The organism is Amphibacillus cookii, from assembly GCF_016908375.1.
Lineage (GTDB): Bacteria > Bacillota > Bacilli > Bacillales > Amphibacillaceae > Amphibacillus_C > Amphibacillus_C cookii.
In genome coordinates this window covers 403,701-461,371 of record NZ_JAFBDS010000001.1, presented here as the reverse complement: position 1 = coordinate 461,371, position 57,671 = coordinate 403,701, and the positions used below count along the sequence as shown (strand labels likewise).

Genomic DNA, 57,671 nt, shown 5'->3' with positions numbered 1-57,671 from the left:
ATAGAGATTTGACCAGCAGCCATATCGGGAATAAGCATAGGAACAAAAAACGGGCTAACACGGCGATAACCTTTATCCATAAACTTCCTAAATTGTTCTTCATATGTCGCCATTCCACCAATACCTGAACCTACCCATACACCGACCCTGTCAGCATTGCTCTCATTAATCGTTAAATCCGCATCATTAACTGCCATTTTAGCAGCGCCCACCGCATACTGCGTAAATAAGTCCATTCGCTTTGCTTCTTTTTTATCCATATAAAGACTAGCATCCCAGTCTTTCACTTCAGCTGCTACTTTAACTGGAAAATCATCTTTATTCACTTTTGTAATATAATCAATGCCAGATTGACCTTCAATTAAATGTTGCCACAATTGATCTATTGTTGAACCTAACGGTGTAACAGCCCCCATACCCGTTACAACCACTCGTCTTTTTTCCATTATCATCTTCCTCCTCTAACATTATTTCCCCCAACGGATCGCCATTGCTCCCCAAGTCAGTCCACCACCAAAACCAACAAGTACAATGTGATCACCATCTTTTATTTTACCTGCTCTGACTTCTTCAGATAGTGCAATTGGAATGGAAGCTGCTGAAGTATTACCATATTTTTTTACAGAACAAGCCATCTTATCTTCGGAGATGCCTAAGCGATTCCGTGCTGCTTCCATAATTCTAATATTTGCTTGATGAGGAATAAGATAATCAACATCCTCTTTCTGTAGACCGGCTTTTTCCACCACTTTAACTGATGATTCCGGCATTTGTCTAACTGCAAATTTAAAAACTTCTCGACCGTTCATGCGAATTTTATCATCTTCTTGGTAGAGCGCTTGTCCACCACTACCATCTGCTCCTAATTCAAAAGATAATATACCTCTATCATTCGAAACTGAGCTAACTACTGCTGCACCAGCACCATCACCAAAAAGCACACACGTATTTCTATCTGCCCAATCGGTAATTTTTGAAAGTTTTTCAGCGCCTATGACTAAAACATTTCGATAGAGCCCACTTTCAATAAAGTGTTTGGCAGTAATGACACCATACATAAAACCTGAACAAGCCGCACTAATATCCATGGTGGCTGCTCGGCTTGCCCCCAGCCGATCTTGTATTTGACAAGAAACGGATGGGAACGGTTGATCAGGTGTAATCGTAGCTACTAGGATTAAATCAAGGTCTTTTGCTTCTAAATCGGCATCTGCTATCGCAGAAACGGCCGCTTGATAGGCCATATCTGAAGTATTCTCTCCATCGTCAGCGATATGTCGTGTTTCAATGCCTGTTCGTGTTCTAATCCACTCATCGTTTGTATCGACTATCTTTTCTAAATCAAAATTTGTTAACACACGTTCCGGAACATAATGTCCTACACCTATAATTCCTGTTGCCATTTTCTATACCCCTTACTTGGTATTTAGTTTATTATCATGAAATTATGACTTGGTACTAATATAAGCTATTATATGCTGAGAATCAAGTCTTTTTTCAATAGTATCCCTATCTTATACAACTTTATCAACATTATAGTAGCCACTTTGATCATAAAACGAACCTGCAATCCGTGGGTCGTTCTTCTTCCACTGATTGGCCGTTGAGTGAATTGGGACATTAGCGTCCATTACCTCCCACCTAAATACATGATCGTTGCTCTCTATTTTGAGACGGGTGTTTTTCGGACAGTTATCTGTGAGAAAATAGACAACTTAAATATGCCAAAAACACGGATTTAGTTCCATTTCTTGTCGTCATTTGTTAAAATAAAGAGAGCATTAAATTAGGCAAAATCGAGGTGGTTTTCATGCGCTTTATCATTACGGCTTTATGGTCCTTTGCTATTAGTCTTGTGCTTGGATATGTGCTCACCAGTATGGGTGGCTATGAATTTGAAATAATTCCCGTTTTGGGAATGACCATTGTATTTAGTTTAGTCGGTTTTTTAGTCGGTGAGAAATTAATTGATAAACATTAAAAACTCACATTCGCTGCTCTTTAGCTATGTGTTCACTTTCCCTATACTTGGTCTTGTTTATGCATTTCTAAATGCGTTAATAAAGCAAATAGCCCCTTGCCCTAGAGGCAAGGGGTAGCTATGTTAAAACCAAGGCAAAACACTTAGTGCAGTTAAAGCTGCTAAAGGCAAGACCAATCTTCGAAATGGTGCGGGTCTTGGACCATATCCCGGATATCCACCATATCCCGGATATCCTCCGTATGGCGGTCTTGGTCCCGGACCATATGGTGGTCTCGGACCTGGACCATATGGCGGTCTTGGACCTGGACCATAGCCAGTTCCATAGCCGATTCCATAAGGGCTGATTTGACGTTCTTCATCACGTGACATACTATGTTCTTGTGCAGGGACTGCTAAATAAACATATTGATCATCAAGGTCAGTAATAATACCATCTATCTGTTCGCCACTTGTCGTCTGAAATAATACATAGTGATGCATATGTTTCTTACATAAATCATAAATATGGTGTTGGTGTTGCATCTAGATCCCTCCCTTTCTCATCAATAGCCTATGCCCAACAAAAAAAAATGTGACACGGTCACACATCTTGGAGGAATAAATGATGATATTTATCGAACAATTTACTCGAATTATCCAATATATTTTCTTCGGTTTTGTACAAGGTTTTACAGAACCGATTCCAATCTCATCTAGTGGACACCTTGTTATTGTACAAGATTTGTTCGGATTAAAAATGGAGAATTTATCGTTTGAAATTTTAGTTAATTTTGCTTCACTTATTGCTGTAGTAATTATTTATTGGGATGACATTATCCGTCTAGCTAGAAACGGTTTAAACTATATTATTAAGAAAGATCATTTAAGCAAATCCGAATTCGACTTTATTCTCTATTTAATTGTTGCAACCATTCCTGCAGGCGTAGTAGGTATATTGTTCGAGGATGTCATTGCGAGTACATTTAGTACAGCTAAAATGGTTGGGGTCACATTAATTGTTACCGGGTTTGCGTTATGGATCATTCGTAATTTACGTGGTCAAAAGGCAGAAGGAGATTTAACTTTAAAAGATGCCATTATTGTTGGGCTAGCTCAATCCGTTGCTTTAATTCCCGGCATCAGTAGGTCTGGAGCAACGATAGTTGCGGCCATGTTATTAGGCATGAAGCAAGCAACGGCTCTTAGGTTTTCTTTTTTGCTTTACATACCTGTAAGCCTGGGAACGTTAATCCTTTCAGTTGATCAATTATTTGACGATCAATTTCCTATATTATGGCCGGCATATTTGCTTGCCTTTATTACAGCAGCAATAGCTACTTATTTCTCACTACGCTGGTTTATGAATATTATGGCTCGCGGAAATCTGATTTACTTTTCAATTTATTGTTTTGTAGTAGGAATTTTCGCTTTTATTGTTTTATAATTTACTCAACTTTCTCATCTGAATTTTCAGGTTCAGCCAAGATAGCATAAGGGTAAATTGAATATTAAATATAAGCGTTGCGTTTGAATATAGATTTTCAATTGAGGAGTGATCTTTGCGACTCAATTTAGCTGAAGCCATCCCCGCGAAAAGCGAATCCCTTGCTTTTCGGAACGAAATAGCGTGCTAAACGTATAGGAAGGTCGCATGCCGCACATCCATGCAGAAGTAATGGCAACAAGCCTATTGAATACTGAGTCTATTAAACACGATCAAGGTTGAATGACTATTTTCAGTGTGCGAAAGTTGAGTAATTGAGTTCATCCTCATCCATTGATGGGATTTGGTTACGTTCTAGTCGCAACTACCTATTTCTAAGGAGTGTCTGTGTTGGAGAAAATATTAAAGCTTAATCATTTACCTAAAAAAATAGCAAACTACTTAACTGCACCTGATCGTATAATCCCTCTAAAAAAGCAAGCCTTTCTTTTTCAGCAAGGGGAGCCAGTAAAAGAACTATATGTGTTGCTAAGTGGCAAGATTATGGTTGGAAAAACATCTCCAGATGGACGCGAATTAACATTAAGGTTGTGTGGCGCTGGCGACCTTGTTGGAGAAATAATAGTAGACGACTTGCCCACACATTATTTGGTTGATGCTAAAGTAACAGAACCAGGTGAAGTCGCTGTATTTAATCAAAAAAAATTAAATGATGCGCTAATCAGTGATCCAGAAGCAATGTTAAGCTTTCTTAATTTTGCAAACGTGCAATATCGTAAAGATCAAACCAAATTTCGTGACCTTGTTTTACACGGTAAAAAAGGGGCATTGTACTCAACTTTAATCCGTTTATCAAATAGTTATGGTAAAAAGAAAGATCATGGCATCTATTTAGATATCAACTTAACCAATCAGGAGCTTGCAAATTTTTGTGCAACATCGAGAGAATCTGTTAATCGTTTGCTTAATGAGTTGAAGCGCCAAAATATTATTGATATTGATCAAGGACGGATTACCATCTTAAATCTCAGGTTCTTAAAAAAAGCGATTAATTGTGAGAACTGTCCCATTGTGCTTTGCACGATTAATTAACTAAAGCCAAGTGACCGATGTACTGAAGTGAATCAACTGAAATGATGGACCCATTGTTTGCTATTAAGAATTCGGAACTCCATATTTTTTTTGAAGAATAGGCGAAATGGCTCCACCTATTTAGAACATTAATAAGGGCTTTGCACTTAATCATGCAAAGCCCTCAGTTATTTGACAAAGAACCTAATTAATCAGGGATACCTAAAGCAATTTTGGCATACCTTGACATACGATCTTTACTCCATGGTGGTGACCAAACAATATTAACCTCTGTATCTTTTACTTCTGGAATATCCGATAATGCCCTTTTAACATCTTGTTCTATATGCCCAGCTAGTGGACAGCCCATAGCTGTTAACGTCATCGTTACAACAGCGGTCCCATCTTCATTTAATTCTACACCATAAATAAGACCTAAATTAACAATATCAATACCGAGCTCTGGGTCAATCACATTTTCCAGTGCACCGAGTAAATTTTCTTGCAATGCATCTTCCATTTGTCTCGCTCCTTTAACGATAAAATATATGACCTTAAATTGAATCCCTGTAACTGTATTAACAGTCAACACATAACTATAATCATTCGCTCGATCTTAGCGAACCGTTTTACTTATACTTAAACAGCTGACTTATTTTATAAATAAAACGTGATAACTATAGTATAAACAAAAATGTTTAAAAATTAAAATATTATCATTACTTGATTATAACCTTCCGTGGCATATAAAGTAAAATGATCAATATCTCGAGTAAGCTATTCATCAGCATGGATTAGCATTTCTTTCGTTTAACTTTGGTTAATAAAATATATTTGACTTTACAGCCTACAGAAACTTCATTACACTATATTTACGGAGAATGGGGTGAAAATATTGAATAATAAAACACATTTAATTGCACTTGACCTTGATGGTACATTGTTGACAGATAATCAAACAGTTAGTGAAAGGTCAAAAAAGATCATTCAAAAGGTACGTGAATTAGGTCATATCGTCGTTATCGCTACTGGTCGTCCTCACCGCGCTAGCCTCGATTACTACAATGAACTCAAGTTAGATACCCCGATGATTAATTTCAATGGGGCTTATCTACATCATCCAACTGATCAAAAGTGGAAAGTCTTACATAGTCCTTTACCTCTTAGAACAGCCAAAAGCATTGTGCAAACCTGTTATGATATGAAAGTTCAAAACATTATGGCAGAAGTGTTAAGTGACGTTTATATTGATCGTTATGACACAAAGTTAATGGAAATCGTCCACACCAGTAAAGAAGAAAATCCCATTCAAATTGGAAGCTTAAAAAACCAATTAAAGGAGGATCCGACCTCTTTACTAATTCATCCTCGTGATGAACATATCGTTGAATTACGAAAAAACCTTGATCGCGATCATGCATCAGTTATTGAACACCGTAAATGGGGTGCGCCGTGGAATATGATTGAAATTGTCAGAAAAGGCATGAACAAAGCTGTGGCATTACAGCGTATTGCACATTATTATCACATTGAGCCAAGTCAGATTTTAGCATTTGGAGATGAAGATAATGACTTAGAAATGTTGGACTATGCGGGAGTAGGTGTAGCAATGGGAAATGCCATTGCGGAATTAAAGGCTGTTGCCAAGCATGAAACAAAAACAAATCAACAAGATGGGGTTGCTGATTTTATTGAACGTTATTTTCAGATCGATCATAATTAATCATTGATCTAGCCACCTTTCCCTAAAAGTATATCGTTTAAAATGACGGCCAGTTAATTTAGATGCTCTTGATTTCTGTTCAAGAGCATTTTGATTTTAATTTAAATCATTTACCTATTATTGATGGCTATGTATTCAAAAAAGACACAAAGTAACAAATGTTTTACCACAACAAAAAGCTTACCTCTTTTTCCTTTGTCTAAGATTTGCTAAACTGTTAGTGAGAACGTAAAAAGGAGGAATATTTAATGGCAGTTATTGCGGAAGCCACCCCAAATCCTAATGCAATGAAATTCACATCCAATAAACAGATTTTTCAAGGTGATACAAGTATCTCAATTTTGCCTGGACAAGCAAGCGAATATGAAATTTTGAACCAGTTAATCGCGTTAGATGGTGTTGACAATGTATTTGGCTATCAGTTTTTTATTACGATTAACAAGAGCTTTGATGCAAATTGGGATGAGTTAATTCCAAAAGTCGAAGAAATTATGCAACACCACGGTTATTAAAATGAATTCAATTTAAAAAATGACATTTGCTCACCTTTTGAGCAAGTGTCATTTTTTATTATTCATATTTTTATCTATGTCATCTGTTAATTTACTGATTTGCTATAAGATAATCTCTGGTAGTATTCCAATTTCCTTACCTACTTCAATTGCTTCTGCACGAGAGGATACATGCATTTTTTGAAATATTTTTGTTAAATGTCGCTCTACAGTACGTCTGCTCATCTTAATCTGATCAGCAATTTCATCATTTGACTTCCCTTTGTCGACTAGAAATATAATTTCCTGTTCGATTTCTGTCAATGTGACTTGCTCCCCGTTTTGCAATCTTACTTTATGATCTGTTCGCTGTACTTCATTTAACCACTTTGCTGGAATCACGGCTAGATCCATTAAGGCACATTTCACTGCTTGGACCAATTGATCATTCGAGTAACTTTTACTCAAGAAACCGATCACCCCCAAGTCAACGAGTCTGTTAAAATAAGCTGCTGTGTCATAACCTGTATAAATCATCACACGTGCGTCACGATGACGTAGCAAAATAGCTTTCGTTAATTCAATGCCATTTTGATCAGGCATATTTAGATCGATAATGTAAAGATCATACTGTTTAGAAGTTAAGGACACTAATGCATCACTAGCACAAGAAACAAATTCAACAACTAATTCTGGCTCATCTGATAATAAACGTTTTGTACCTTCACCAACCATGACATGATCATCCACGATTAGAATATGTTTCATAAATGTTCCCTCCCTCATGATAAGGAATGAAAATCGTCATCCTCACTCCCTTATTTCTAGCTGTTTCTAAGTTAATATCCCCACTTAAACTACGAACTCTTTCTTTAATTGATAATAAGCCCATGTTTGTATCAACGGTATGGTACTCATTAGCAGCGATACCAATGCCATCATCTTTATATTCAAGCTTTACGCGATCCCCCTGATCTACCAAGACAATCCATACCGATTTGGCTTGTGCGTGTTTACGCGCATTATTTAACCATTCCTGTACAATACGATAAATTGCCATTTTTAAATCTAGCGGTTGAACTAGATCTGTCTTTATATTGGTATGAAAAGTTAATGCACTATTCGATTGCAATCGAAATTTATTGATTAATTCATTTATTGCATCAATTAAGCCAATTTCACTCAATATGGTTGGGTATAGAAATGTACATGTTTCCCTTATTTCAAAAATGATGTCTTTAACCTCTTCTTCAATAGCTTGAAGTGTATTTTGTTTTGTTAGCTCATCTGTTTCCAATTGAACAGCCTCTAGGCGACGTCGCAATATAATTAAGTCTTGAAGAAATGTATCATGAATATCACTTGCTAAAGAACGTCTTTCATTTTCAGACCAGTGAAAAAGTAAACGCGATAGCCATTCCTTATCACCAATCGTTTGAGCATTCTCTATCTCTTTTAACAAATCCTCTACTTTCAATTGATTCTCTATCGCCAAATTGGCGAACTGAGCTAAGCTTGATAGCCAATCATATTGCTCCTTAGATAACGTGTCGTTTTTTAATGCTATAAATAAAATAGTAAAATGCCCCTCATACCAAGCCAGAGGCACGGCATATAAATTTTGTTTGCCGATCACCTTTCCAATATCAAACGTCTGTCCGTGATAACTACGTAACAGCGGCGTGTAGATAGCGGGTACACTACTTTGATTAGGGTCAGGATAAGTGCGTCCAATTTCTGTCACTATATCCGTTTGGATAACAGCTAATACCTCCTCAACTTCACGCTTGACAGCATAAATAATCTGCTGCCTGCTTTTTTCATGCTTCATTGCCTCACTAAACCGATATAGGCTCGCTTGATAATTATCTCGAGAAACAAATAAATACGATCTCAAGTAATGGTCCAACTGTCTTTTAATAAACAAGAATAGCAGGGTCAGTAGAAATGTTAAAGCAAAAAAGGGAATCACATGTCTAGACTGCGTTTCTTGGTAATGCATCAACAAATAAATAAGGGTAATAACCATTGAAAACAAAAAAGCTAAAACCATATAATATGGGAGTTGATTAATCTTGAATTTAAATATATATAATTGGTCGGATACAAGCATATACAAAAAGCCTGCTGGAATAAAGAATAAAAATACATTAGCTAGTTCAGAAGGAATAATTGGTTGTCCAAGTATCATTAAAGGCACAATAAATAAGAATAAAAATGGTGCAGTTGCCGCTCCAATAGATAAAAAGATACCATGTAGCGTATCAATAATAGCGTCATCTCTTAAATGGACCAGCCCCCTTATAAGTTGAAAAAACAAGGTAACCATAATAATAATAAAACACAACAAGACCATCATATTGTCTAATGAACGATGGTTAGAAATAAAACTTGATATAATACCAGTAAAAGCAAATAAATATGAGAAATAAATCGGCCTGCTTGTGAACCATTGCTTATCTTTTTCCCTAAAAAAATGATAAATGAAGTGAAAAAATAAAGTGGGTGATAACAGAAATACAATAACCCTAATCATTTCAGCCAAAGGATTTAATTTTAAAGCTAAACTTGACGAGGAATAAGCAAGACTAACGATTAGTGTCATTGCAATTAATAAGCACGCACTTGGTTCAGTTGGGTTTCGCCGATAAATAATCAATGAAACGAAACTGCTAAATAGAAAATATAATAAAGGTAGCATTAAATAAAAAAGATATTGCGCATAAATATCTGCATTATAATCAACTTTATAACGCGAATACTCACCTTCTCGTTCAACGATTATAAATTCAGCTCCCTCAACCTCACCATGAGTCTGTACAGTAGGATATTGACCTACAGGTTGATGATCAACATATATCACCCGATCACCAATGTCAATATGACTTGCTTTGGCCCACCCTAACCGGTGTAAGTCAGAGACCTGATAGGTTTCTTCTGTCACCTGTGATACAGTCATCCCTATATAAGGGTGAAAGTTGTTGACCATAATATAAATTTGTAGTAGCAAAATAATAGCAACAAATGCGATTATTTTATTTTGGTTTAATTTTTTTTGGATGTCTTCCTTCATGTCAAACCTATCCTTCCTACTATAAAAGAGCTTCTTTCTTTTTATCACAGATAACCATCCGTAAAACACCCACCTCAAAATAGAGTGCAAAGCAAATTTATTTAGGCGAGTGATAACGGACGCTAATGTTCGGATTCACTCAACGAAAAAAAGAGGATTACAGACTAAGATCGCCACGTCCTGTGGCAACGTCTGCATGACCTACATCCTGTAGGCCCACGTCTGCATAACCTACATCCTGTAGCTCTCCGCCCACAGATTAAAGGTTCGTTTTATATGTTAAATTCCACATCAATACCCTAATTCCATACTACTTACCTGAGTGTAGAAAATACTAGCGTTTAACCTCGATGAGTTAAGTATATAACTTAAAATATAAGAAAAAAAGCCCAGACTTTGTGTTTAAGTCTAGAGCTTGAACATTCATTACCTTTGTCGAAATATGCATTAGGGGAAGGTAATGGTATCATGTGCCTAAGCACGATAAGTTGATAATTAAATCATATCACATCCCCTTATAAAAAGAACCGACAGTTTTTAAATTAAACCGCCACCTGGTGTCGGTTTTACAAATGCGGGTATTTTTTACTAATGATCTTTTCTAAAAAAGCCAAATACACCAGCGGTATGGATAATGTTCGTAAATGCTTCTGGATCGACTTCATTAATAATTCGCTCCAAATCATATAACTCATAACGTGTAATAACAAGGACAAGCATGGATTTATCTTCCCTCGTATATGCGCCACGCGCAGGTAAAATAGTCATTCCTCGAACGACTTTTTCATGGATCGCTTTTTGAAGCTCATCTGTCTTCTTCGTCACAATCATGGCTGTCACCTTTTCATGACGTGTATGTAGACCATCAACGACCCTTGTCGTTACATAAAGGGCTAACAAAGTATATAGTGCGTTTTCTGGTTCATTCAACAGACCCGCGAAAAAAATGATAATACCATTGACAATCATTAAATAGCTACCAATTGGCTTATCCTTCATTCGAGAAAGTACCATCGCAAGTATGTCAGAACCACCAGTAGATGCCCCCCATTTCAAGGTAATCCCAACACCAAATCCGCCTAACACACCACCAAAAACGGCATTTAACATAATGTCATTAGAAAAAGATTGAACTGGAATTAACTCTAAGAAGAATGTCGTCATAAGAACAGATAAAATACTATATACGGTAAAATGACGTCCAACTTTAAACCAGCCTAATATACCGACAGGAACATTTAAAAGTAGAAGCCATATCCCTGTACTAATAAAATCAACGTTTAAAAAATCCGAAAAAATCGTAGATAGCAACTGAGCAAAACCTGTAAAACCACTGGCATAAACATCCGCACTAATAAAGAAAAAGTTTAATGCGATTGCATTAATTAATGCACCAAGAATGACAATGATAATTCGTTTGGCCTCAAAGATAAACATCGATTAGTCCCTCCTATCAACGACTTATGATAAATATTACCCCAGCATGACGACAATTAATCCCTTTTGACTATATTATCGCATTTTGGATAATTTAATAAAATACACTTTGACGAATGCCACCGCTAACTATAAACTAGAACTAATGGTTATGCAATATTCTTAAGTTATTTTTTTTAAAGAATTAATCATCATTAATTGGAGGGAAACACATGGATGTTCAAATTATCGCTGATTCTGCTTGCGACTTAAGTGAAGAAGATTATCAAACATATCAAATTGAACGTGTCAGTTTGGCGGTCATGATGGATAATAAACATTACCTAGATGGTCAAACGATTTCTGCTAAAAGAATTTATGATGAGATGCGTGATGGTAAGGCCCCTAAAACATCGCAAGTTTCACCTGAAGACTTTAAAACTGCCTTTACCAAGTACGCTAAAAAAAATCAACCTTGTCTTTATTTAGCATTTTCTTCTGAATTATCTGGAACATATCAATCTGCAACGATAGCAGCGAAAGATGTACAAGAAGATTATCCAGAATGGCAACTACAAATTATTGATACGAAGTGTGCTTCATTTGGTTACGGACTTGTCGTCCTTAGGGCTGCAGAACTCGCCAAACAACAACGGTCCTTAGAGGAGATAACAGCCTCATCCAAGTATTACGCAGACCATATGGAACACATCTTTACCGTTGATGACCTCGAGTATTTATATCGTGGAGGACGTGTCAGTAAATCAGCTGCTTTTGTTGGGACATTGCTTAAGATCAAGCCACTTCTGCATATGGAAGATGGCAAGCTTATTCCGTTAGAAAAAATTAGAGGATCGAAAAAAGTATTCCAACGCATGCTTACCATTATGGAAGAGCGTGGAACAGATTTTAGCAATCAGACCATCGGCATTAGTCATGGTGACGCTTTAGAGACGGCAGAACACCTGGCTGAGATGATTAAAGCACGCTTTACCGTGAAAGAGATAAAAATTAGAATGGTAGGTTCAAGCATCGGTGCCCATTCTGGACCTGGTACGATCGCTTTATTCTTTTCTAATGAAAAATATCAGTAATTCAGTCGGTTTCATCACTATATCATCTTGACTTCGTTCAAGTAAAAATGTTAGTTTTCTTTTGTATAGGCAACTTTAGGTTATCAAAAGAAAGGAATTAGGTGTGTTTTTTTGACTTCTTTTGAAGCCTTGATAGAGTAAATGACACCACCACATTTAGATAGAGCCAATTTTATACTTCACTAACGTGAAATGCAAAGACCCACTGCCAGTATTTCAGTGGGTCTTCTAAGCATAAATGCTTTTTTTATTGTTCTATTTGTACTTGGTAATGGCGTAACCAATAATCAAATTGGCCAAGGTAAGCTAACAACTGCGGCCCTTTCATCAACTGACCAAACCATGGTTCATCTATAGATTGACCTTTACTTAAAACAAGCTGTTCAATTTGCGACCGCTCAAACACTTCAAACAGTCGTGATTCTGAATCGACTAATAAATCTTGGATCCATTTAACCATGGCTTCCGTAAAATAAGGATGGTATGTTTTTGGGTATGGACTCTTCTTACGTGCTAAAATAGGTTCAGGAAGCAAATCTTTCAAAGCTTGACGCAAGATCCCCTTCTCCTGGTTGCCCACGTTCTTCAATGCCCACGGAATATTCCACACATATTCAACCAAGTGGTGATCACTAAAGGGCACACGCGCTTCAAATCCTACCGCCATACTCATACGATCTTTTCGTTCCAATAATGTCGACATAAAGCTCTCCATATTTAAATAAAATAACTCACGGCGTCGTGCTTCTAATGGCGTATCAAATTCACATCGAGGTGTCTGATCAATAATTGATTGATAACGTTCAAGACGATAATGATCTAAATCTAATCGTTGCTGCCAGTCTGAACGAATTAATTGATTTCGCAATTGCTTAGAACGAATCCATGGGAACCCTTCTCGCTCTAAGTCATCTTCTCGATAAAACCATGGATAACCACCAAATATTTCGTCAGCACATTCGCCAGAAAGCGCGACAGTAACATGCTTTTTCGTCTGCTGACATAACCACAATAATGAACCATCCACATCTGCCATGCCCGGTAAATCTCTTGCCAATACGGCTTTCTTTAGCGTTGCGACTAATGTTGATTGATCCAACACAAAGGTATGATGATCTGTTTGATAACGCTCGACTACTAATGGTAAGAAATCTTGATCTCGTGTAGGTTGAAAATCATTACCTTGAAAAAATTGAGCATTATCTGAGAAATCAATCGAAAAAGTTTGGAGTTTTTCATTTCTGAGTTGCTTTAAGTACCGTGCTGCTATTGCCGTAATAGCACTTGAATCGATCCCACCAGACAGAAACGTTCCAATCGGCACATCTGAAACTAATTGTCTTTCCACAGCATCTATTAATAACGACTTAACACGCTCAATCGTATCTGCTTCAGAATCCATATGTTTAGCACTTTTGACTTGCCAATAGCGTGATTGCTCCATACCTTCTTCTCTTACCCAAAGATAATGACCTGCTTTCACTTCAAAAACATCTTTAAATACCCCGTGTCCAGATGTTCGTGATGGACCAATCGCTAACAATTCCTGCAAACCCGAACGGTCAATAATAGGTTTAATCTCTCGATGGGCTAAAATACCCTTTAACTCAGAAGCAAAAATAAAGGTATTGTTCTTGATTGTATAAAATAACGGTTTTACTCCCAAACGATCTCTTGCAACAAATACCGCTTCTTTCTCTGGATCCCAAATCGCAAATGCAAAAATACCATCTAAATGTTGCAATGCTTCTTCTCGCCATTCTATATAGCTTTTAAGTAAAACCTCAGTATCTGAATGTGATTCAAATCTCCACCCTAACGCCTTTAATTCTAAACGAACCTGATCCGTATTATATAATTCACCATTATAGATCATCGTAAAGCGAAGTCCATTTACTTCGGCTGTCATTGGCTGACAGCCTCCAGCAGGATCAACAACAATAAGTCGGCGATGACCAAAGGCAACGACTTGATTAAACCATGATGACGTTTGATCAGGTCCACGATGTGTTAAAGCACGAGTCATTTGTTCCACATTATCGACATGATCAAATACACCCGTTACAAAATTTACACATCCCGCTATACCACACATTCTTTTTACCCCTCTCGCTTTGCTAGTTCTGATTATATATATGCCCAGCTTGATAAGAGGTGCCTATGTTTTAAAAATCAAATAGCACAACAACAATTTACATTTTACATCATTCTTTTAAAACACACGCTATTGCTCAATTAAAATAAACGACATCTGTTTTTAAAAAAACAGTCATACTTGCGTAAAGAAACTTCTAAACTAATAAAGAGAGAGAAACCTCAAGAACCGAGTACCAGAGCAATGACTAACATGACCCCATTGCACCATAAAACGAACCTTTAATCTGTGGGCGGAGAGCTACAGGATGTAGGTTATGCAGACGTGGGCCTACAGGATGTAGGTCATGCAGACGTTGCCACAGGACGTGGGTTGCCACAGGACGTGGCGATCTTAGTCTGTAATCCTTCTTAAAGATGTGATGGACGTTTATCTGTAATAAAGTGATCCATTTACAACAAGTAAAATAATCGCTCGCAACCAACTGATAACATGTAAATGAATATAAAAGATAAGGGCACCTCCTTTATCTGTTTCATTTCACATCTAAACAGATTTAAACAGTTGCTTGTCATACAAGTGGCAGATCTCAGATAAAAAGATAATAATAATGTGGAAATAAGAGCGTATTTAAGCTCAAATTAGATGACACAGTTACATGCTCCCTGCATAGATTAATATACGAGGGGGAATGATTATGCCGGCAATTGTTGGTGCTATCAAAGTTCAAGCGATTTCAACGTCTAGCATTCTCCACGTTGGTGATGTGTACATGATTCATCCATATGCTGAAGTTAAAACATTTGCTGGTGGTGGGTCCTTTAATACGGGTGCTAACATTGAAGTTCATTTAGGTAAAGCCCAAACGATTCTTCATGATCAAGATCAGTTTGATCAAGTCATTGCCGGTAACTTGGGGTAGCGATATGCTAATACAACAATCCATAGTTATTCAGCAAATTAGAATTGGATCGATTTCAAATGCCTCGATTGTACAAATTGGTACAACAGGAACATGGCAAGCCTATGCAGATTTAAATAATACCGGACAATTTAAAGGCGTTTTAGACCAGCCCGAATTTGATGCACCTATTGTTCCATTAGCTCCACCTTCTATGTAAAGGAGTTCAGTATATGAATCATAATATATGGTATTATATTCAACAGCAAATGCTGTTAATTGAACAACTTCAGCAAAGACTAACTGAATTAGAAAAACAGATTGATTCACAATCAGGCACACGTATTGAAAAAATAGAATATAAATTCGACCAATTAAAAATCGAGCGGCTTGAGGGCACCCTTCAAATCGGGATTACACCAGATGAAATTGAAAGTTTTTCTCAGGATAGCCCATTACATCAAGATCAACAGATTCAAGCTGATCTCTACAATTTATTACCTACAGAGTTAGATCGTTTTCTAGAACATTATCACATCGATTTAGCTGAGCAAGATAAAGCGTCAATTTTAACTGACTTGAACCAGCAATTACCGAAGCGAATTGCCTACTATCAAAATAAGCAATTATCAACTGACGAGATCAAACATGTTCTGATTAAAGATATGCGTCAGAGCTTAGCTGACCATTTTGAAGATAAGGGGGATGATGTTCACAATGGAAGTTCATAACCAACAATTAAAAGTTTGTTCCATTGATATAGATAATATTTCTGCTTCATCAAGTTTAATCGTTGGTGACAGTCAACAGATTCAATTATACGGTTACTTTGATACCCCACCAGACTCTTACGTTGTCTTAACTAATGAGGAAGAAGCATGACCGCCCGTACAGCCCATGTTAATTCCATCCGTATTATTGGGATCGCGTCATCGGCAATCGCAAACATTGGTGATTGTAAAGTAAGCCAACCTTATTCTCGCGAGATTGCTGTTCAAAAAATAGCAGGTATCACTGGAGAGGAAGCTGAACAATATGGTGATTACGGAATTTTTTCACGAAAAAATCCTAGATTTGTTGATCTCCCTAATCAACCAATTAGAATTATAAATGATAGGTCCGATATTACTGTCGACACTATCAATATTTTGGGTGTAAATTCAAGCTCACATTTTCAAATTGGTCAGTGTGATCGTATGCGAGCAGAAACACGGATTAAGCATATTCGTTATGTGTAACTAATTAAAAAGGATGTCGATATTATGCCAGCAATTGTTGGTCCGATTCAAATTATTGAAGTAGGTGGTGGGGTGATTAATTTTGGTGATAGCTTCTACTTATCACCAAAAAGCGCTGGGAAAACTGCAGCAGGTGCTGGAGCCTTTAATACAGGAAGTTTAATCAATACCAATAATGGGGTTAATGCAACAACGACGTATGACCCAGATCTTGCTGATCAAGTCATTGGTAGTAATGCATAATTGCTTCTATTGAAAAGAATCTATTTATTACAGATAACCGTCCGTAAAGCGCCCATATTCAAAATAGAGAAGATAGAGCATCTATTTTGTTCGGCGGGTGCTAACGGACGCTCATGTCGTCGTTCACTCAACCATCAATGGGTGGGTAAGCTCGTAGACTAAAACCGCCACGTCCTGTAGCCCTCCATCCACTGATTAAAGGTTCGTTTTATGATCGACTATAAAAAAAGCTTTGGATGCTAAATAGCACCCAAAGCTTTTTAAAATTAGTTCATCACACGACGTACATGACCACTAAAGTTTCTTGCCCAATAACCACTTGACATATTTGCTTCCGCTACACCCGTTGAGGATTGTGCGCCAATAAATTTCCCACCACCAAGATAAATACCAACATGACCATTTCTTCCATTAGTGTCAAAGAAGACGAGGTCTCCGGGTTGCATATTATTTGGCGATACACTTGTTCCAACATTCGCCATTCCACCGGTATATGCAGGTAAGTTCACACCTTGTTGGCGGAATGCCCATGCGACAAATGCCGAACAATCAAATATCCCTGCTTCAATATCAGATTGCGTACGTCCACGTCCTAATTTATAAGTGGAGTTACCAAGGTAGGTACGAGCCGCTGCAATCACACTGTTTACACTGCCGCTTCCAGCACTTACCGTTGGCACATTATTTGAGCCTGATCCACTATCACTACTCATTTGAACAATTTCAGATTGCTGACTTTCTTGACGTCTAGCAGCTTCGGCACGTGCATTTTGTAACATTTGTTCAAGTTCGCTGTCTTCGATTTCTAATTCTTCAACAATTGTTTGCGCTTCTGTTTCTCTTTCTTCTAAGTGCTCCATGTTAGCTTCAAGCACTTCTTTTTGCTCAATAATAAGTGCTTGCATTCTTTCTAGTTCATCTTGTGTCTCTTCAAGATCTGCTAGCTTATCTTCTACTTGCAATTTTTGGGCTTCAACCGTTGCTTGATCTTCTTCTAATTGCTCTAATAAACTTTGATCTGCTTGACTGATTCGAGTAACCATCGCCACGCGATCAATGAAATCCGTGAAGTTTTGCGCACCGAATACGACATCTAAATAACTACTTGCTCCCCCATTTTTTTGAAGAGCGGCAGCGCGGTCTTTTAGGATATTATAGCGACGTTCAATATCTTCTTCTAGTTCAGCAATTTCAGCTTCCAATTCAGAAATCTCTGTTTCTGTCTTTTCTACTTTAGCTTCTGTCTCTGCAATGTCCTCTTCATTTGCTTCAATATCTTCATTAACACGATCAATCTCTGCTTCTAATTCAGCCAGTTCAGCTTGAATATCTTCTAATTCCGCACGTTTTTCTGACAGTTCATCTTGTAAAGCTGAACGTTCGGCTTGTATTTCACTTTCTGTCTCAGCATTTACAACTTGATTGATAGATGGAGCTGTTACCGTTAGTCCGACTGTTAACGCTAAAGTTACTACGACCTTTTTACCATTCACGACTGTCCACTCTCACTTTCCTATGTATAAGTTATTGTTTATATATTATGAGTCTATTCTATTTTATATTAATCATGGCTAGCTTTTTCACCAGCAACGCTAGTATAACATCTGTTAATGTCAGTGAGATGATAGAAATGTTACAGTTGTATTTCATTTTTGAAAATAAACCTTCTTTTTCATAACAATATAAAAACGAGAATAGCAAGTATTCTCGTTTTTTATCGATAGTTATGGATAAGATCCAGCACATATTTAACTTGATTGTAGTCGATTTGACCCGGGGCTGAAGGTTTATCGAATGTAGCGAAAGTTAACGCTGAACCAAAAACTTCACCAGCTAAACGACTAATTAAACCTAAATTTCCCATCGCCATTGTTACAATCGGGATCTTGCTCACTTGTTTCATTTGGTTGGTTATCGATAGTAAATTTAATAAATCATCTGTGTCTTGAGGCATAACAGCCAGCTTTGCGATCGAGCCACCGATAAGTTCTGCTTCTTTCAATCGATTGATCATTTCTTCTTTAGCTAGTGTTTTGTTAAAATCATGGTTTGATATCATCGTATGTACTTGATTTTGTTTAGCTAATAAAATTAAATTGTCTCGAATCGATTCGACAAACAACAATTCAATATCAATAAAGTCAACCACTCCAGATTCAATTGCTTGTTTGTTTAATGCATAGTAAGTATCTGAACTAACTTCGCGTTCTCCACCTTCTTGCTGCGTTCGAAAAGTGAAGATTAGGGGGATGTTTTTCAGGTGATCCCGAATGATTTTTAAAGGTCGCCCTATTTGATTATCTTGATAAAAATCAGCACGCCACTCCACCAAATCAGGCTGATGGTGATGAAGTTCCATGGCTTGATCTGTTATCTCTTCAATCGTATGCCCCGTAATCGGTAAACACACTTTAGGTTGTCCCACTCCAATTTGGACGTTTCTCACGTTTAGCATCATATGTTAACCTCACTTTTTGTCAATGATGGTATTATAGCATGTTGAAAAGATTATGTTAATCATATAATAGGAGAAAGGAGTGTCCGGTTCAACCCCTCCTTTCCCTTTTTAGTTTATCACAGATTGCCGCCCGTAAACCGCCCACCACAAGTAGAGAGCAGAGGGCATTGCACTAATGGCCTGATTCACTCAATGAACCATCAGTCGACGAAGATCGAAAATGCCCACGGATTGCAGGTTCGTTTTATGTTTGGTTGAGCTGCCACTTTTCTACAGAAACCGAAGCATCCCCAACAAAACGAATTTGATCTTGAATAGGTTGTGGGTATAGCCTCGTTGTAAACACGTGCGCGCCATCATTAATAAATACTTCTAATGATGAATGATCAGAAAAGATATGCAATTGCTCCAGTGAAGCTAACGCTAATGACCTGCTATCTCGACCGTAGCCAGACGCACCGAGTGATAATGTCAATAATTGATCTTTTTTATTATAGTTAATGATCGTATCTTGACGTAAATGTAGTGCTAGAGAGTCGCCGATTTCTTCAATAGTAACGATCATTTCATAGACTTCTCCATGTAATTGATCATCTTGATGATCACCAGAAATCGTAAAATGTGAATAAAATCTATCTGCTCGAATCGTTTCGTATTCAGGAAGGGGGCGCTGATAAAGCTGACCGTTTTCGACGGTTAACTGTCGAGGTAGGGTCATCGCATGTTGCCAGCCCCGTTCAATGGTTGGATTACAATAATTGGGTTCAATATCAGGCAAACCCATCCAGCCCCATAAAATCCGACGTCCTTTTTCATCTTCGAACGTTTGTGGTGCATAAAAGTCAAAGCCATGATCCAATTCAATAAATGGTGATGTCGGGGAAAATTCAACTTGCTCCCAATTTGTCTCACCAAGATAATAGCCTGATTGATAGACATTACAATATTGATAGCCCTGCGCCTGTAGTCCTTGCGGAGACATAAGTAATAAATCATGACCATCTAATTCAAAAAAGTCCGGGCATTCCCACATATAGCCCATTTTGTCAATCCCACCTAATAACATACCGTGGTATGACCAGTTATACAGATCTTCAGATTGATAAACCAAAATTGCCCCTTGATCGTCCGTCGTCCTGCCACCTAATACCATATAATAGTGGTTATCTTTCTCAACAATCTTAGGATCTCTAATATGCTTAGTAAAGCCTTCAGGATAATCATTTGCGTGAATAATAACTTCTCTATAGTCATAGTGAAAACCATCTTTGCTAACCGCATGTACGGTGTTTTGCTCTCTCCCCTGATGAATATAATCATAATCCCCTTCATATTTCACATTTCCTGTATAATAAAAATGCATTTGATCATCTTTTACAAATGCACTGCCTGAATAAACACCATGCAAATCAAATGATTGATCAGGGTAGATGGCAATTTCCTCTTCATTAAAATGAACTAAATCTGTCGATGTTTTATGTCCCCAATACTTCAAACCACCTTCAGGATCAAGTGGTGAATATTGATAATATAAATGATAAAGTCCATTGTATTGACAAACACCATTCGGGTCATTCATCCAGCCAGTTGGAGGCATTTCGTGGAATGCTAATCGCCAGGGATCAGCTAACACTTTCTCTCTTAATTCAGGTTGCTTTGCTACTATTCCGGCTTGTAGCTCATGCGTTAATAAGTTCATATTCCCTCTCCTTGATAATCACGTCTTTTTCAAATTAGATCATTATATTTCTCTCTGTTATTTTTAGAAAAACTCGCATCCGCAGCGTCCGCTAACGCCGCCTCAATCGATTGACCTTTGCTATCTATTTTAAACCAGGCGTACTACCGACGATTATTTGCGATAAATGCTTCCACCTCTTCTAATGGAGGAAGGGCATCGACAGCACCATTCTTTAATGTTGTTAATGCCGCATAACCATTACTAAAGCTTAACATATCAAGTATTTTATCGTCAGAAAATAATGGCAATTGCTCAAGCGCTATTCGATGCTTTTGCATTTGATAAATAAATGAACCAATAAAAGCATCGCCAGCACCTGTTGTATCGATGGCTTCTACTTGAAAACCGTGGTGTTCAATACGATGTCCAAACTTTGATCTTAAAAGAGCTCCCTTAGGACCGCGCGTATAAATGACCCAGGCCACGTTACCTCTAAATAAACTTTCGAGCGCTAATTCTTCATCTTCTATTCCCGTAATAAAAGCTAATTCTTCATCTGAAATCTTCAACAGATGAGCAAAGGGAATAAATTCATTAATCGCTTGTTTACATGCCTCAGCTGATTCCCACAATGGTAAACGTACATTCGGGTCAAAACTAATCAATGTATTGTTTTTCACTGCTTGATTTAACAGGGTTCGATGCGCTTCTTTAACAGGTGCATCGATTAAGTCAACAGAGCAAAAATGAACGATATCACCTTCATTAGTCATTATATCCTTAACTTCTGCTACCGATAACAACATATCCGCGCTAGGCTTTCGATAAAATGAAAAATCTCGCTGACCATCTTTTTTTAAAGAAACAAAGGCTAAACCCGTATTTGCTTCCTTAGTCCTTCGCACCCACGTGGTTCCAACTCGAGATTGTTCTAGTTGCTCAACAATATGGTCGCCAAAAGCATCTTCACCGAGTTTAGAGACAAATTGGCTCTCCCCTCCTAGTTTTGCTACTGCTACCGCAACATTTGCTGGCGCGCCTCCCATCACACGTTTAAATTGCTGGACGTCCTTGAGGTCTAAATCTGTTTGATTTGGAACAAAATCAATTAACGCCTCACCAATAGTATATACTTGCCCGTTCATCATGCTCACTTCCTTACCATTTGATTAAGGGTGAAGGGGCTATCCCCATCACCCTTTTTATTTTAACAAAAATGATTCAATTAATTAATTTCATTCTTTATACTCTTACTTTGGGCTCTAACAAGTAAGAAACTAACCACAAAAGAGACGGCTATAACCAAAAGATATTGCAAGAGAGCGGTAAAACTATTTGTGTAAAGTAACAAGCCAGGGATAAACGTTATCCCCATTCCAGTGGCAGTCAACCCTAATATATAAGTCAACAAACCACCTACTGCACCGCCGATCATCCCAGATAGAAATATTCTAAAATGACGCAAACTTACACCGAATAAAAGTGGTTCTGTAATACCAAATAAAGTGGATGCTGTTGAAGAAAGTGCATTTACACGTTTAACTTGATTTTTCATTAATAAAGCAGCTGCTACGGCAGCACCAAACTGGCCGGCCATACTTGCAGTTGTAAGTGTTTGAATAATGTTTGTGCCACCATCATTTAATAAGCTGATCTCTATAATACCAAGTGAATGGTGTAAACCTGTAATCGTTAATGGTTGTTGTAATGCCGCAAAAACAATATAACCTATACCTAAAGGTGCTTCTAATATAGATACAATAAAATTGATGACACCTGATTCAGCCATCTGTAACACTGGCCCTAATACTAATAGCATAGTAGCAATCGTTATCGTTATCGTTAAGAAGGGGGTCACCACAAGATCCATTAACTGTGGCACAATTTTACGCAAGCCTTTTTCTAATTTAGAAATTAGGTAACCTGCAACGATTGCTGGAATAATTGATCCTTGATAGCCAACGATATCAAGCCCTAAAAGACTTAACGGCTCTGCATTCCCTTCAGCGACAGCCCATGCATTAGGTAATTGTGGGGCTACCATCATTAAACCAACAACAATCCCAATGATCGGATTTCCACCAAACTTCCGTGTCGCACTGTAAGCAATTAATACAGGTAAGAAGGCAAAGGCTGTATCTGTTAACATTTCAAAAATTGCGAACCAAGTATCATTAAATTCCATGCCCAGCTCAACAAGTAGACCACGAACCCCCATTAGTAAACCTGTTGTGACAAGAGCTGGAATTAATGGTACTAAAATATCAGCTAATGTTCGAATCACTCTTTGAGCCGGGTTTAAATTTTTATAAACGTCACCCTTGAAATCACCATCACTTTCTCCCTCATCCGAATCGCCCAATACTTCTTTCAAATCCTGATAAACAGCGTTAACCTTTCCTGTTCCAAAAATAAATTGATGTTGACCTGTATTAAAGAAGTATCCCTTCGATTCTGGAATTTCTTCAGTCTCTTCTTTATTTAGCTTACTATCATCCTTTAAAATAATCCGTAAACGTGTCGCACAATGCTCGTAGTTCTTAATATTATCTTTTCCACCTACTACTTCAAACAATTTATCAATTGTATCTTTATGTTTCATGATTGCGCCTCCTCAATTTAATGTTAAAAATTTGATAAGTCCGTTTTTTCTTATTATCTGCATTACCCTTATTATTATTTACTAGTCATTTTTTTGTATCATTTTCGCAAAACTGAAATCGATTTCACATTACCTAGTTGAGAAAAATGTGTTCCTTCACGGCTAAGAGAAAGAAACTCGTTTTTCTCGGGTGCTAACTTGTAATCACTAGAGCCTTTTCAAATCTCACATCGTTTAGCTTTTTAAATTAGTAACACTTTTTCTAATTTTGACTTCAAAGTCGATAACCACCTTGTCACTAACCACTTGCTTTTGTTTTATCATATTGAATACATGTTCAGCTGCAACGATCCCACTTGTTTTAAAGCCATAGTGTACTGTCGTTAAAGGTGGAGAGAAATATTTTGCTAATTTCACATCACCTAGTCCAGCCACTGAAACATCGTTAGGGACAGATAATCCTTGATCATGCAAGCAGTGAATCGCACCTATCGCAAGGTGATCCGTTACAGCCATAACAGCGGTAGGTTTACCTCTCGTAAGAAGACCCTCCATTTGCTTATAACCTGATTCAATCGAGAAATCACCAATGCCAATTAGATCTAAATTTATGCTTAAACCTGCTTCATGTAGCCGATCGATATACGCTTGTTTTCTCACTTGACCTACAGCTATATCCTTGGGGTCAACACCGATAAAACCGATGTCTTTGTGTCCACAAGCTATAATATGGTCGATCATTAGCTTGGCAGCTCGATAATCATCATGAACAATGCTTGTGAATCCTTCAACGTGCTGCCCTACCATGACGATTGGAATGGCTAAACTTTGAGCAAGCTTTTTATGCTCATCTGTTACTTCTGTTGCCATCATAATAATGCCATCAACCAATTTATTGGATAGAAATTTCAAATATTTGATTTCTTCTTCAATTTGCAAATTGGTATTGGCAATGATCAATTGATAGTTATGCTGTTTAGCTACCTTAGTTATACCATCAACGACTCGACTGGCTGTTTCTGTACTAATTTTAGGGACAATCACACCGATCATATGTGATTTTTGATTTTTCAATGACTTGGCTATTTCATTCGGCTGATAGCCTACCTCTCGGATAACCTTTTCAACCGCTTGTCGTTTTTCATGTTTGACATAGCCATTATTATTCATAACCCGCGATACCGTAGCAGGCGACACACCAGCAAGCTTCGCAATATCTTTAATTTTCATTCGTTATTCACCTAATTTGCATCAAAACTGAAATCGATTTCAGTTATAGGTTATCATATACTTTTTTCTAATGTCAACCCTTACATTAAGATTAAAATCACGATTTCTAGCAACGTTTCTTAAAAAATAAAGTAAACCACTTGCACACCTATATATTGATTAAAAACACCGATTGACGTACAAGGAAAATGGTTCATCTATTTTGGTAAAAACATACCACTTTCGAAGTAACGAACGGAAGACCACTAACCATTTATCATTTTTAATACTTTATTCAATTGTTGCTTTTGTCCACTATAAAAATAGCTTGCAAATGGACAACCAAACATTTTTATACGTTCTTCAATAGTGTTTATCGTGAATTGTTCTGGAACAAGCCCGCTTTTAACTTCATGCCAATAAAGCGGCGTTGCAACTGTTGCATCTGTTGTCTTTCGTGGTGAATACGGTGCAATCAATGTCTTATCTTTTCCATGCTGAACATAGTCGATGTATAAACGCCCCTGTCTGTTTTTCTTTAACCGTTCAGTTGTAAATAAATCCGAGTACGCTTTTTCCACCGTTTGAGCGATGGCTTGAGTAAAAATCGCCGTTTCTTCATATGTCATGCGACCAACTGGAATTGGAATATGAACTTGCAACCCTTTATTTCCTGATGTTTTTACAAAAGAAATTAAATTTAATTCGTCCAATAAAGACTTGATAATGTTAGCTGCTTGAATAGCTAAGACAAATTGTTCTTTACTGGGGGGATCTAAATCAAAGATAATTTCATTTGGATGGTCTGTTTCTATTGTTTGAAAGGGAATATGATATTCAATTGCCCCATGGTTAGCCAACCAAATAAGTGTATCTAATGTATTACAGACTATTCGTTTACCATCATCTGTTTCAACAAAATCAATGCATTTAGGGGCATATGAAGCTAGATATTTTTGAAAAAAGTGTTTCCCTTGAATCCCGTCAGGAGCACGAATCACGGTAAGCAGCTTTCCTTTTAAAAATGGTAACATATATGGTGAAACTTCTCTTACATATGCGACTAACCCTCCTTTTGTAACCATTTCTGGCCAAATCATTTTGGGGGCATTGGTTATTTCAATATTAGGAGGAAGCATTGCCATATCAAGAATGAGTTGCGCTTTTGTACAATCAGTCGGTGAAACGTCTGGGAGTAATGCGTTGAACCTTGGCTCCCTTATCTCTCCCTTATATAAATCAAGCGTATGTACTGAAGCGCAAATTGCTGGTGGAAGGGTAAGTACATTGCCCTGTTTCTTTCCTTTAGTTAAGAAAACGTGTTTTAATGTCTCCATCGTTTCTTTGTCTAGACCATGTTTACATTTCCCTATGGCTTTTACATCTCTATTTTGATAAACGTTTACAGTAAAATAATGATTTTCTAGATGCATGTCCGTTAAAAAAACTTGGATCGTACGCCAATTTTTTATTTTAAACCAATCATGATGCTTTTTACCTTCTGTGTAAATACTCGTTTTCCGTTTGGCAACTATACCTTCACCTTTATAGTCATTAATTTTTTGCCATAATTGATCAGGATTGTCGTATGAAGTAACCATTCGAAGGCTTGTGGCTAATCCTAATCGTGAAAATAACCTGTTCAATAATTGTTTACGTGCCTGAAAACTTTCAGTAGACAGGTTTGTGCCAGATTTTTTTAATAGATCAAACACCATAAAGGTTGCTGGTCTTATATGCATGGCTGTATTAATGGCGTCTTTGGCTTTATACCTGCTACGTTTTTGGATCCAAGCGAAGTTTGCCTGGTAGGCATTATTTAATACAACAAGTTCACCGTCAAGCTGTAAAGGCAAATAAGACTGCACAGACATTAGATTGTCACGACAATCATTAATGATCTCAGGAAAATTGACTGTTAAATCTTTATTATTTTTACTGGTTAGTTGGATATGATCTTTATCCCAAGATAATATACAACGAAAACCATCGTATTTCACTTCATACAACCACTCTTCACCATTAGGTATTTCCATGATTTCACGTGGTTTCATAATATCCATAAATAAACCTCCTCGCCTACCACTTAACATGGCTTATTCGTTTGAAATTTAAACCTGCTACTATCGCATAAAAACATCCTTTGCTGACAAACTAACTAAAAAAGGAGGAAACAGCATGCACACCATGTGGAAAGGAACGATTAGTTTTGGTTTAGTTAATATACCTATTAAAATGCACGCAGCTACAGAAAACAAGGACATACAACTTCGCCAATTGCACAAAAAATGTAAAACACCAATAAAATATAAGAAGCGCTGTCCCAATTGTGAGGAAGAAGTGTCTAACGATGATATTGTTAAAGCCTATGAATACGCCACTAACAAATTTATCATCTTAGATGAGGAAGAATTACAAGCATTAAAAAAAGAACAAGAGGATAAATCCGTTGAAATTATTGACTTTGTAAAATTACAAGATATTGATCCTATATATTTTGAAAAAAGCTATTATTTATCCCCAAATGAGGGCGGATCAAAAGCATATGTTTTATTAAGAGAAGCGCTAATAGAAGCTAACAAAATTGGAATAGCAAAAATGATGATTCGATCAAAAGAACAACTTGCTGTCATTCGTGTATACGAAGGGGCACTCGTGGTCGAAACGATTCATTATCCAGATGAGGTTCGATCCGTATCGGACCTTCCAAATATACCAGAGCAAGGAGAACTAGAGAAAAAAGAGTTAGCCACTGCGAAACTTCTTATTGATCAACTGACAACAGCATTTGAACCTGAAAAATACAAAGATAATTACCGCACAGCTTTAATGGCGTTAATCGAATCGAAGAAGAATAATGAGGAGATTGAAATAGGTGGTGAGGTTAAAAAAGCCCCAGACAATGTATTGAATTTAATGGACGCCCTTCAGAAGTCATTAGACCGTGCAAAAGAAGAAAAACCACGAGCGAAACAAACAAGAAAAAAAGCGACCACCAAAAAGAAAAGAGCTACGTCATAAGATGAACGGTGCATATCGTAAACATTTGCTTTTATTAATGCAACTCATTATGGTTAGGTTATAGCAAAAGATATATTCTTCACTCCTGCTTTTTAATTCGAGATAACTCATCTCTTTCCTATAAAACAACTTTATCAGTGGGCGTTTTCGTTTTCGCCCACTGATAATTAGGTAAGTGAATTAGGATATTAGTGGCCGTTAACTCTCGCCCTAAATAGATTTGCTCTACGCTCTATTTGAGCTGGGTGTTTGTGGACGACTATCTGTGATAAACTTCTTTAAAATGTCAAAAAAACGCTTCAACACATTGCTTTCTCTTCAGGAAGTGAAAACATAAACCAATTTAGTTACTTCTGTTCAGCAAATCTCCACCATGCAATGGTTCCCACCAATCCGGTGATTCCTGTCATCATAACAATGACAATACTGATCAAGCTAATACTATCTACTAAAGAAATTACGGGTATTGTCCATGGAAAATACGTACCCATTCCAAGATGCGTGACAACGTTAGATACAATTACAATCACAAACGTCAGACCAATTGGAGCCAAATACCCTTTCGTGACACTGGCTAACAAAGCGCTAGTTGTGCTTACAGCCATAATCATAATTGCCGTTAGCATGAAAGTCAAAAACTCACTTAGAATTAAAGAAATAGATCCACCATTAATTCCTATGAAAACACCGACTCCTGTAACCACCATAAATGAAAAACTAGCCAGAATAACATTCCAAATCGTAATTACGATAAATTTAGATAACACACTATATGTTTTAGGAATAGGCTTTACCAGCAGATCCTTAATGGTATTGTCTGTATACTCTCGTCCAAAAACCCATGCAGAGGTAAAAGAACAACCAACCACCAGTAGTGTGGCAGTAGAGGCGAGTAAATCTGACAAATACGACTCCCAATCTAGGTCAGGACTGCTTAAAAATCCAAGCATCAGCGGTAATAGACTGAATACTGAGATCACCACCCAAAAAACAGTGGAACGATATACTTTACGTGCCTCACAATTCACAAAAGAAAGTATTTTCATGATTGCCCCTCCCTAATGACTGAACGAATGGTACGAAGAAAGTAACCTTCTAGATCTTCGGTCACAATGCTGAGATGTGTAGGCGGTTGGTTGGCACTCACTAATAGTTCCGCCACTCTATCAGGTTGTAGTATCGCGTCATCATCCATTAATTTCAGACGCCTGTCCATGGTTTCCTCAAAGTCATATCCTTGTTCTTTTAGAATACAACTCATTGCGCTTTTATCGCGACCATCAAGGAGCAAACACTTTTGTAGCGATTGCTCCAATTGCGCCATTTTAATGTCTTTAACTAACTGCCCATGATGCATTATTCCAATTCGATCAACTAACTTTGTGAGTTCCTCTAATAAATGACTTGAAATAAAGATGGTAACACCAAAGTTCTTTGATAAATCAAGTAACATCTCCCTGATCTCCGCTACACTTGCTGGATCTAGACCATTGATAGGTTCATCCAAAATCAAGATTTCCGGATTGTGGATCATTGCCTTAGCTAGTCCTAATCGCTGCTTGTTTCCTAAAGAAAGGTTTTGGGCTTTTTTATTTTTGTAAGCATCGAGCCCTAGCTTTTCAACTACACAGTCAACCGATTGGCGGTCCGATATCATTTGCATTCGGCGTGCAATGTCTAAATTCTCAAAAACGGTAAGCCCCGGATAGTAGGTGGCTTCCTCTAAATATCCCACCTTATTCCATAACTTATAATTCCCCGACTCAACTTTACTCCCCATCATATAGATACTACCGGTTGTGGGCTTTAGCAATGATAACAACAATTTTATTGTCGTTGTTTTACCTGCGCCGTTCAGACCAACAAAACCATATATTTCGCCTCTCTTCACTTCAAGTGAAACATTGTTTACAGCCCTGTGATCACCAAAGTATTTGCTGAGACCTTCCATTTGTATCACAGCCAAGCTTGCTTTTTTTACTATTGTCATTGTTATAACTCCTCATCTATTATATTTAGACCCACCTTTTGTACTTACTCCTTTGACCTTAAATGATTTTAATAAAACACATTGGGGTCATGTTCATAGATAATGATTTTATGGATACCTGACGTATCGCCTACTTTCATTAGATATTAGTTTTTATAGTGACACTTAGAATGTAACATCTTCACCGTAATTCACAAAGATAAACTGAACATCAATTTTTACACCATTGCTTTGTTGATATTCAGTTTAGATTATGGAAGTATAATAATTTATGGAGGTGAACATGATGTTTAATATTTTAGTCGTCGAAGATGATGCGAATACGCAAAAGCTGATGTGTGCTGTTCTAAAGCGTGGAGGCTACAATACTTCCACCGCAATGGATGGACTTGTGGCGCTAAATATGATGGAAACTCAGCATTTTGATTTAATTGTTCTCGATGTCATGATGCCTCGAATAGACGGCTATCAATTATGCAGGGATTTACGTGGTATTGGTGATAATATACCGATCCTAATGGTAACTGCCAATCAAGAATCGAAAGACAAACACAAAGGCTTCCTTGCAGGTACAGATGATTATATGACCAAGCCATTTGACGAAAAGGAAATGCTATTTCGCATCAAGGCACTTCTACGTAGAGCAAAAATAGCAAGTGAGCACAAACTCGTAGTTGGTGAGACAACAATGGATTATAATGCCCTTACTGTTGTAAAAGGAAAAAGGGAATTTACACTCCCTAAAAAGGAGTTTTACCTTCTATTTAAACTGATGAGCTATCCCAACAAAATTTTCACCCGTCTTCAACTAATAGAGGAAATTTGGGGTATCGAAACAGAAACAGATGACCATACTTTGAATGTTCATATTAACAGACTGCGTGATAAATTCAGAGACAACTCTGACTTTGAGATTGTCACGGTACGTGGTTTAGGCTATAAAGTGGTGATGCGCCAATGAGATGGACAAAAAAGGTTTTCTCCAAAAAAATTAGCCTTGCACTTTCCTTGGTGGCATTGGTTTTTATGGTCATGGTTTTATCCATAATTTCAGCGGCTCTTCTTGCCTTATTACTTAATTGGTTGGGTCTTTTTGATTTTGATCAGGAGATAAACCCAATAATTGTGATGATGTATACCTTTGTTTTTTTAGGTGTTGTAATTGCCGCTCTGTTGAGCAAACGTTCCGTTAAGCCGATTCGTGATATGATGAAGGCTACTGATAAGGTAGCAAAAGGTGATTTCTCTGTTAAAGTGAACGGTAGTTTTGTATTAGAATTGGACACGTTAGCCCAGAGCTTTAATAAAATGGTACAAGATCTGAGAGGGGTTGAAACATTACGTAGTGACTTTGTGAGAAATTTTTCACATGAATTCAAAACGCCCATTGTCTCGATTAGTGGATTTGCAAAATTGTTAAAAGAGGGGGACATTAGCGAGGAGGAGAAGCAAGATTACCTGGATAGTATAATTCAAGAATCCGAGCGATTGGTTGAGCTTTCTACTAATGTCCTTAACTTATCAAAAGTGGATACGATCGAAATCATAAGTGAAAAAACGCTTTACCGATTAGATGAGCAAATCCGGCTGGCCATTTTAATGTTGGAGCCAAAATGGAATGCTAAAAATCACCATATGGATATCGAACTGAAAGATGAAATTGAAATTCTCGGCAATAAACATCTCATTCATCAGGTTTGGATCAACCTTCTAGACAATGCTATTAAATATACAGACAACGGGGGCACGCTAAAAGTAAGTTTGTATCAATCCGGACGAAAAGCCGTTTTTCGTCTTGAAGATAATGGAGGCGGTATGAGCGATGAAACGATGCACCATCTGTTTGACAAATTCTATCAAGGACACAATTCTCATTATATAGCAGGAAACGGGCTGGGATTAACACTAGTCAAACGGATTATCGACCTTTGTGAAGGTACAATAGAAGTGCAAAGTGCACTTGGGAAAGGCAGTGTTTTTACCATAAGGTTACCTATAGATGAGATAGGATAGGAAATTAGAGGGGATGTATCTGCGCTATTTTTAGTGATGATGTACATTAAGACCTCTTCACCTTATCGAAATATATAAGTCAAAGTAAGTATTTCGACCTATAAGGGTATTTTACCAACGTAGCCACTAAAGTGGCCCCTCAAGTGACCGCCAACCGTTTGCAGAAAAACCGCGAGCGAAACAAACAAGAAAAAGTTAAAAACAGAACGATCGACAATCAAGAGCAATTTTCTTCGTGCCATGTATTGCTGACCATGCCTTGCTTATCCTGTGGAAACAGCACAAACTGAAGATCCCCTGTGTAAAGTGCTCTTCTTCACACAGGGAAATGGATTAGGTAATCATTTTTAGAGCGCAATTCTTTTTAAAGCAAATAATAACGTAAAAATTTCACGTGCTAGCCTAGCATGACCTGCCTAGTTCATCCCATTCGTATTACTTCTGAGATTTAACTGTTACCGACAAGCTAAGTTTACGATATTTTTCATCAATATCCTTATCTTCGATTAAATCTAAGACTGGGAAACCGTCTTTATGGAAGTGAACACGTCTAAAGCCACTGCTCCGCGGGCCATCTTTGCCAACTCGTGCATGATAGGTATTCCAGATCAGCCCCTCATCATCTTCAACATAGGCATTGTGTCCAGGACCACACTCCCCTTTTACTGAAGCAGATGTTAATAATGGATAATGATTTCTGCTCCAATTACTTGGTTCTAATAAATCTGCCTGCTTATCAACCCTTAGCATGCCAACACAATAAGTGTAATCGACTAACGCACTTGAAGTCGTTAACATTAACTGATCGCCGACAAACAATGGATAGGGTCCTTCTTCAACAAAGACATGATTATTTGCCCAGCTAAAATCCGGCTTTGACAATAGCACTTGATCGCTTATTAGCTGCCACGGCTTATCTGGATTAATTTCTCCGATATAAATCCAAGAGCCTAAATCATTAGGTACAAGATCACGCTGTGCCCAAACAACATAGTGCCTTTCCTTTACTGTAAAATAAGTCATATCAAGCGTTAACCCTTTTTCGCTTAATACTTGACCATACTGATCCAAAAATGGGATCGGCTCTTCCCAATCATTTTTATTACATAAATCTCCGCCCTTTTTCAGCTTCATCACGTGCGATCTGATTTCTGAAAAACCTTTCGGACTACTTGCCAAGAATATATAGACATCGTCTCCTACCTTATGAAACTCTGGCGCCCAAAGAAATTGAACCATGTGATTATACATCTTCGTGTTAATAATCTCGTACTCCGGGGCTGTGACCAATTCTGCTATGGTATGTGCTCTTCTAATCGAGAGGCTTTTATTTCCATTCGCATCATTTGTTGCGATAAAATAATAGGCATCGTTAAACTTAAAAACACATGGATCAGCCCGATCAATACTAATTGGAAAGTAAAAAGATGGCTGCTCTACCTCACCGGTAATCATATATTCACCATCTTGTCTTATATCGATGGAACGCGTATCCCATCTTATTGATCGGGTCACTGACGTATCATCACTGTATAAATACTCAGCCTTAACTTGCTTTAATTCATCTAAAGTCCCAATAACTGCTTTTTCCGGTATATTTACACCAATATTTTGTGGTGCGGTTAAACGTTCAATTAATTTATCAAAAGTAGCCCTTGAAATGTCAATACGATTGACCGGTTGTGCTCCCTTAATATTGGTAGTCAAAACATCAACGCTGAATGGAGGTGTTGGAGTAGGTTTTACATCAATTTCATCAAGATCGGAAAAGAGTGCTTCGTAATTTTCGTTCGATTCATCACACCATTTTAGGCAATACTGCTTCTCCTTAGATAAATAGGTACATGTTACATAGTGGATATGTTTATCACTTTTTAAATCGACTAATCCATGCTCCCTAAAGTCAAGAAAATCAATAGTTGTAAAGAGCAGAACCTTTCCTTTACTTTCTAAATCTGGCGTACCATCAGGCTCAGTTCTAATCGCAACTACACCATAGCCCATCTGCTCAGCTAATTCAAAAATGAAAGGCTGTGTTAAACATTTTGCATTTAGCGTTCGGTTCTCATTTTCAGTTGCTCTGGCAAATAGCACACCGGTATTATGATTAAATGCCTGAAATGCTTGGCCATCAACACTGTAAGCAAGATGCATGCTGTTAGCCAGTTTTTCTCCATAAATCCCTTCTGGTTTGCGTGTATAGGATAAAAGTTGAAATGATTTTCTCGACTCCATTTAAACGCTTTCACTCCTTTTGATTTAATAGCTCCATTATAATAAGCTAATTGACACAAAGCCATGATTTATTATAACTTTAAATTGATATATTCTGACCTTAAGGAGTGAGTTGACTATGGAGGAGATTTTTTTTGCTGATCATCATGCAGAGCATAGTGCCGATTTTATCTTCCACCTACCGAGTGGTCACAACTGTTGGCTTCTCGTTTTAACTAAAACAGCTGCAAGCTTTCAAGTAGATGGAAAGATGAAACCATACGGTGAAAACCATGCGGTCTTGTTTCAACCAGATCAGCCGATTAAATACCAGGCTTGTACTGATCACTATATAAATGGTTGGATTAGATTTAATTTGGAGAGCCTCTTTTTTGATCAAAGTCAACTCAACTATGGTGTTCCCCTTTATATGAATGATCAACTAGCTTGCCATCAACTCACTAAATTGATTGCCCATGAACATCAACACGGTAATGAAAGCGTCGCGATTCATTTGCTTAAGGGTTTACTATGTAAACTTATGTACAGCCACGGCACAGAAGGGAAAGATTTAGCGATTAAATTTAATGAATTACGCCAAGAGATAGAGGTCAACCCAGGCTTTCCGTGGACGATTACATACATGTCTAGGCTAATGAATTTAAGTGAAGGATACTTTCACCGCACCTATAAAAAGCTTTATGGTAAATCATGTATGACAGATGTGATCGAGATACGCTTAAACCATGCTGCACATTTACTAAAAACAGATAAATTTAGCATTAATCAAATCGCCTACCAGTGTGGTTATAAGAATGTCGAGCATTTTTCAAGACAATTTAGAGATAAATTTGGCATTTCTCCTGCTTATTTTCAAAAATAACCGTACCGTCTTTGCAAAACCTTCGATAAGTCGATAGTAAAGCAACAACAATCCATATACATACAACATTAAGCTATAGCAAGAAGAAAAGGGTTCTGTTTTAATCAAGGTATTAAAACAGCCTTATTTGTACACGGCTTAAATAGAAAGGTGGATTTTTGTTTATGACACAGGATCATTTATTAGGTTTAAAACCTGCTTTAGGTTGGAACTCTTGGAATACGTTCACATGGGATATTAACGAGCAGCTTATTCGTGATGTAGCAGACCGATTCGTTTCTGAAGGGTATAAAGATGCTGGTTATACGTACATTGTCATTGATGATTGTTGGAGTTTAAAGGAAAGAGATCAGGATGGAAATTTAGTGCCTGATCCAGAAAAATTTCCGAGTGGTATGCGCGCGCTTGCCGATTATATTCATGATAAAGGTTTAAAGTTTGGCATGTATTCATGTGTGGGCACGCACACATGTGCGGGTTATCCAGGTAGCTTTGAGCATGAATTTCAAGATGCAAAACAATTGGCGGAATGGCATGTCGACTTTTTAAAATATGATTACTGTTTTAAACCAAGACAGATTTCAGGCGAGCTCCTATATAAACGGATGAGCCTTGCCCTTAAAAACTGTGGGAGAGAGGTCTTATTTTCAGCATGTAACTGGGGCGAGGACAATGTTTATCAGTGGATTCGTGAGTCTGGCGCTCATATGTATCGCTCGACAGGTGACATACAAGATAGTTGGGAATCGATTAAGAACTTAGCACGCTCCCAGCTGGACAAAGGGTGCTATACGGGCTCTTTTTGTCATAATGATATGGATATGCTCGTTGTTGGTATGTATGGTGGTAGTAACAACAATTTTATTGGCCATAAAATTGGCGGTTGTACTGATAATGAATATAAGACCCACTTTTCGTTATGGAGTATGATGGGTTCTCCACTTATGATCGGCTGTGATATTCGTGATGCCAATCAAGTAACAAAGGATATCCTACTTAATCAAGAATTACTAAAGATTAATCAGGATTATGAAGGAAGAGGCGCATATCGAATCAAACCAGAGCCGCAATGGTTCCATACAGATGACGTTTTTATGCTTGTAAAGGTGCTATCTGATGGTGATCTTGCTATAGGCTTCTTTAATTTAAGCGATAGTCAAAGAGAAATATCTTTGCAATTCTGGGATTTAGGTCTTCCATATGCATCCGGTTTTTCCTTAGAATTGTTTGATTGCTGGGCACATAAAAATCTTGGTAAGTTTACGGAAAGGTTTAATCCTGTTGTCCCAGAACACGATTGCTTAATTGTAAGAGCAAAGGTGGTCAAGTAGAGTGTGCAGTGATCGATCCTGTCGAAACTGCCGTGTACCGCTTCAAACAGATGATGTTGCGATCTATTTGAAGCTCGTTTCCAGAAACGCAAAGGATTTTGTTTGTATTGATTGTCTGGGTAAGCAACTAAACTGTGGACGCGAACCGATTGACAAGCTCATTAAGTATTATCGAGACTCAGGAATGTGTGTGTTGTTTCGTTAGATTCCAAGCGCAACGTCATATACGCTGAAGGTGTATATGACGTTGCCTTTTTAAAGACTCTCGAAAAATACAATGGGTCTTTATAGCCTACAGAATAGGCTATTGCTTTAATCGACAGATCAGATGACCTTAATAGTTCACATGCTTGTTGAACTCTATAGCGCGTTAAATATGTTGAGATTGACATGCCTGTTGCTTCTTTAAATAAGCGGAACAAGTAGCTTCGCTCGATTTTAACTGCATCTACGATATCCGATACTCTTATTGTACTCTTCCAATAATGTCGATGGATAAAGGTTTTGGCTTGACCGACGTAATCAACTTGATTAATGGAAACCTCTTTAGGATAGTATTCCATATAATAGGACAATAACAAGCGTAGCTTTGCTTCACAACGTAATTTAATATAAGCATCCATGCCCATGTCCTTATCGATTTCAAAAAAAGACTTTAGGTTTAGCGGTGACGCTGATGCCACTGGATGATAGGGTGTTAGACTGGTCATTTCCAATAAGCACGTCGCTTCCTCACCATTAAACTCAACCCACACATATTCCCAGGGGTCCTGAGGATTTGGATAATAATAGATCTCCATATATGGAAAGATAATAAAGCTTTCCCCTTTCTCCAATGGAAATGTACCCTCTCTAGTCCGAAGCATCCCCTTCCCCTTTATGATGTAATGTAGTGCATAAACATCCCGTACACCTGGTCCCCATTTATGCATATTTACTGGTTTATGACCATAGCTAATAAAAACCAAACGATTGTTTACATGTGAACCATTCAGAGTATTAGATTCATTCTCTGGAAATAGCTGTCTCACGCTTATGTTCTCCTCTCCATTAAGCTCGTTAAATAATTTCCCTTCCAGTTAATAAATTATATTATCCTATTTTTATCAAAACCACTAGATTAGTCCAATAATTCCATTCCCTCTTGAAGTAAAATAACAGTAATCGCAATAAGCACAACCAAGATATAATTTAGCAGATTAAACACATAATAACATATTTTAATAAAGCGCTAACATGTTGTTGTAGAAAGAAATACATGAAATGAGCTATTTTGAGTGATACTGATTATATAGGAGGTGTGAAAGATGGCTAAAGACGTGAAATGTGAGGTAAACAATTGTAAGTACTGGACCGATGGGAATAGGTGTGATGCTAATGTCATTTATGTTGTAAGCCATACTGGCAAACGTGCTGCCAATGAAAAAGAAACAGACTGTCAAACGTTCGAGCGAAGTTTCTAAAACGCTCAAACTTTTTTCAAAAGTAGACAGGTTTTTCTGCCATCGACCCTTTCCTTCTTTAATGGCCTTGGGAATCAATACGTAAACATTATTCTGTGCTTATTCCACTAACGAAGAGCGTTAGTGGAATAAGCAAATATTATAAAAATGGAACTTCCATAAATTATGGAGTTCCATTTTTATAAGTAATATCAACATTAAACTTTAACAGAGCCATCATAAAAACAAGCGACATTGAAAGATACAAAACAATTGAAGCAACTGATTCCAGAACGTAAAAAGTTGCTGAAGTTAGATGAGTAAAGAGATGGTTAGAGTACTACAAAGCGCCATAGATGAGTTTAAGGAGTTATTAGATGTTCAAGAAAATTTAATTGAATTCCAGCGTATTCTCGAGGTCGCTGGATATCCCCCACATTATTCTTTAAATAATAAAAAAATTGAATATACATCTATGAATCGAAATTCTTCATTAACTTTTATTGAAAATTTTATGCAGGATTATTTTGATGATAAAGAAATATGTAAAATTGCATTAAAATGGTCCAGCAATACCTTTAGATGAAGTATCATTAGTAACAATGATATCTCCAGGCTTATTATCTATTGCAGCCTCTACTTTATTATTCTGAGCAAAAGTAAAAAAAACAATAAATACCAACAAAGCAAGTAACATTTTTTCTTTATTCAATACCATAAAATACCTCCTTTTATTAAAAAGGATATACTATAATTACCATTAACACTATATTTTTCTTCCTATTTTACTAAATTTAATGTTTAATATAATATAAAAACATAGAAAGGTTGATTTAAATGAAAAGAAAAATAATTTCGATTCCAATATTAATCATTATTATTTTAGTTGGCAGCTTTTTTGGATTTATAGAATTAAAGAAAAACAGTCTAAAAAATACCGTAGTTGAATATTTAATAACGGAAGAAAACATCTCCGAGAATGAGATTATATCTAGTGAACCTTTTATCTCTAACTTGAAAGGTAATAAAAATTATATGGTTAGTATCAAATTAAAAAATGACGCTAAAACCTATTACTATTATCAAAATGAAGATAATAAAATAATATTGGAATCTTATACGGAAGATGGAGAAGAACATGTTGTAGATAAATGATAATTTAAAAATAGCCCTCACTTGGGATGCAGTACCAACCAAGTGAGGGCTTGCTTTTATTACCTAAACGTCCCAGCATTAAGCCTTTTTTGCAACGCTCGAACCATAGCTGAGTTAGGCACACTAATAATCCCATCTTGCACAGTACCCAAATATTTCTGTGTTGTTCTAACCGTATTAGGCCCAATCAGCCCATCTTGCTTACTGCCAACTAAACGCTGCAGTCTTTTAATTACTAAGCTACCTTTACGACCTTTACCAAACTCTACGTCAATAATAGCTTGGCTAGCTAGGTTACGTGTTTGATCACTAATCACACCATCTGTAACGGTGCTGATTGCGTCTTGTAAAGCACGTGTTGTCTGTGGACCCCAACGACCATCGACTTTAAGATTAGCACCAGTGGATTTACTTTTAACTTTATTTGATGATCTCTTAAAACTTTCAAGTGCTGCACCTGTTTCTGGTCCAAAAATACCATCGACACCTATACCAGCATCTTTTTTGAAATTGTTGAAGTGCTGCTTCAGACGTTTTTCATGGTCTTATTTTACGGTGGTTTGCGGAAGGGAGAGGCTTTAGCTTTAACATGGAATGACATTGATTTTGATAATAATATAATCGACATAAATAAAACCGTATATCACGGTCGTATAACATCACCTAAAAATGAGTCATCTGTACGCAAAATAAAAATGCCACAACACACCATGAACTTACTTGGTGAATTGAAGCTACAGTCTAAAATTAAAATGGATTATGTAGTGTTTGGTGCGTTTAAAGATCACATTGCCGCCCACACAACCATAGATAGATATTTTCATCAATATATCGAACAAGTAGAAATTAAACGTATCCGAATACACGACTTTAGGCATTCTCACGCGTCTTATTTAATTAGCCTAATGACATTCAGATTGTCAGTAAGCGTCTAGGACATGCTAATACGTCTACCACATACGACATCTATAGTCATCTCTATCCAAATGCAGAAGATGCTGCAATTGCACAAAATGGAAGAAGATTTTAAACCTGCAAGCGTGGTGAAAATTAGTGATTAAATAAAAAAAACTCACACACAATAAACGTTTTTTCGCATTTAGTGTATCACAAAGTGTATCACGAAAACACGAACCTTACTCCCCCCAAGGGTTTTAGGCTTATTGGTGGAGACGGTGGGAGTCGAACCCACGTCCAGAGATATTGGCACTCAAGCTTCTACGTGTGTAGTTAATTTATTTATATTTCGCTATCTATTCAGCCAACCAACAGGCTTCCTAGTAGCTAGTCTGATTGTTCTCTTCTTGATTTCCTCAGACGGAGGACATCAAGCGTATCCCGCTTAAGTTGAGACCCTAACCCTAGCACACGGGTGATGCTAAGAAGGATCCTTTAGAACTGCTTAGGCAGCTGCTAAAGAGAAATTATTTTCTTTGCCAGTTATTATTGGCGGTTAACGTTTTACGAGCCGTAACCTCGACACGCGACTTGAGCTCAATCTACCCCTGTCGAATCCGTAACGTCCCCATTAACAGGAACAAAACGTTACAGGCTCAAGTAAAATGAGCGATAATAATCATTTGATTGTTTCGTTTTGCTACTCTATTATAACAAATCCCCACATTTATTCAAGGGGGGGTTATTGCATGCTTTCTTTCACGGCACGATCAATATCCCGTTTAGCTTGTTTTCTCTTCAGGTCTTCGCGCTTATCAAATTTTTTCTTCCCTTTACCAAGTCCGATTAATACTTTTGCCATACCGTTTTTCAAGTAAATTCTGAGGGGGACTAACGAATATCCGGCTTGTTGTGTCTCACCAATTAATTTATTGATTTGCTTTTTATGCATCAGTAATTTACGCGTACGTGTCGGTTCATGATTATAACGATTACCTTGCTCATAAGGTGAAATATGCATGTTGTGTAAAAAGACTTCTCCACGTTCAACACGGGCAAAGCTATCTTTCATATTAACCCGACCCGCTCGAATCGATTTTATTTCCGTTCCTTGAAGTACGAGGCCAGCTTCAATGGTTTCTTCAATGAAAAAATCATGATTAGCTTTTTTGTTCTGTGCAATGACTTTTCCTGTTCCTTTTGGCATTGATTTTCCCCCTTCTCCGATCATGCATTCTTCATTTTAACAGGTTCGTTTACCAAACACAATGCTGAACGGGCGCTTTTATTGGACAAGTTTCTATCTGTTATGCGATGATAGTTGAAGATTTGTTATTAGACCCTTAACCATCCAAAAATTAGGCTTTTATTTTTTCACTAAAAGGAGTAGCATCACATGCAAATTAGAATGTTAACAGTAAATGATTTACCGCAGTATAAAGCCATGCAAACCCATATTAAAGATGATTATATGATTGATATTTTTGAACACCTCATCACTCCGCCCAATCATGCATTATTCGGCTTGTTTAAAGACGATAGACTCGTTTCCGTTGCCGGCTATAGCTTCTTCCCTGGGGGGTATGCTATGTTAGGTAGACTGCGGAGTGATCGACGTGAACACGGCAACGGTTATGCCACCACATTGTTAGTTGAGATCATTAATAGGCTAAAAGTTAATCAGCATGTCGATTGGATCGGTGGTTACACCAATATAAATAATCAAGCAGCAAGACGTGTTTTAGCTAAATTGCAATTTGAACCCTTAAAAACATTTCATAGCTATCCATTAATAAATCGCCAGCTCGTAAACAGTAAAGTAGGAGATATCTGGAATGAAGTTTACCATTTAAAAAATAAACGAGCCATTCTCGATCAACTTGCCGCTGATGGGGTACTTGATGTTTATCCTTATGAATGTTACTACCCCTTTCCGTTTCAACAAGCCTTGTTACCAGATCAAAAACTTGATGAAACAAGGGTGTTTCAAAATAAACAGCAAGATCGATGGCTCTTTATTTCGAATGATTATAAGAAAGAACCGTATGCGCACGTTCGTTATTTCTGGGATGACCATTTTAACCAAGCTGGACTATTTGAAACGATAGACTATTACTTGAGTCAACAAGATGAACCGCGTAAGCCATGGTTTGATTTTTCTACCTATGCCAGTTCTCTGATCCCTAATCTTGATGCTTTCGAAATCCAAGATGGATGGATTTTATATGGGAAATCCGTTTAATATTTAGTATAGATTCACTTAAAAAATGCTTTTTATGGCTAGTTAGTTGCCGATTGAATAAAATGAACCTTCAATTAATAGCTGTTGAGCGAATCAGGACATTAGCGTCTGTACCTACCTCAATCGATTTGCTCTACTCTATTTCCCCAAAAGGATGAAGTCACCTTTCCTTAAATAATTACTCTTTCGGTTCTAGGCAGGATATATATAAACTGAAAATTCAGTCAACATTCATGCAACACTAGTGATAAAAATGCACAAATAAAAAACCTGTATGAGGGGTAGAACCCCTCATGCCTCATCACCTAACGGTCAACCAAATCGATCAGGTTAATCACCAGACACAATAAAGTCAAGTTGGTAATGAGGATAATTTATGGATAATAGTTGCTCAATATTATGTTTACTAGTTCGCAATGCAGCTATCGAGACAACCGATTCCGTAAAATCAAGCATGACTGATATATGGATAAACATGCCGATTTTTCGAATCTGACATGTAGTTAAGAAACAATTATCTGGAAGATTCTGCTCAATAACCGGCTGTATTTGTTCCCGCCACTGCATGCGAGGTGTGATCCCTGAACTAAGCTCAATAAAGCTATTCTTGAGTAATGAGACCGGTGTTCGCCAAGCAAACATAACCAAAATCAGACTAATAATTGCATCACCGATATAAAGCACAAACGAAAGTGGCCCTTGTTCATTAACAAGCAGAAACAATCCGACACCTACCGCCACACCAATAGCCATTAAACCATCGACAAAGGCAGTCCGTGAGTCAGCCGCAAGTATCGTGCTTGCTCCCCCCATCTTTCGGTTCTGATAACGCGCAAATATGGATAAGCCAAAGCTCAAGACAATCATTAGCATAATATAAGGAATAACCGGAGTAACATTTAATTTGTCTACATCGCCTGTTCGCCAGTATGTATAGAGGATAGCTACACTTTGGCTCAGTGCAATTAGCAATAAACTAATCGTAACCAAAGATTTGAAGACCGCATATAGCGGCTCTAATACAAATCGTCCGTATGGATAAACCTCACTGGATCTTACGCTATATCGAGAAATCAAGATCGCAACTATGCTGGAGATGGCTGCGATCAACGAAAAGTATGCGTCTAAAAAGACCGCCGGTATTTCCGTCTGAGCGTATACTCCAAAAGCAGATACACCAAGTGATATATTAATTAATATACTGACGATTAATGTTTGTTGCTCTAGTCGTTTTTGCTTCATCATACCTCTCCCATTTCAACTGACATCCCAATCTCCACTGCTTCATTGCCTCTGAATCGGGCAAGTCGCACATCGAAAAGCCCCATCCAATCGAGCATGCCAAGTAAAGTCGACAGGTTCAACTGTAAATCCCCATGCTTCCAAACGCTTCTGTAACTTCTGGTGTCGCTTTTGTATGATAATCGTCTGCGGATCAAGCACAAGAACGTTCGTCCCCATCTGAGCACGGGTGACATCATCCACTTCAATAAATTCATAAGTGTGAAGGGGTGCGGGTAGCGGATGCTGTAAGGATTCACGATGAATAATCCCTCGTTTATCACCAATAATTGTCATACAACAATCAAGATGGAGGATACCCTCATTTGTCAGCTGAACCGGAATGACTTCTGCCTGATCACCAAGTATGTCCTGTAACCATCTACTTCCTTCTTGATTACTTGCATATTTACCTATTCCTACATATACATATGGAAAATCTACGATGACATCGCCACCTTCCAAATATAATCCGCTTTCCTCAGCAATTCGCTCAATTCGTGCTTGCTCAAGATCAAACATCTCAATCAGCTTTTCCATTCCTCGAAGCTCTTTCTGTCGCATCTCGATCTGAAGTTGTCCAGTAATCAACCGGTCATCCACGCATAAAACAGGATCACGTGCAAACATCTGACCTAGACCCGCCGATTCATTCGACTGAGGCTTTATCGCTTCAGGATGATGAACATGAACACCATGACGTATTAGTATCTGCTTTAACTCAGCCAATTCTTTCTGGAACTTCCTTGTTAACCATTTTGGTGCTCTCTTCCCTTTTAGCAACGGATAAAGATATTGGGTGATCATCTGCTTCCACCATGGACTGGCTGCTTCAGTTTCAATATCATGCATATCAGGGATATAGAGTTCTTCAGCCGTTCCTAAAATCACCTCTTCCAATTTTCCATACTCATTTCGGATCCTGATGCGAGATTCCATTGCTTTCACTCCTCTTATGCTAGATTCATAACCATTACTACACGCTAATTCCACGCCAAAACATTCGCCACATCGTCTCAGAAATCTGCTTAAACGCTTTATCTGGCACATAGTGGATTTGCATCATCACACCATCTGCCGTACAAAGAAAAGCAGTAACCAGATCTTCAACAGGCCCCACATGAATAACTTCGTCTTCTATTCCTGATTTTAAGACCGAAGCGAGCGAAACTTTTAACAGTGACTCGTACTCCGCCAGTTTGAGTCTTAATTCCTCATATAAAGCTGCTGGTGGAAAAAACAACATATGTCTAAAAAATTGAAACTCAAACTGTTTATTCTCTTCTAACGGATACTCGCTTAAATAGCGAAAATAGGCATGCAATTGCCGCTCAATAGATTGATCTGCCACTTGCTTACTCAGTTGCTGCAAACTTTGCTTGTTATCTTCAACCAAGTCATGAACAATCGACAAGAACAAAGCTTCTTTTCCCTTAAAATGAGAATACAAACTTGCTTTACGAATGCCTACCTGTTTCGCAATCGCCTCCATCGATGTACCGTCAAAACCATGAATTGCAAATAATTTCATCGCCTCTAACTGAACCCGACCTGCTGCATTTGTTGTCTTCAAACAAAATCACCTCTTATCATAGTATACAACTTATTAACAACCTATCGTTCGGTAGTTTTTATTATAAAAAAACCTTTGCTTTTTGTCAACCTTTCAGGTTTACTCTTTGTATGAATGTATCTGATAGGTGCCATCCAAAGCGTATTAGGACGAGTGGATTAATGTCTCTATTCGACACCTGATTTTGTTTTACATCAAAATCAGGTGTCATCCTTGTTCGGATATAGGATCCCAACCAAATCGCTCGGATTCCTTCTTCTCATATATAGTTGGGATTGCACGATAGCTGTTATGTGGGGTTGCACATCAAAAAACGGGTATCCGACGGGTTTCATGAAGCGGATTGGGCGTTCGTCTGCGAAAACGAATGTATTTTACCCTGCGGTCCTTGATACCTCCCCTACTCTTAAAAAGGTCTATCTATAAAAAAAGATAAGGTGTGTAAAAATCACATCAACACAGAGATAACTGTAAAAATGTCTGTAAAACCAATTTAAAATCAATCATTTTCTATTGTAATCAAGGCTTACGAGCAAGGAGATACAGAAGAAGTCGAAGATTGCCAACTGATGCTAGCATTGATTTATAAAAATCTAACTCATCCTTAAATGAAGTGGTGGGTAACTTTTGGCTTGGCGAAATATCTGAAATATATTAAACAGATTAGCTGAATCTCATTATCTTAGAAGACATTCGACTTGCCATTATTCACCACACATCAGATGAGCTTCCCAGAGTGATACTGATTATATAGGAGGTGTGAAAGATGGCTAAAGACGTTAAATGTGAGGTAAACAATTGTAAATACTGGGCGGATGGGAATAGATGTCATGCTAACGTCATTTATGTTGTAAGCCATACTGGCAAAAGTGCAGCTAATGAAAAAGAAACAGACTGTCAAACGTTCGATCGAAGTTTCTAAAACGCTCAAATTTTTTTCAAAGTAAACAGTTTTTTCAGCCATCGCTCCTCTTCTTCTTTAAGGCCACAGCTAACCAATATCGCAGCTGTGGTTCAGTTTTTCTTCATAGTCTATGATGCTAACTTAAAGCTGTACAGAAACGCTTACTTAAAAGTGTAAAATATCAAATGCCATAAAAAAACTACGTAAAGAAGATACACTGAAAACCACTATTTCAAATAAACCCCATAATCTAATATGACAGTGCCATCAGCTTGTTTTTCAGTAAACCTTGGAGAGTTATAGCGTTCAAAGAACCACCACCACTTCTCTGTGTCCTCCTTAAAGTCTTCACGCAGATACGCCATATCATTTTCCTTTAGCTTCGCAATAGCAAGGTTGTGAGCTTCCTCCCCATAGATCTCGCCTGTTTCTTCTTTGCCCTTAATCCAACAAACACCGACATCACCTTCTGGGAGGTCTACATATTCAAAGCCCTCTGGTACAGGTGTACCTTCCTCAAAAAGGGTACCAATCCAGTATTGAAAAGAGTCGAAATCTTCGTTACATCCCATCAAACCATAGTAACCGTTTTCAATTCTAGGTAATGGACCGATTTTTTCAAGCTGGGTGAACCATCCTTCTTTAAACCACTGTTCCCATTTAACCGCAAAGCTACCATATTGATCACGATCATCATTCGTGTAACATTTGCCGATAAGTCTTGCCCTGGGAAAATGCTCCTTCTGAACATGCACAATCTCAATTGCCATCTAAACCACACCTCTCACTATTTAATAGTTTTATTCTACCAAGCATGAATCGCTTGGTCAATCTAAAATAGAACATACGATCTGTTTCTTTAAAAATAAAAGTGTCAAATGCGTTAACCTCGCGTCTGACACTTTTATCATACAGCCTATTTACGTTTTCTCTTCGTGGCCTTAGGTGGGGCAACCTTACCTTTTCTTTTTCCTTTTTTCTTCCCTTTTTTCTGCTTGTCTTTCTCATTCTCATGCTTAGGCGCTTTTTTTTGTTCAATTGGTGGACGGCGCCGCGCTTGCTTCTTCATGCCTACGATTTCAAAGTCAACTGCATGCTCCTCCATATTGACGCCAGCAACCCGTATCGTAATCGTGTCACCAATTCGAAAGATATTGCCTGTTCGCTCGCCGATCATGGCATGTGCGCGTTCGTCAAATTTATAATAATCATCCGTAAGATCACTTACATGTACAAGTCCCTCGACTGTATTGTCAAGCTCGACAAATAATCCGAACCCTGTAACTGAACTTATTACACCATCAAATTCTTCTCCGATCTTATCCTGCATAAACTCAGCCTTTTTCAGGTCATCGGTTTCACGCTCGGCATCCACGGCAACGCGCTCACGCTCCGATGTATGCTTAGCAATATCACTGAGTTTACCTTTCCAAGCATTTTGCGTTTTGTGATCAACCTTACCTTCAATTAAGTAAGTTCGAATAAGGCGATGAACGATCAAGTCCGGATAGCGACGGATTGGGGAAGTAAAGTGTGTATAAAATTGGGTAGCTAGCCCAAAATGACCAACACTATTCGGGTCGTATTTGGCCTGTTTCATTGAACGTAGCATCAGCTTAGATATCACCATTTCTTCTTGCTCACCTTCAACAAGCTCAAGAACCTTCTGCAAGGCTTGTGGGTGAATATCATTCGCTGTGCCCTTGACATTATAGCCAAATTGCCCGACAAATTCAAAGAACTTTTGGAGTTTTTCCTCATCAGGATCCTCATGTATACGGTGAATAAACGGCAGATCCATCCAGTGAAAATGCTCGGCAATCGTTTCATTTGCCGCCAGCATGAATTCTTCGATTAGACGTTCCGCAACAGATCGCTCTCTAATGGCAACATCTTTAGCATGACCAGCTTCATCTACGAGAACCTTTGCTTCTTTAAAATCAAAATCAATTGCTCCACGTCCAAATCGCTTCGCTCTTAGGATAGCAGCTAATTGTTCCATTTCTTCAAAAAATGGAACAAGCTCTTCGTAAGACTTGCGCACATCTTGATCCTCATCAACAAGAATTTGGTTAACTTCCTGATAAGTCATTCTAGCAGTCGTATTAATCACACTTTGGAAGATATCATGGTTGACTACCTCCCCTTTCGCATCAATCTCCATTTCACAGCCTAATGTTAAGCGATCAACATTAGGATTTAAAGAGCAAATGCCATTAGATAGCCTGTGGGGAATCATTGGAATAACCCGATCTACTAAATACACACTTGTTCCCCGCTCATATGCCTCTTGATCAATCGGTGATCCTTCCTCAACGTAGTGAGAAACATCTGCAATGTATACACCTAGCTTATAGTTACCGTTTGGTAATTTTTCAACGGTGACCGCATCATCCAAATCCTTTGCGTCAGCACCATCAATCGTAACGATAACCTTATCACGCAAGTCACGTCGATTTGAAAGTTCATTAGGATCAATTTGATCAGGTACCTGTTCAGCTTGTTGCAAGACCTCTTCTGGGAAGTCGATCGTAATATTATGCTTATGAATAATCGAAATAATGTCCATACCAGGGTCATTTTTATGACCGAGGATCTCCATCACTTCACCTTCAGCAGCCATTGTTCCTTCTGGGAACTTCGTTAACGTTACAATTACCTTATGACCAGTTACTGCACCTTTACTATCAGCTTTTTTAATAAAAATATCATTAGGTATCCGCTTATCATCTGCAATAACAAAGCCAAAGCTTCCTTTGTCCTCAAAAGTGCCGATAATCCGTGTTGAATGGCGCTCAATAATTCGTTCAACCACACCTTCCACACGTTTATCACCAACTTGTTCTGTCTCAATTCTGACAAAGACATGATCATTATTCATTGCACCATTTAGATCATTTGGATTAATATATACATCTTTTTGATTCTCATCATCTGGTAAGAGAAAAGCAAAACCTTTTTTGTGCATTTGGATTTTCCCTTTGACTAATCCAATTCGTTCAGGCAGTGCATAACGATTTTTCCTTGTTAACAGTAGCTTACCTTCATCCTCTAAAGTATTAAGCGATTTGATCAACGCTTTAAATTGATCTGCATCTGAAGTATCTATTTGTAAGCCTTCTAGTATTTCTTCAACTTTTAAAGGTTTTTGAGCTTCTTCTTCAATATAAGTAATAATGCGTTCCTTTAGTAATTCCAATTTCACTTTCACCTTCTTTCATTTTTGTGTCTACTTTATTATGAGTTAGTCCCAGTTTAATGATTCTAAAAATTGATAAATATCTTCATGAACATCATCTCGCTTCGCCCCTAATGTAATGGCATGCCCAGCATCTTCATACCATTTTATAGCTTTTTCGTCACATTCTACTGTTTCATAAATATGCGATGCACTTGCAGTATTAATCATTTGATCATCCTTTGCTTGAATCACCATAGTTGGCGTATAAATTTGATCGAGATGGCAATTAACCTCTTTAAAAAGTGCTGCCAATTCTTGAAATAGTGGCTTTGCATCTTGAACGAGTTGATCAACTTCTTTAATAACTTGATCTTCTTGTTTACCCTCTACTCTCTTATATTGGCTAGCATAATAACGAAATCCTTTAGTTAATTGTTGTTCGTTATCAAAGAACATAGGCGAGCACATAGGAACAACACCGACTATCGGTTGAGAATAAGCAAGCTTTAAAGCTAACACACCACCTAAAGATAAACCGATTACCGCAATTTTCCGATAACCTTGTGCCTTCAATTCATCATATGATGCCTTAACATCTTCCCACCAAGCTTGTGCCCCACCTTCTAATAAGTCTTCCGGAGCTTGACCGTGTCCTCGATAAATAGGACCGAGTGAAGTATAGCCTTTCTTCTGCAAGAATCGTCCCAACATTCGAACATCTGCGCTGTGACCAGTAAAGCCATGTAATAATAATACCGCTCTTTCCCCCTCTTTAAACATAAAAGGCTGTGGTGTTTGTATTTTCATATTTAATATCGTCCTTTCTCTATTACAAAAAGCGCTTAAATAAAATAGCTTAATGTTTAATCTTACCAAAACAAGTCAAATTCTGCACTTGTTCTGTTTTCTTTATGTAAGAATCTATCAAAATTTTTTAATCCAAGCTGATCGATTGCCTCACAGCAATAAAAACCCCCTCATTTTCAAAAACAAATGAGAGGGTTACATTCGCAACACTATAGTATATAAGCTACGACAAACGTTAAAACAAAAAACAAAACAGCAGCTACAATGGTAGCTCTTTGTAAAACAGCATCTATTCCTCTAGCCTTTTTCTTTCCAAATAATTGTTCCGCACCGCCTGAAATGGCTCCAGACAATCCTTCACTTTTCCCTGATTGCATTAAAACAAGTATAATTAAAGTTATTGACGTTATAACTAATAACGTAAGTGCAACACCATGCATAGTTGCGTACACCTCCTAAAGAACTTCGAACACCTTCGTTTATCACTGGACACTTAGTTTATACTATGTAAAAACAAAGCGGTAAACTTTTTAAAGCGTCAACTTACAACGGGGTATAATCCCCTCTCAATGCTAGGTTAAATAATATTATACACTAGTATTAATTTAGCATAAAATAGTAACAGCCTGCAAGTTAATTTTATAATAAACTCAACTTTCGCACACTGAAAATAGTCATTCATCCTTGATCTTGTTCAATAAACGCGGTATTTAATATGCTTGTTGACTTTACTTTTGCATGGATGTGCCACATACGTTAAGAACGTTATTTCGTTCCAAAAAGCAAGGGATTCGCTTTTCGTGGGGATGGCTTCAGCTAACTTTAGAAGCTAAGAGCGCTTCTAAAGTAGATCTTCAGCTCATCCTATTCCCGCAGAAGTCTCCCCCCTTGCTTACCTCCACTTAGACAGGTGGTTCATACTGAATGCGATTTTTCCATTTTGCGTGCGATCGCAACTAATTTTCATGCGAATTTCTCACTTTTCGTATGATCGCGGATTCATGCGATTTCCTGAGTAAGCCCAACCGCACGAAATAAAGTACTATTTAGCAGGTGAGCTATCTGTAGACTCCGGTGGTAATAGCTCCACGAAAAGTGGAACATATCTCAACTATGAGTCCAAGACGAAAGTTTTATAATCAAATAAATTTGCTCTACTCTCTATTTTGAGGTGGGGATTTTACGGACGGTTATCTGTGATAAAAAAGCATTTAACTAAAAGATTATCATTGACTGATTTTGACTGATTTTGATTGATTTTTATCAATTGGTGACGTATGATTAAAGTAAGCGATTTATTTGAATTAGAATAAAGGAGGTTGCGCATTGTTAACGGCCAAACGTCATGCACTTATCATTGATTTACTTAAACAAAAACATCTCGTAACCATCCAAGAACTGGTTGATTTGACATCCGCTTCTGAATCAACGATTCGAAGGGACTTACGTGAATTAGAATCCCATCAGCATTTAATACGTGTTCATGGAGGTGCCACATCGAAACACTCTGCATTCCAAGAGCTTACATATCCTGAAAAATCAATTTACCATGTTGATGCTAAGAAACAAATTGCTAAGTTTGCGGCTTCTCTAATAAGTGATCACGATTGTATATATCTTGATGCTGGAACAACCAACTATGAAATGATTTCACATTTAGCTGATCGGCAAATTACCGTTGTAACAAATGGCTTAACACACCTTGACGCTCTTAACCAATTTAATATTAAATCTTATCTGCTAGGTGGTGCAGTTAAACATACAACTCGCGCTCTTATTGGCGTCGGAGCGCTTAAAGCACTCGAACGTTATCATTTTGATAAAGTATTTATCGGTGCAAATGCAATTGATTTAAACTTTGGTTATTCTACACCTGATCCCGAAGAAGCAGCTGTCAAGCGTGCAGCAATAGCGCAAGGTGAACTTAGCTTTGTTATAGCAGATCATTCAAAATTCAATGAGAGACGTTTTGCCAAGATTGTTGATCTTAATCAAGCAACATTAATTACTGATGCAATCGAACAAAATCAACACAAGCAATTTCAAGAAAAAACAACCATAAAGGTGGTATCAACATGATTTACACTTGTACCATTAATCCATCAATTGACTACATCATTCATATCGATTCATTTCAATATGGTGGCTTAAACCGTGGAGAGCAAGCCGCTTATTATCCGGGTGGCAAAGGAATAAATGTTTCACGTATTTTAAAAAGATTAGCTGTCGACAATACAGCACTTGGGTATATTGGAGGCTTTACCGGAGAATATATTAAAGAGGCTTTACATCAAGAAGGGATTAAAACGGATTTTATTACAATAGATGGTGTGACTCGGATTAATATGAAAATGAAATCATCTAAAGAAACAGAGATCAACGGACCTGGCCCGGACATTAGTCAAAAGGAACTTGAGCAACTCTTTCAGCAAGTTGAACAATTAACAGCTGGTGACACATTAGTCGTTGCAGGGAGCTTGCCCCGTTCATTACCAGATGACCTTTATGTGAATTTGGCTTCAATTTGTGCAAAAAAACATGTTGAGATGGTAGCAGATACTTCAAGTGACTCATTAAAAGCTCTAATGGGTACACCACTTTTTCTCGTTAAGCCTAACCATCATGAATTGGGGGAATTATTTAATACCGTCATCACATCTAAACAAGATGCTATCTATTATGGTAAAAAATTATTAAATAATGGTGTTGAGCATGTGCTCATTTCTATGGGAGGCGAAGGTGCTATTTACTTAAATGGCAAGCAATGCCTAATAGCAAAAGCACCAAAAGGGGATGTTGTCAACACTGTTGGTGCAGGTGATTCATCCGTAGCTGGCTTTTTAGCTGGGCTACAGCACTACTCTAATGATGAGCAAGCTTTTCGATATGCTGTCGCTAGTGGAAGCGCAACAGCCTTTAGTGCTGACCTCGCTTTAAAAGACGATGTTGACGCTCTTGTCGATCGTGTTCAAATATCTGGACTATAAAGCGAACCTTCAATCAGTGGACGGAGGTCTACAGGACATAGGTCATGCAGACGTCGCCACAGGACGTGGCGATCTTAGTCAGTAATCCTTCTTAAGGACGTGGCGGTTTTAGTCTACGATCTTACCCACCCACTGATTGCAGGTTCGTTGAGTGAGTCAGGACATTAGCAGCCGCCTAAATAGATAAACCTCTTCTCTCCATATTTAGTCGGGCGGTTATCTGTGATAAAAAATCACAAGCTACGAAATTTGACAGTAGACTTCATTTTAAATAGATGGTATTGTATGAAAAGCGTATACTAATGTAGGTGTAGTTATCTTTATATGATAAAGGAAAAAAACTATACACAGTTTTACATTGTTTTTTGTATGTAATACTTGAAATATCACTGCAAAACAAAGTAAAATTGAAGTTGTGGTATACTGAATAAAAAGATATTAATTATTTTATAGGAGGTTTTTTTCATGGCAGCTGAAAAAACAGTAACAATTACAGATTCAACAGGAGTACACGCACGTCCAGCAACAGTACTTGTTAACAAAGCAGGTAGCTTTGCCTCTGACGTAACCGTTGAATACAACGGTAAATCAGTTAATTTAAAATCAATTATGGGTGTAATGTCTCTAGGTATCCCTAAAGATGCTGAAATTAAACTTGTAGCTGAAGGTTCCGACGAGCAAGAAGCAATCGATGGAATTTACGACGTCATTAAGCAAGAAGGATTAGGAGAGTAATTATTTATGTCAAAGCTAAAAGGGATTGCGGCATCTAATGGTGTAGCTATAGCAAAAGCATACACTTTAGAAGCACCTGAACTTTCTTTTGAGACAAAGAAGGTCGGTGACGTTGCCAAAGAAACAGAACGTCTACAGGATGCTCTAGACGTTTCAAAGCAAGAGCTTGAAAAGATTAAAGAAAATGCTCGACAATCACTTGGTGATGAACATGCTGAAATTTTCTCAGCGCATCTGTTGGTTCTTAGTGATCCAGAAATGATTACACCAATCAAAGATAAGATAAAAAATGAAAATATCAATGCAGAGGCAGCTCTTGATGAAGTCGCTAACATGTTCATTAATATGTTTGAAAGCATGGATAATGCTTATATGCGTGAACGTGCTGCAGATATTAAAGATGTCACCAAGCGCGTTATGGCCCATTTACTTAAGGTTTCATTTCCTGACCCTGCTTTAATTGATGAAGAGGTCATCATTATTGCTGAAGATTTAACACCTTCAGATACCGCTCAATTAAATAAGCAATTTGTTAAAGGGTTTACAACAAATATTGGTGGACGAACTTCCCATTCTGCTATTATGGCTCGCTCTTTAGAAATCCCTGCTATAGTCGGTACGAAAACCGTTACAGATGATGTTAAAGATGGCGATATCATTATTGTAGATGGTATTGATGGTGAAGTTGTTATTAATCCATCAGATGATGTGATTAAAACCTATCGCAAAAAACAAGACGACTTTGCTAAGCAAAAAGAAATTTGGGCACAATTAAAAGATGAGCCAACGGTATCAAAAGATGGCACACATGTTGAGCTTGTTGCAAATATTGGGACGCCAAACGATGTGGAAGGTATTATCAATAATGGGGGTGAAGGTGTCGGTCTTTACCGCACTGAGTTCTTATATATGGGTAATAGTGATTTCCCTTCAGAAGATGACCAATTTGATGCTTATAAATCTGTGCTCGAGCAAATGGGAGACAAGCCTGTTGTTGTTCGTACCTTAGATATCGGTGGCGATAAAGAGTTAAGCTATCTTGACCTACCGAAAGAAATGAACCCATTTTTAGGTTTTCGCGCGATTCGTCTCTGCTTAGAGCGTGACGATATTTTCCGCACGCAATTACGTGCACTCTTACGTGCTAGTACTTATGGAAACTTGAAAATTATGTTCCCTATGATCGCGACGCTAGATGAATTTCGACAAGCAAAGGCATTATTACTTGACGAAAAAGATAACTTAAAAGGTGAAGGTATTGATGTTTCTGACGATATCGAAATCGGTATCATGGTTGAAATTCCATCAACTGCGGTAATTGCTCGCCAATTTGCTAAAGAAGTTGACTTCTTCAGTATTGGTACAAATGACTTGATTCAGTATACAATGGCAGCAGACCGTATGAATGAGCGCGTTTCATACTTATACCAACCTTACCACCCTGCTATCCTTAACTTAGTTAATAATGTTATTGAAGCCGCTCACGCTGAAGGCAAATGGGCAGGTATGTGCGGCGAGATGGCGGGCGATTCAATCGCTATACCAATCTTACTTGGGCTAGGACTAGATGAGTTTAGTATGAGTGCAACATCTATTTTACCAGCACGTACACAAATCAAAGATTTATCTAAAGAAGAACTTGCTTCTTATAAAGATGAATTACTAAGCATGTCAACTGCTGATGAAGTAGAAACGTTTATTCGTGAAAAAACAAATCAATAATTAAGCTTCTCGTTAAAAGAGATGGTGTGATTTTTACTCGCACCACCTCTTTTTTTAATTTGGTGTTGGTTTGCGTGGCGAAATATGGTAGCCTTATGAATGAAGAGAATTTAAAGAGATGTGTGGTCAGCCTGTTACTGACTAGCATTCTATAAGTAATGGAGGATGACTGGAAATGCAAAAAAATAGAAATGAAGAGGACTTCAGCATCCGTTTCGCAGAAAAGGAAGATGTCTCTCTTATTTTATCCTTAATAAAAGAACTGGCGGAATACGAAGCGTTGCTGACCGATGTGAGTGCCACTGAGGAATTATTGAAGGCAAATCTGTTTGAGAAAAAAACAGCTGAAGTGATCATTGGTGAATATCAAGGTGAACCTGTGGCTTTTGCACTGTTTTATTCCAGTTTTTCAACGTTCTTGGGCAAACCGGGTCTCTACTTGGAGGATTTATATGTCAGACCAGATTATCGAGGAAGAGGATTTGGACGGAAACTGATTACATACTTAGCTGATCTCACTTGTGAAAGAGAATACGAACGTCTGGAATGGGTATGCCTCGACTGGAACACATCTGCCATTCAGTTTTACAGAAAAATGGGAGCTATAGCTATGGAGGACTGGACGACATACAGACTCCATGGAAGTGCACTTAAAAATCTTGCTAGCCATTTTTAGTTGCCGAGATCGCGTCCGGCTGAAGGTGAAAGATTTTTTATAAAACGAACCTTCAATCAATCAGCAGAGGCCTACAGGATGTAGGTCGTGCAGACGTGGGCCTACAGGATGTAGGTCATGCAGACGTTGCCACAGGACGTGGCGGTCTTAGTCTGTAATCCTTTTTAAAAATGTGGCAGTTTTAGTCTACGATCTTCCCCTCCCACTGATTGCAGATTCGTTGAGTGAATCATTACATGAGCGACTGTTATCACCCACCTCAATCGATTTGTTGTATTCTTTCTCTATTTTGAGGGGATTTTACGGACAGTTATCTGTGATAAATAAATAATGGAACCTGTGAAATAAAGCGCTTCTCTTAACAATATCAAATATTATTACTTAATCAAGCCCTCCTAAAGCCTGACAGAGCCAAGAAGGAATAAACATTAATATAACCCCTTATCTATTGTGATTAAATCACAGATAAGGGGTTATGTTTGTCTAGCATTCATTCAGAGAAAATCATAAATGATCAATTAGACTTTTTCACGTCTATAACTTATTTATTTAAGTTATAGAATGCTGTTTTTCCAGCATATTTAGCTGTATCAACAAGCTCATCTTCGATACGAAGTAATTGATTGTACTTCGCAACACGGTCCGTACGTGAAGGTGCACCTGTTTTGATTTGGCCAGCATTTGTTGCAACAGCAATATCAGCAATTGTTGCATCTTCTGTTTCACCTGAGCGGTGTGAAATAACTGCAGTGTAATTAGCTTTTTTAGCCATTTCAATTGCTTCGAAAGTTTCAGTTAATGTACCAATTTGGTTAACTTTGATTAGGATTGAGTTTCCAATACCTTTTTCGATACCTTCTGAAAGTTTTTCAGTATTTGTAACGAATAAGTCGTCACCTACTAATTGAACTTTGTCACCTAGTTTATCAGTTAAAAGTTTGAAACCATCCCAGTCATTTTCATCTAGACCATCTTCGATTGAGATAATTGGGTATTTTTCAACCATTTCAGCATACCAGTCAACCATTTCAGCAGACGTACGAACAACGCCTTCACCTTTAAGATTGTATTTACCGTCTTCGTAAATTTCTGAAGCTGCAACGTCCATTGCAAGTTTAACTTCTTCACCAGGTTTGTAACCAGCTGCTTCAATCGCTTCAATAATGGTAGATAAAGCTTCTTCATTTGAAGATAAGTTAGGTGCAAAACCACCCTCATCACCTACAGCAGTGTTGTAACCTTTTGAAGTAAGAACTTTCTTAAGATTATGGAAGATTTCAGCTCCCATACGTAGCGCTTCTTTGAATGTAGGCGCGCCAACTGGCATAACCATGAATTCTTGAATATCAACATTATTATCGGCATGCTCACCGCCATTTAGGATGTTCATCATCGGTGTTGGAAGTGTCGTAGCATTGAATCCACCTAAATAAGTATACAATGGAACGCCTAAGTGATCTGCAGCAGCATGTGCAACAGCCATTGAAACACCTAAGATTGCGTTAGCACCTAATTTGGCTTTGTTTGGTGTACCATCTAATTCGATAAGTAATTTATCAAGAACAACTTGACGAGTGACATCAAAACCAAGTAGTTCTGGAGCAATAACTTCGTTAACGTTTTCTACTGCTTTTTGAACGCCTTTACCTAAGTAACGGTCTTTGTCACCATCACGTAATTCAACAGCTTCATATTCACCTGTTGAAGCACCGCTTGGTACGAGTGCACGACCAAAAGCGCCTGATTCCGTATAAACTTCTACCTCAACTGTTGGGTTACCACGAGAGTCCATAACTTCGCGTGCGTATACATCTGTAATATATGGCATAATTTTCGTCTCCTTTTTGTTAAATCATTTTATTTAAAATAAATTATCACTTAATTAAAGATTTTCCAGTCATATCTGCTGGTTTTT

At 37.8% G+C, this 57,671-nt stretch carries 58 protein-coding genes and 1 other RNA gene (2 of these 59 cut by a window edge); 27 read left to right on the top strand and 32 right to left on the bottom strand.

Going from position 1 to position 57,671, the window contains the following annotated elements; all coding sequences use genetic code 11:
• Together fabF and JOE23_RS01995 are read right to left on the bottom strand one after the other, a co-directional pair.
• Positions 1-446, bottom strand: partial view of a beta-ketoacyl-ACP synthase II gene (fabF, locus tag JOE23_RS02000; RefSeq protein ID WP_204435615.1) — the start only. Its footprint begins 793 nt before the window's first position; the window shows 446 of its 1,239 coding nt (coding positions 1-446); the start codon lies at positions 444-446; the stop codon falls past the left edge of the window.
• Positions 447-467: 21 nt separating this feature from the next.
• Complete coding sequence (locus JOE23_RS01995; protein ID WP_204435614.1) at positions 468-1,403, bottom strand: beta-ketoacyl-ACP synthase III; 936 nt, start codon at positions 1,401-1,403, stop codon at positions 468-470.
• 407 nt (positions 1,404-1,810) lie between these two features.
• Here JOE23_RS01995 and JOE23_RS01990 point away from each other — a divergent pair, with 407 nt between their 5' ends.
• Entirely contained in the window at positions 1,811-1,981 is a 171-nt protein-coding gene (locus JOE23_RS01990; RefSeq protein ID WP_017470563.1) for a DUF2929 family protein, read from the top strand.
• Between the two features lie 123 nt (positions 1,982-2,104).
• Here the strand turns inward: JOE23_RS01990 and JOE23_RS01985 are convergent, their stop codons facing one another.
• Positions 2,105-2,506, bottom strand: coding sequence for a hypothetical protein (locus tag JOE23_RS01985; RefSeq protein WP_204435613.1), 402 nt, complete (start codon positions 2,504-2,506; stop codon positions 2,105-2,107).
• 91 nt (positions 2,507-2,597) lie between these two features.
• Between JOE23_RS01985 and JOE23_RS01980 the strand changes: the two genes are divergently transcribed.
• Both JOE23_RS01980 and JOE23_RS01975 read left to right on the top strand, forming a co-directional pair.
• The gene (locus JOE23_RS01980; RefSeq protein ID WP_204435822.1) at positions 2,598-3,407 is read left to right on the top strand and encodes an undecaprenyl-diphosphate phosphatase; all 810 of its coding nucleotides are present in this window, start codon (positions 2,598-2,600) and stop codon (positions 3,405-3,407) included.
• A gap of 390 nt (positions 3,408-3,797) precedes the next feature.
• Positions 3,798-4,499 (top strand): Crp/Fnr family transcriptional regulator, encoded by a 702-nt coding sequence (locus JOE23_RS01975; RefSeq protein ID WP_204435612.1) that lies wholly within the window; start codon positions 3,798-3,800, stop codon positions 4,497-4,499.
• 187 nt (positions 4,500-4,686) lie between these two features.
• Here the strand turns inward: JOE23_RS01975 and JOE23_RS01970 are convergent, their stop codons facing one another.
• Positions 4,687-4,998: a metal-sulfur cluster assembly factor gene (locus JOE23_RS01970; RefSeq protein WP_017470567.1), complete on the bottom strand. Its 312-nt coding sequence runs from the start codon at positions 4,996-4,998 to the stop codon at positions 4,687-4,689.
• A gap of 375 nt (positions 4,999-5,373) precedes the next feature.
• On the opposite strand from JOE23_RS01970, the gene JOE23_RS01965 reads away from it, so the two are divergent.
• Positions 5,374-6,201: a Cof-type HAD-IIB family hydrolase gene (locus tag JOE23_RS01965; RefSeq protein ID WP_204435611.1), complete on the top strand. Its 828-nt coding sequence runs from the start codon at positions 5,374-5,376 to the stop codon at positions 6,199-6,201.
• 248 nt (positions 6,202-6,449) lie between these two features.
• On the top strand, positions 6,450-6,713 hold the full coding sequence (locus tag JOE23_RS01960; RefSeq protein ID WP_204435610.1) for a NifU N-terminal domain-containing protein: 264 nt from the start codon (positions 6,450-6,452) through the stop codon (positions 6,711-6,713).
• Between the two features lie 102 nt (positions 6,714-6,815).
• On the opposite strand, the gene JOE23_RS01955 is transcribed toward JOE23_RS01960, so the two are convergent.
• The 3 genes from JOE23_RS01955 to JOE23_RS01945 all read right to left on the bottom strand — a co-directional run bounded on the left by JOE23_RS01955 (position 6,816) and on the right by JOE23_RS01945 (position 11,202).
• On the bottom strand, positions 6,816-7,460 hold the full coding sequence (locus JOE23_RS01955; RefSeq protein WP_204435609.1) for a response regulator transcription factor: 645 nt from the start codon (positions 7,458-7,460) through the stop codon (positions 6,816-6,818).
• Entirely contained in the window at positions 7,435-9,765 is a 2,331-nt protein-coding gene (locus tag JOE23_RS01950; protein WP_204435608.1) for a sensor histidine kinase, read from the bottom strand. The genes JOE23_RS01955 and JOE23_RS01950 overlap by 26 nt, the downstream gene beginning before the upstream one ends.
• 588 nt (positions 9,766-10,353) lie before the next feature.
• Complete coding sequence (locus tag JOE23_RS01945) at positions 10,354-11,202, bottom strand: YitT family protein (RefSeq protein WP_204435607.1); 849 nt, start codon at positions 11,200-11,202, stop codon at positions 10,354-10,356.
• Between the two features lie 212 nt (positions 11,203-11,414).
• Here JOE23_RS01945 and JOE23_RS01940 point away from each other — a divergent pair, with 212 nt between their 5' ends.
• The gene (locus JOE23_RS01940) at positions 11,415-12,275 is read left to right on the top strand and encodes a DegV family protein (RefSeq protein ID WP_204435606.1); all 861 of its coding nucleotides are present in this window, start codon (positions 11,415-11,417) and stop codon (positions 12,273-12,275) included.
• A 247-nt stretch (positions 12,276-12,522) separates the two neighbouring features.
• On the opposite strand, the gene asnB is transcribed toward JOE23_RS01940, so the two are convergent.
• Positions 12,523-14,370, bottom strand: a complete 1,848-nt coding sequence (gene asnB / locus JOE23_RS01935) for an asparagine synthase (glutamine-hydrolyzing) (RefSeq protein WP_204435605.1) — start codon at positions 14,368-14,370, stop codon at positions 12,523-12,525.
• A 697-nt stretch (positions 14,371-15,067) separates the two neighbouring features.
• Between asnB and JOE23_RS01930 the strand changes: the two genes are divergently transcribed.
• The 6 genes from JOE23_RS01930 to JOE23_RS01905 are packed head-to-tail and all read left to right on the top strand — an operon-like array spanning position 15,068 to position 16,752.
• Positions 15,068-15,292, top strand: a complete 225-nt coding sequence (locus JOE23_RS01930; protein ID WP_204435604.1) for a spore germination protein — start codon at positions 15,068-15,070, stop codon at positions 15,290-15,292.
• 4 nt (positions 15,293-15,296) lie between these two features.
• Entirely contained in the window at positions 15,297-15,491 is a 195-nt protein-coding gene (locus JOE23_RS01925) for a spore germination protein GerPB (protein ID WP_204435603.1), read from the top strand.
• Positions 15,492-15,504: 13 nt separating this feature from the next.
• The gene (gene gerPC / locus JOE23_RS01920) at positions 15,505-16,002 is read left to right on the top strand and encodes a spore germination protein GerPC (protein ID WP_204435602.1); all 498 of its coding nucleotides are present in this window, start codon (positions 15,505-15,507) and stop codon (positions 16,000-16,002) included.
• Entirely contained in the window at positions 15,989-16,153 is a 165-nt protein-coding gene (locus tag JOE23_RS01915; RefSeq protein ID WP_204435601.1) for a spore gernimation protein GerPD, read from the top strand. The genes gerPC and JOE23_RS01915 overlap by 14 nt, the downstream gene beginning before the upstream one ends.
• Positions 16,150-16,509, top strand: a complete 360-nt coding sequence (locus JOE23_RS01910; protein WP_204435600.1) for a spore germination protein GerPE — start codon at positions 16,150-16,152, stop codon at positions 16,507-16,509. Before JOE23_RS01915 ends, JOE23_RS01910 begins: the two co-directional genes overlap by 4 nt.
• A gap of 24 nt (positions 16,510-16,533) precedes the next feature.
• The gene (locus JOE23_RS01905) at positions 16,534-16,752 is read left to right on the top strand and encodes a spore germination protein (RefSeq protein WP_017470581.1); all 219 of its coding nucleotides are present in this window, start codon (positions 16,534-16,536) and stop codon (positions 16,750-16,752) included.
• Positions 16,753-17,018: 266 nt separating this feature from the next.
• Here the strand turns inward: JOE23_RS01905 and JOE23_RS18140 are convergent, their stop codons facing one another.
• The 7 genes from JOE23_RS18140 to JOE23_RS01870 form a co-directional block, all read right to left on the bottom strand.
• Positions 17,019-18,245, bottom strand: coding sequence for a PcsB-like coiled-coil domain-containing protein (locus JOE23_RS18140; protein WP_204435599.1), 1,227 nt, complete (start codon positions 18,243-18,245; stop codon positions 17,019-17,021).
• A gap of 221 nt (positions 18,246-18,466) precedes the next feature.
• Positions 18,467-19,210 carry a type I 3-dehydroquinate dehydratase gene (aroD, locus tag JOE23_RS01895; RefSeq protein ID WP_204435598.1) on the bottom strand — a complete coding sequence of 248 codons (744 nt, stop codon included), beginning with the start codon at positions 19,208-19,210 and terminating at the stop codon, positions 18,467-18,469.
• A 244-nt stretch (positions 19,211-19,454) separates the two neighbouring features.
• The gene (locus tag JOE23_RS01890; protein WP_204435597.1) at positions 19,455-20,909 is read right to left on the bottom strand and encodes a glycoside hydrolase family 32 protein; all 1,455 of its coding nucleotides are present in this window, start codon (positions 20,907-20,909) and stop codon (positions 19,455-19,457) included.
• A 143-nt stretch (positions 20,910-21,052) separates the two neighbouring features.
• Complete coding sequence (locus tag JOE23_RS01885) at positions 21,053-22,036, bottom strand: carbohydrate kinase family protein (RefSeq protein ID WP_204435596.1); 984 nt, start codon at positions 22,034-22,036, stop codon at positions 21,053-21,055.
• An 80-nt stretch (positions 22,037-22,116) separates the two neighbouring features.
• Entirely contained in the window at positions 22,117-23,493 is a 1,377-nt protein-coding gene (locus JOE23_RS01880; RefSeq protein WP_204435595.1) for a PTS transporter subunit EIIC, read from the bottom strand.
• Positions 23,494-23,727: 234 nt separating this feature from the next.
• Positions 23,728-24,723, bottom strand: coding sequence for a LacI family DNA-binding transcriptional regulator (locus JOE23_RS01875; protein WP_204435594.1), 996 nt, complete (start codon positions 24,721-24,723; stop codon positions 23,728-23,730).
• Positions 24,724-24,968: 245 nt separating this feature from the next.
• A complete protein-coding gene (locus tag JOE23_RS01870; protein WP_204435593.1) occupies positions 24,969-26,765 on the bottom strand; it encodes a DNA ligase D in 1,797 nt (598 codons plus the stop codon).
• A gap of 115 nt (positions 26,766-26,880) precedes the next feature.
• Here JOE23_RS01870 and ku point away from each other — a divergent pair, with 115 nt between their 5' ends.
• Positions 26,881-27,723 carry a non-homologous end joining protein Ku gene (gene ku / locus JOE23_RS01865; RefSeq protein ID WP_204435592.1) on the top strand — a complete coding sequence of 281 codons (843 nt, stop codon included), beginning with the start codon at positions 26,881-26,883 and terminating at the stop codon, positions 27,721-27,723.
• Positions 27,724-28,070: 347 nt separating this feature from the next.
• Here the strand turns inward: ku and JOE23_RS01860 are convergent, their stop codons facing one another.
• Both JOE23_RS01860 and JOE23_RS01855 read right to left on the bottom strand, forming a co-directional pair.
• Positions 28,071-28,769 (bottom strand): ABC transporter permease, encoded by a 699-nt coding sequence (locus tag JOE23_RS01860; protein ID WP_204435591.1) that lies wholly within the window; start codon positions 28,767-28,769, stop codon positions 28,071-28,073.
• Positions 28,766-29,713 carry an ABC transporter ATP-binding protein gene (locus JOE23_RS01855; RefSeq protein WP_204435590.1) on the bottom strand — a complete coding sequence of 316 codons (948 nt, stop codon included), beginning with the start codon at positions 29,711-29,713 and terminating at the stop codon, positions 28,766-28,768. The genes JOE23_RS01860 and JOE23_RS01855 overlap by 4 nt, the downstream gene beginning before the upstream one ends.
• Before the next feature lie 286 nt (positions 29,714-29,999).
• On the opposite strand from JOE23_RS01855, the gene JOE23_RS01850 reads away from it, so the two are divergent.
• Positions 30,000-30,674 carry a response regulator transcription factor gene (locus tag JOE23_RS01850; protein ID WP_204435589.1) on the top strand — a complete coding sequence of 225 codons (675 nt, stop codon included), beginning with the start codon at positions 30,000-30,002 and terminating at the stop codon, positions 30,672-30,674.
• On the top strand, positions 30,671-31,726 hold the full coding sequence (locus tag JOE23_RS01845; protein ID WP_204435588.1) for a HAMP domain-containing sensor histidine kinase: 1,056 nt from the start codon (positions 30,671-30,673) through the stop codon (positions 31,724-31,726). The genes JOE23_RS01850 and JOE23_RS01845 overlap by 4 nt, the downstream gene beginning before the upstream one ends.
• A gap of 435 nt (positions 31,727-32,161) precedes the next feature.
• Here the strand turns inward: JOE23_RS01845 and JOE23_RS01840 are convergent, their stop codons facing one another.
• On the bottom strand, positions 32,162-33,961 hold the full coding sequence (locus tag JOE23_RS01840; RefSeq protein ID WP_204435587.1) for a family 43 glycosylhydrolase: 1,800 nt from the start codon (positions 33,959-33,961) through the stop codon (positions 32,162-32,164).
• Between the two features lie 118 nt (positions 33,962-34,079).
• On the opposite strand from JOE23_RS01840, the gene JOE23_RS01835 reads away from it, so the two are divergent.
• On the top strand, positions 34,080-34,823 hold the full coding sequence (locus JOE23_RS01835) for a helix-turn-helix domain-containing protein (protein ID WP_204435586.1): 744 nt from the start codon (positions 34,080-34,082) through the stop codon (positions 34,821-34,823).
• A 164-nt stretch (positions 34,824-34,987) separates the two neighbouring features.
• Entirely contained in the window at positions 34,988-36,154 is a 1,167-nt protein-coding gene (locus tag JOE23_RS01830) for a glycoside hydrolase family 27 protein (protein WP_204435585.1), read from the top strand.
• Positions 36,155-36,315: 161 nt separating this feature from the next.
• Here the strand turns inward: JOE23_RS01830 and JOE23_RS01825 are convergent, their stop codons facing one another.
• Entirely contained in the window at positions 36,316-37,185 is an 870-nt protein-coding gene (locus tag JOE23_RS01825) for a helix-turn-helix domain-containing protein (protein WP_204435584.1), read from the bottom strand.
• A 276-nt stretch (positions 37,186-37,461) separates the two neighbouring features.
• Between JOE23_RS01825 and JOE23_RS01820 the strand changes: the two genes are divergently transcribed.
• A complete protein-coding gene (locus tag JOE23_RS01820; protein WP_204435583.1) occupies positions 37,462-37,617 on the top strand; it encodes a DUF1540 domain-containing protein in 156 nt (51 codons plus the stop codon).
• Between the two features lie 535 nt (positions 37,618-38,152).
• On the opposite strand, the gene JOE23_RS01815 is transcribed toward JOE23_RS01820, so the two are convergent.
• Complete coding sequence (locus JOE23_RS01815) at positions 38,153-38,314, bottom strand: hypothetical protein (protein WP_204435582.1); 162 nt, start codon at positions 38,312-38,314, stop codon at positions 38,153-38,155.
• 119 nt (positions 38,315-38,433) lie between these two features.
• On the opposite strand from JOE23_RS01815, the gene JOE23_RS01810 reads away from it, so the two are divergent.
• On the top strand, positions 38,434-38,751 hold the full coding sequence (locus tag JOE23_RS01810) for a DUF3139 domain-containing protein (protein WP_204435581.1): 318 nt from the start codon (positions 38,434-38,436) through the stop codon (positions 38,749-38,751).
• Positions 38,752-38,810: 59 nt separating this feature from the next.
• Here JOE23_RS01810 and JOE23_RS01805 read toward each other — a convergent pair whose 3' ends face one another.
• The gene (locus JOE23_RS01805; RefSeq protein ID WP_204435580.1) at positions 38,811-39,068 is read right to left on the bottom strand and encodes a hypothetical protein; all 258 of its coding nucleotides are present in this window, start codon (positions 39,066-39,068) and stop codon (positions 38,811-38,813) included.
• Between the two features lie 201 nt (positions 39,069-39,269).
• Between JOE23_RS01805 and JOE23_RS01800 the strand changes: the two genes are divergently transcribed.
• A complete protein-coding gene (locus tag JOE23_RS01800) occupies positions 39,270-39,686 on the top strand; it encodes a site-specific integrase (protein WP_338021875.1) in 417 nt (138 codons plus the stop codon).
• A gap of 229 nt (positions 39,687-39,915) precedes the next feature.
• Here the strand turns inward: JOE23_RS01800 and ssrA are convergent.
• Together ssrA and smpB are read right to left on the bottom strand one after the other, a co-directional pair.
• Positions 39,916-40,278: a transfer-messenger RNA gene (ssrA, locus tag JOE23_RS01795) on the bottom strand.
• A gap of 112 nt (positions 40,279-40,390) precedes the next feature.
• Positions 40,391-40,855, bottom strand: coding sequence for an SsrA-binding protein SmpB (smpB, locus tag JOE23_RS01790; RefSeq protein ID WP_204435579.1), 465 nt, complete (start codon positions 40,853-40,855; stop codon positions 40,391-40,393).
• 189 nt (positions 40,856-41,044) lie between these two features.
• Here smpB and JOE23_RS01785 point away from each other — a divergent pair, with 189 nt between their 5' ends.
• Positions 41,045-41,890 carry a GNAT family N-acetyltransferase gene (locus JOE23_RS01785; RefSeq protein ID WP_204435578.1) on the top strand — a complete coding sequence of 282 codons (846 nt, stop codon included), beginning with the start codon at positions 41,045-41,047 and terminating at the stop codon, positions 41,888-41,890.
• A gap of 330 nt (positions 41,891-42,220) precedes the next feature.
• Here JOE23_RS01785 and JOE23_RS01780 read toward each other — a convergent pair whose 3' ends face one another.
• Genes JOE23_RS01780 through JOE23_RS01770 form a run of 3 tightly spaced genes read right to left on the bottom strand, consistent with a single transcriptional unit; the run spans position 42,221 to position 44,744 of the window.
• Positions 42,221-43,132 (bottom strand): cation transporter, encoded by a 912-nt coding sequence (locus tag JOE23_RS01780; RefSeq protein ID WP_204435577.1) that lies wholly within the window; start codon positions 43,130-43,132, stop codon positions 42,221-42,223.
• Positions 43,133-43,174: 42 nt separating this feature from the next.
• Positions 43,175-44,110: a dimethylarginine dimethylaminohydrolase family protein gene (locus JOE23_RS01775; protein WP_204435576.1), complete on the bottom strand. Its 936-nt coding sequence runs from the start codon at positions 44,108-44,110 to the stop codon at positions 43,175-43,177.
• Positions 44,111-44,147: 37 nt separating this feature from the next.
• Complete coding sequence (locus tag JOE23_RS01770) at positions 44,148-44,744, bottom strand: TetR/AcrR family transcriptional regulator (RefSeq protein WP_204435575.1); 597 nt, start codon at positions 44,742-44,744, stop codon at positions 44,148-44,150.
• 766 nt (positions 44,745-45,510) lie between these two features.
• On the opposite strand from JOE23_RS01770, the gene JOE23_RS01765 reads away from it, so the two are divergent.
• Entirely contained in the window at positions 45,511-45,666 is a 156-nt protein-coding gene (locus JOE23_RS01765) for a DUF1540 domain-containing protein (RefSeq protein ID WP_204435574.1), read from the top strand.
• Positions 45,667-45,875: 209 nt separating this feature from the next.
• Here JOE23_RS01765 and JOE23_RS01760 read toward each other — a convergent pair whose 3' ends face one another.
• The 4 genes from JOE23_RS01760 to secG all read right to left on the bottom strand — a co-directional run bounded on the left by JOE23_RS01760 (position 45,876) and on the right by secG (position 50,076).
• Positions 45,876-46,418, bottom strand: coding sequence for an AraC family transcriptional regulator (locus tag JOE23_RS01760; protein ID WP_204435573.1), 543 nt, complete (start codon positions 46,416-46,418; stop codon positions 45,876-45,878).
• 146 nt (positions 46,419-46,564) lie between these two features.
• The gene (gene rnr / locus JOE23_RS01755; RefSeq protein WP_204435572.1) at positions 46,565-48,847 is read right to left on the bottom strand and encodes a ribonuclease R; all 2,283 of its coding nucleotides are present in this window, start codon (positions 48,845-48,847) and stop codon (positions 46,565-46,567) included.
• A 45-nt stretch (positions 48,848-48,892) separates the two neighbouring features.
• Positions 48,893-49,636: an alpha/beta hydrolase gene (locus JOE23_RS01750; protein WP_204435571.1), complete on the bottom strand. Its 744-nt coding sequence runs from the start codon at positions 49,634-49,636 to the stop codon at positions 48,893-48,895.
• 209 nt (positions 49,637-49,845) lie between these two features.
• A complete protein-coding gene (gene secG / locus JOE23_RS01745; RefSeq protein ID WP_204435570.1) occupies positions 49,846-50,076 on the bottom strand; it encodes a preprotein translocase subunit SecG in 231 nt (76 codons plus the stop codon).
• Positions 50,077-50,962: 886 nt separating this feature from the next.
• Between secG and JOE23_RS01740 the strand changes: the two genes are divergently transcribed.
• From JOE23_RS01740 to JOE23_RS01720, 5 genes are all read left to right on the top strand, one after another.
• Positions 50,963-51,715, top strand: a complete 753-nt coding sequence (locus tag JOE23_RS01740; RefSeq protein WP_204435569.1) for a DeoR/GlpR family DNA-binding transcription regulator — start codon at positions 50,963-50,965, stop codon at positions 51,713-51,715.
• The gene (gene pfkB, locus JOE23_RS01735; RefSeq protein ID WP_204435568.1) at positions 51,712-52,623 is read left to right on the top strand and encodes a 1-phosphofructokinase; all 912 of its coding nucleotides are present in this window, start codon (positions 51,712-51,714) and stop codon (positions 52,621-52,623) included. Before JOE23_RS01740 ends, pfkB begins: the two co-directional genes overlap by 4 nt.
• A 465-nt stretch (positions 52,624-53,088) precedes the next feature.
• Positions 53,089-53,358 (top strand): phosphocarrier protein HPr, encoded by a 270-nt coding sequence (locus tag JOE23_RS01730; RefSeq protein WP_204435567.1) that lies wholly within the window; start codon positions 53,089-53,091, stop codon positions 53,356-53,358.
• 6 nt (positions 53,359-53,364) lie between these two features.
• Complete coding sequence (gene ptsP, locus JOE23_RS01725; protein WP_204435566.1) at positions 53,365-55,080, top strand: phosphoenolpyruvate--protein phosphotransferase; 1,716 nt, start codon at positions 53,365-53,367, stop codon at positions 55,078-55,080.
• Between the two features lie 175 nt (positions 55,081-55,255).
• On the top strand, positions 55,256-55,756 hold the full coding sequence (locus tag JOE23_RS01720) for a GNAT family N-acetyltransferase (RefSeq protein WP_204435565.1): 501 nt from the start codon (positions 55,256-55,258) through the stop codon (positions 55,754-55,756).
• Between the two features lie 541 nt (positions 55,757-56,297).
• Here JOE23_RS01720 and eno read toward each other — a convergent pair.
• Positions 56,298-57,584, bottom strand: a complete 1,287-nt coding sequence (gene eno, locus JOE23_RS01715) for a phosphopyruvate hydratase (RefSeq protein ID WP_204435564.1) — start codon at positions 57,582-57,584, stop codon at positions 56,298-56,300.
• A gap of 46 nt (positions 57,585-57,630) precedes the next feature.
• Positions 57,631-57,671, bottom strand: partial view of a 2,3-bisphosphoglycerate-independent phosphoglycerate mutase gene (gpmI, locus tag JOE23_RS01710; RefSeq protein ID WP_204435563.1) — the final stretch only. 1,495 nt of this gene lie beyond the right edge of the window; the window shows 41 of its 1,536 coding nt (coding positions 1,496-1,536); its start codon lies beyond the right edge, outside the window; the stop codon is at positions 57,631-57,633.

What these genes read in the sequence shown, in the direction of transcription:
- ptsP (WP_204435566.1), top strand. Translation starts at nt 53,365, where the DNA reads ATGTCAAAGCTAAAAGGGATTGCGGCATCTAATGGTGTAGCTATAGCA.
- JOE23_RS01775 (WP_204435576.1), bottom strand. Translation starts at nt 44,110, where the DNA reads ATGGAATCTCGCATCAGGATCCGAAATGAGTATGGAAAATTGGAAGAG.
- asnB (WP_204435605.1), bottom strand. Translation starts at nt 14,370, where the DNA reads ATGTGTGGTATAGCGGGATGTGTAAATTTTGTAACGGGTGTATTTGAT.
- JOE23_RS01925 (WP_204435603.1), top strand. Translation starts at nt 15,297, where the DNA reads ATGCTAATACAACAATCCATAGTTATTCAGCAAATTAGAATTGGATCG.
- JOE23_RS01995 (WP_204435614.1), bottom strand. Translation starts at nt 1,403, where the DNA reads ATGGCAACAGGAATTATAGGTGTAGGACATTATGTTCCGGAACGTGTG.
- JOE23_RS01780 (WP_204435577.1), bottom strand. Translation starts at nt 43,132, where the DNA reads ATGAAGCAAAAACGACTAGAGCAACAAACATTAATCGTCAGTATATTA.
- JOE23_RS01910 (WP_204435600.1), top strand. Translation starts at nt 16,150, where the DNA reads ATGACCGCCCGTACAGCCCATGTTAATTCCATCCGTATTATTGGGATC.
- JOE23_RS01885 (WP_204435596.1), bottom strand. Translation starts at nt 22,036, where the DNA reads ATGAACGGGCAAGTATATACTATTGGTGAGGCGTTAATTGATTTTGTT.
- JOE23_RS01890 (WP_204435597.1), bottom strand. Translation starts at nt 20,909, where the DNA reads ATGAACTTATTAACGCATGAGCTACAAGCCGGAATAGTAGCAAAGCAA.
- JOE23_RS01950 (WP_204435608.1), bottom strand. Translation starts at nt 9,765, where the DNA reads ATGAAGGAAGACATCCAAAAAAAATTAAACCAAAATAAAATAATCGCA.
- JOE23_RS01785 (WP_204435578.1), top strand. Translation starts at nt 41,045, where the DNA reads ATGCAAATTAGAATGTTAACAGTAAATGATTTACCGCAGTATAAAGCC.
- JOE23_RS01835 (WP_204435586.1), top strand. Translation starts at nt 34,080, where the DNA reads ATGGAGGAGATTTTTTTTGCTGATCATCATGCAGAGCATAGTGCCGAT.
- eno (WP_204435564.1), bottom strand. Translation starts at nt 57,584, where the DNA reads ATGCCATATATTACAGATGTATACGCACGCGAAGTTATGGACTCTCGT.
- JOE23_RS01960 (WP_204435610.1), top strand. Translation starts at nt 6,450, where the DNA reads ATGGCAGTTATTGCGGAAGCCACCCCAAATCCTAATGCAATGAAATTC.
- pfkB (WP_204435568.1), top strand. Translation starts at nt 51,712, where the DNA reads ATGATTTACACTTGTACCATTAATCCATCAATTGACTACATCATTCAT.
- JOE23_RS01850 (WP_204435589.1), top strand. Translation starts at nt 30,000, where the DNA reads ATGTTTAATATTTTAGTCGTCGAAGATGATGCGAATACGCAAAAGCTG.
- JOE23_RS01815 (WP_204435582.1), bottom strand. Translation starts at nt 38,314, where the DNA reads ATGGTATTGAATAAAGAAAAAATGTTACTTGCTTTGTTGGTATTTATT.
- JOE23_RS01945 (WP_204435607.1), bottom strand. Translation starts at nt 11,202, where the DNA reads ATGTTTATCTTTGAGGCCAAACGAATTATCATTGTCATTCTTGGTGCA.
- gerPC (WP_204435602.1), top strand. Translation starts at nt 15,505, where the DNA reads ATGAATCATAATATATGGTATTATATTCAACAGCAAATGCTGTTAATT.
- JOE23_RS01870 (WP_204435593.1), bottom strand. Translation starts at nt 26,765, where the DNA reads ATGGATATTATGAAACCACGTGAAATCATGGAAATACCTAATGGTGAA.
- JOE23_RS01720 (WP_204435565.1), top strand. Translation starts at nt 55,256, where the DNA reads ATGCAAAAAAATAGAAATGAAGAGGACTTCAGCATCCGTTTCGCAGAA.
- secG (WP_204435570.1), bottom strand. Translation starts at nt 50,076, where the DNA reads ATGCATGGTGTTGCACTTACGTTATTAGTTATAACGTCAATAACTTTA.
- ku (WP_204435592.1), top strand. Translation starts at nt 26,881, where the DNA reads ATGCACACCATGTGGAAAGGAACGATTAGTTTTGGTTTAGTTAATATA.
- JOE23_RS01985 (WP_204435613.1), bottom strand. Translation starts at nt 2,506, where the DNA reads ATGCAACACCAACACCATATTTATGATTTATGTAAGAAACATATGCAT.
- JOE23_RS01810 (WP_204435581.1), top strand. Translation starts at nt 38,434, where the DNA reads ATGAAAAGAAAAATAATTTCGATTCCAATATTAATCATTATTATTTTA.
- JOE23_RS01760 (WP_204435573.1), bottom strand. Translation starts at nt 46,418, where the DNA reads ATGGCAATTGAGATTGTGCATGTTCAGAAGGAGCATTTTCCCAGGGCA.
- JOE23_RS01845 (WP_204435588.1), top strand. Translation starts at nt 30,671, where the DNA reads ATGAGATGGACAAAAAAGGTTTTCTCCAAAAAAATTAGCCTTGCACTT.
- JOE23_RS01955 (WP_204435609.1), bottom strand. Translation starts at nt 7,460, where the DNA reads ATGAAACATATTCTAATCGTGGATGATCATGTCATGGTTGGTGAAGGT.
- JOE23_RS01875 (WP_204435594.1), bottom strand. Translation starts at nt 24,723, where the DNA reads ATGAAAATTAAAGATATTGCGAAGCTTGCTGGTGTGTCGCCTGCTACG.
- JOE23_RS01830 (WP_204435585.1), top strand. Translation starts at nt 34,988, where the DNA reads ATGACACAGGATCATTTATTAGGTTTAAAACCTGCTTTAGGTTGGAAC.
- JOE23_RS01860 (WP_204435591.1), bottom strand. Translation starts at nt 28,769, where the DNA reads ATGAAAATACTTTCTTTTGTGAATTGTGAGGCACGTAAAGTATATCGT.
- smpB (WP_204435579.1), bottom strand. Translation starts at nt 40,855, where the DNA reads ATGCCAAAAGGAACAGGAAAAGTCATTGCACAGAACAAAAAAGCTAAT.
- JOE23_RS01990 (WP_017470563.1), top strand. Translation starts at nt 1,811, where the DNA reads ATGCGCTTTATCATTACGGCTTTATGGTCCTTTGCTATTAGTCTTGTG.
- JOE23_RS01915 (WP_204435601.1), top strand. Translation starts at nt 15,989, where the DNA reads ATGGAAGTTCATAACCAACAATTAAAAGTTTGTTCCATTGATATAGAT.
- JOE23_RS01970 (WP_017470567.1), bottom strand. Translation starts at nt 4,998, where the DNA reads ATGGAAGATGCATTGCAAGAAAATTTACTCGGTGCACTGGAAAATGTG.
- JOE23_RS01880 (WP_204435595.1), bottom strand. Translation starts at nt 23,493, where the DNA reads ATGAAACATAAAGATACAATTGATAAATTGTTTGAAGTAGTAGGTGGA.
- aroD (WP_204435598.1), bottom strand. Translation starts at nt 19,210, where the DNA reads ATGATGCTAAACGTGAGAAACGTCCAAATTGGAGTGGGACAACCTAAA.
- JOE23_RS01750 (WP_204435571.1), bottom strand. Translation starts at nt 49,636, where the DNA reads ATGAAAATACAAACACCACAGCCTTTTATGTTTAAAGAGGGGGAAAGA.
- JOE23_RS01930 (WP_204435604.1), top strand. Translation starts at nt 15,068, where the DNA reads ATGCCGGCAATTGTTGGTGCTATCAAAGTTCAAGCGATTTCAACGTCT.
- JOE23_RS01840 (WP_204435587.1), bottom strand. Translation starts at nt 33,961, where the DNA reads ATGGAGTCGAGAAAATCATTTCAACTTTTATCCTATACACGCAAACCA.
- JOE23_RS01765 (WP_204435574.1), top strand. Translation starts at nt 45,511, where the DNA reads ATGGCTAAAGACGTTAAATGTGAGGTAAACAATTGTAAATACTGGGCG.
- JOE23_RS01940 (WP_204435606.1), top strand. Translation starts at nt 11,415, where the DNA reads ATGGATGTTCAAATTATCGCTGATTCTGCTTGCGACTTAAGTGAAGAA.
- JOE23_RS01730 (WP_204435567.1), top strand. Translation starts at nt 53,089, where the DNA reads ATGGCAGCTGAAAAAACAGTAACAATTACAGATTCAACAGGAGTACAC.
- JOE23_RS01820 (WP_204435583.1), top strand. Translation starts at nt 37,462, where the DNA reads ATGGCTAAAGACGTGAAATGTGAGGTAAACAATTGTAAGTACTGGACC.
- JOE23_RS01855 (WP_204435590.1), bottom strand. Translation starts at nt 29,713, where the DNA reads ATGACAATAGTAAAAAAAGCAAGCTTGGCTGTGATACAAATGGAAGGT.
- JOE23_RS01905 (WP_017470581.1), top strand. Translation starts at nt 16,534, where the DNA reads ATGCCAGCAATTGTTGGTCCGATTCAAATTATTGAAGTAGGTGGTGGG.